Source organism: Novosphingobium sp. AP12 (assembly GCF_000281975.1).
Lineage (GTDB): Bacteria > Pseudomonadota > Alphaproteobacteria > Sphingomonadales > Sphingomonadaceae > Novosphingobium.
Window position 1 is genome coordinate 56,902 of record NZ_AKKE01000121.1, and the last position, 55,218, is coordinate 112,119.

Consider the following 55,218-nt stretch of genomic DNA (forward strand, 5'->3'; position numbering starts at 1 on the left):
CGGACGGACGGGCAGGACACCCAGCGCGCCTTCGCCAGCGGGCAATGGTCGCTGCGCCGGCTGACCGGGATGGGCCAGGAACTGACGCTGACCGGCCTCGTGCGCGGCGACATCTACCATTCGGACGAGAACGCCGACACGCTGACTCCGCTCTACCGCGGCACCGAAGGCTGGCAGGGCCGAGGCGTCGCCACCGCCGCGTTCGACGTGAAGTGGCCGCTGCTCGGCCAGATCTTCGGGGGCACGCAGGTTCTGACGCCCCGCCTGCAGGTCGTCGCCAGCCCCAAGATCAAGAACCTCGCCATTCCCAACGAGGATTCCCGCGCGATCGAACTGGACACCGGCAACCTCTTCGCGATCAACCGCTTCCCGGGCTATGACCGGATCGAGGACGGGGTGCGCTTCACTTACGGCTTCGACTGGAACTTCGAATTGCCGCGCTGGCGGATCAAGAGCACGATCGGCCAGTCGGTCCGCCTGAGCAACCGGGCGGCGGTGCTGCCCAACGGCACCGGCCTTGCCAACCGCACCTCCGACATCGTCGGCCGCACCGAGGTCCGCTACCGCGACTTCATCAACCTGGTCCACCGATTCCGCGTGGACAAGGACACCCTCGCAGTGCGCCGCAACGAATTCGACGCGGTGATCGGCAACACCCGGTCCTATATCGAAGTCGGCTATACCAAGCTCAACCGCGACATCGCCAACGACATCGAGGATCTCCAGGACCGCGAGGAACTGCGCGCCGCCGGCCGTATCGCCTTCGCCAACTACTGGTCGCTGTTCGGCTCGGCGGTGGTCAACATGACCGATCGCCGCGAAGACCCGCTGACCGGCTCGAACGGCTTCCAGCCCCTGCGCACCCGCCTGGGCGCCGCCTACGAGGACGACTGCCTGCAGATCGCCCTCACCTGGCGGCGTGACTACGTGGCCCTGGGCGACGTGAAGAAGGGCGATTCGTTCCAGCTGCGCTTTGCCCTGAAGAACATCGGGGCACACTGATCCACCCTCGCCCGGGCGCGCGGGAGCGCTTTTCCGACATTGCCCGGAAACATCTGGCCCGCCATTGGCACACTTTGGCAAAGCCGCTATCGGGTGTGCTCATTTTCAGTTAAGCCGCCGCCGGGCACAGCGCGGGAACGGTGCGGCAGGTGGCCTGAAACGGGGCCTTCTGCTCGATTGTGATACGGCCGAGCCGGTCGAAGACGGGATTGAAATCACGGTGCAAGCAGTAAATCGCAGCAGGTTCATCAAGCGCGCCATCCTTTGTGTCGGGAGCCTCGCCGCCATGTCGACCGCGCTTGGCGCCGGTCTGGCACACGCCCAGTCCGCACCCCAGGGCGAGATCGTCATTCCCGACGACGTGAAGATCTTCGGCAACGACAACCCCAACATGCGCCGTGCCACCGCGGTCGTGAACGGCGACGTCATCACCGGCACCGACGTCGACCAACGCCTCGCGCTCATCGTCGCGGCCAACCAGGGCAAGATCGACGACGAGGAAATGAAGCGCCTGCGCCTGCAGATCCTGCGCAACCTCATCGACGAGACGCTGCAGATCCAGGAAGCCAAGGCCGCCGACATCGAAGTCGCCCAGGCCGAGGTCGACCAGTCCTACGCCCGCGTCGCCACGCAGAACTTCAACCAGAACACGGGCGCAATGGATGCCTACCTCAAGCGGGTCGGCTCCTCGCCGGAATCGCTCAAGCGCCAGATCCGCGGCGAGCTGTCGTGGCAGCGCCTGCTCCAGCGCAACGTCCAGCCGTTCATCAACGTCTCCGACGACGAAGTGAACGAGAACCTCGCGCGCATGAAGGCCGCGAAGGGCACCGAGGAATACCGGCTCGGCGAAATCTACCTCTCGGCAGCGCCCGACGCGCGCCAGCAGGTCTACGAAAACGCGACCAAGATCGTCCAGCAGCTGCGCACGGGCGGCAGCTTCGTCGCCTACGCGCGCCAGTATTCCGAGGCCACCACGGCATCGGTCGGCGGCGATCTCGGCTGGGTGCGCCTGGCCCAGCTCCCGGGCGAACTGCAGGTCGCCGCGCGCGACATGGAGCAGGGCCAGCTCGTCGGCCCGATCGAGGTCCCCGGCGGCTTCGACATCCTCTACCTGATCGACAAGCGCCAGGTCCTCACCGCCGATCCGCGCGACGCGATCCTCGCGCTCAAGCAGATCTCGATGCCCTTCCCCAAGGGCATCAGCGAGGCCGAAGCCGGCAAGCGCGCCGAAGCCTTCTCCACCGCGATGAAGGTCGCCAAGGGCTGCGGCGACGTCGACAAGGTCGCCACCGGCCTCGGCGCTCAGGTCGTCACCAACGACCAGGTCAAGGCGCGCGACCTTCCCGCCCAAATCCAGACCTCCGTCCTCCAGCTCTCCCCCGGCGAGACGCTGCCGCCGTTCGGCTCGCTCGAGGACGGCATCCGCATCCTCATGCTCTGCGGCCGCGACGATCCGCAGACCGACACCGGCCCGAGCTTCGAGCAGCTGCAGGCGCAGCTCGAGGACGACCGCGTCAACAAGCGCGCGCAGACCTACCTGCGCGACCTGCGGCGTGACGCTGTCATCGAATACAACTGATCGACCAGGGCGGGTGCCGTGATGACTGTTGCGGCCCCGCTCGCCGTATCCCTTGGCGATCCCGCCGGCATCGCGCCCGAGGTGATCGTCGAAGCATGGGCCCGGCGCGTTGAAGAGGGGCTCGCGCCCTTCTTCGTCGTCGGCGGCGCCTCCGTGCTGCGCGCCGCCGCCGCCACGCGCGGCATCGACCTGCCGATCGCGCTCATTTCAAGTCCTCTCGACGCTTCCGCCTTTGCGACGGCCCTCCCGGTGCTCGGCGACGAGGATTGCGCGCCCTCGCCCGGCATGCCGACGCTGGGCGGCGCCCGCCTTGCGCTTCACTCGCTGACCCTTGCCACCGCGCTCGCTTTGTCGGGCGAGGCCGGCGCGGTCGTCACCGGACCGATCGCCAAGTCGAAGCTCGCCGAAGTCGGTTTCACCCAGCCCGGCCAGACCGAATTCCTCGCCGACGCCTGCGGTGTCCCCCATGGCGACGCCGTGATGATGCTCGCCGGACCGTCGCTGCGCACGGTCCCGCTGACTGTCCATGAAGCCCTCGCCGCGGTCCCGGGCCTCGTCACCCGCGAGCTGATCGAGCGCAAGGCGCGCATCGTCGCCCACGCCCTCGCCCGCGACTTCGGCCTCGCCGCGCCGCGCATCGCGATCACGGGGCTCAATCCCCACGCCGGCGAGGACGGCCGCATGGGCACCGAGGACCGCGACATCATCGCCCCCGCCATCGCCGCCCTGCGCGCCGAGGGCCTTGCCGTCACCGGCCCCCACCCCGCCGACGCGCTGTTCGCGGCGCACGAGCGGGCGCACTACGACGTGGCGCTCTGCATGTACCACGATCAGGCGCTGATCCCGATCAAGACGCTCGACTTCGACCAGGGCGTGAACGTGACGCTCGGCCTGCCGATCGTGCGCACCTCGCCCGACCACGGCACTGCCTTCGCCATTGCCGGCAAGGGCACGGCGAGCGCGGGCGCCATGATCGCTGCGATCCGTATGGCCGGGCAATGCGCCGCCAGGAGAGCGTCATGACCAAGCCTGCCCTGCCGCCCTTGCGCGAAGTCATCGCCCGCCACGGCCTCTCCGCCTCCAAGGCGCTCGGCCAGAACTTCCTGCTCGACGAACAGCTGCTCGATCGCATCGCCGCAATTCCGGGATCGCTGGAGGGCCAGCAGGTCCTCGAAGTCGGCCCCGGCCCCGGCGGCCTGACCCGCGCCCTGCTACGCGCGGGCGCCGTCGTCACCGCGATCGAGATGGACCGCCGCTGCCTTCCCGCCCTCGCCGAACTGGGCGAGGCGTTCCCCGGCAAGCTCAGGGTCATCGAGGGCGACGCGCTCAAGATCGACCCGAAAACACTGTTCGACGGCCCCTATCACATCGCCTCGAACCTGCCGTACAACGTAGGCACGGCACTGTTCACCGGCTGGCTGTCGAGCGAGGCGTGGCCGCCGCAGTGGCTCTCCCTGACGCTGATGTTCCAGGAAGAAGTCGCCCGCCGCATCATCGCCGAGCCGGACATTTCGGCCTATGGCCGGCTCGCCGTGCTGGCGCAGTGGCGCTCGGTGCCGAAGCTCGCCTTGAAGGTCCACCGCAGCGCCTTCACGCCGCCGCCCAAGGTCATGTCCGCGATCGTCCACGTCGTCCCCGACGCCGCGCCCGATGGCGTCTCGATGCGCGTGTTGGAGCGCGTCACCGAAGCTGCCTTCGGCCAGCGCCGCAAGATGCTGCGCCAGAGCCTGAAGGGTATGCCGGGCGCGCTGGACGCGCTCGAAACTCTCGGCATCGACGCCCAGCGCCGCGCCGAGACGCTGTCGGTGGAAGAGTTCGTGAGCGTGGCGAAAGTGCTGACACGCAAGTGAGCGGGCCGGGCGGACTCTAGCCCAGCATTGCGCGGAAGAGGTCCAGCGGCCGGCGGCGCGAGAGGCGCTCTGGCACCTGGACCACGGGAACCGCCTTGCCCTCGATCAGGTCGACGACGCTGACCTGGCTCTTGATCGCTATGCCGCAGCGGTCGCTCCCGCGCCAGCGCACCTGACCCTTGAGGACGTGGCCGCCGATCTCCAGCTGCACCAGTGTTCCGCGCGTCGGCGGCGCAGCGACGATCGCCAGCACCCCGCGCGACGAGGCATTGACCAGCGTCGCCTCGGTCACCCGGTCGCCCACGCGCATCGCGGCTTCCACCGCGACGACCGTGCGCGTTTCCATGCGCTGCCTGTGAATGAACATGCCAGCCGTCCCCTAGCCAGAGCCAGCCCGAGGCTACACGGAAAATACCTAATCTCGCGTTAAATCAGATCCGAAAAATCGGGATGGCCCTCGGCCCGCCGCGAAACGGGCCGGGGGTCCGGAATTCGATCAGGCCGCCTTCTTCCTCAGGCGCCAGGCGTGGAGCAGCGGCTCGGTATAGCCGTTGGGCTGGTCCACGCCCTTGAATACGAGGTCGCAGGCCGCCTGGAAAGCCATGCTGGTGTCCCAGTTGCCCGCCATTGGCTCGTAGAGCGGATCGCCCGCGTTCTGCGCATCGACCTTGGCGGCCATGCGCTTCAGCGAATCCATCACCTGATCCTGGCTGCAGACGCCGTGGAGCAGCCAGTTCGCCATGTGCTGGCTGGAGATGCGCAGCGTGGCGCGATCCTCCATCAGGCCGACGTCGTTGATATCGGGCACCTTGGAGCAGCCGACGCCCTGGTCGATCCAGCGCACGACGTAGCCGAGCAACCCTTGCGCGTTGTTGTCCAGTTCCTCGCGCACTTCTTCCTCGGACCAGTTGGTCCCGTCCGCCAGCGGCACCTGCAGCAGCAGATCGAGGCCCGGCACCGGTTCGGCGGCGATTGCCTCGCGCAGGCTGAAGACGTCGACCTGGTGATAGTGCATCGCGTGGAGCGTGGCGGCGGTCGGCGACGGCACCCAGGCGGTGTTGGCGCCAGTCCTGGGATGGCCGATCTTCTGCTCCATCATGTCGCGCATCATGTCCGGCGCGGCCCACATGCCCTTGCCGATCTGCGCGATGCCCGAAAGTCCGTGGGCAAGGCCGATGGCGACGTTGCGCTTCTCGTAGGCCTGGATCCAAGGGCTGCCCTTGATCGCGGCCTTGCGGATCATCGGACCCGCCCGCATCGAGGTGTGGATTTCGTCGCCTGTCCGGTCGAGGAAGCCGGTGTTGATGAAGACGATGCGCTGACGCACCGCGTGGATGCAGGCGGCGAGGTTGGCCGAAGTGCGGCGTTCCTCGTCCATGACGCCGACCTTGATGGTGTGCCGAGGCAGGCCCAGCAGGTCCTCCACCGCATCGAACAGGCCGTTGGTGAAGGCGCATTCCTCGGGCCCATGCATCTTGGGCTTGACGATGTAGATGCTGGCCCCCTCGCCATTTTTCGGCCGGCTGTTGCCGTACTTGGCGAGGCCCTTCACGTCCTGCACCGAGATCGCGCTGGTGATGACCGCATCCATGACGCCCTCGGGGATCTCGCTGCCGTCGGGGAGCAGGATCGCGGGGTTGGTCATGAGGTGGCCGACGTTGCGCACGAACAGCAGCGAGCGTCCCGGCAGCAGCGCTTCCTCGCCGGTGGGCAGGGTCACGATCCTGTCCGGGGCGAGCTCGCGGGTGAGCGTCTTGCCGCCCTTCTGGAAGGTGTCGGTCAGGTCGCCGCGGATCACGCCGAGCCAGTTGGCATAGGCGGCGATCTTGTCCTGCGCATCCACGGCCGCAATCGAATCCTCGAGGTCGACGATCGTGGTCAGCGCGGCTTCGAGAACGATGTCGGAAATGCCCGCCTTGTCGGCGCTGCCGACGGGGCTTTCGGCGTCGAAGATCACCTCGATGTTCAGCCCGTTGTTGGCGAACAGCATACCCGCCTCGGTCTCGCCGAGATACTGGCGATCATCGGCGAGTTCGAGGCGCTCAGGGTCCTCCAGATCGGTCCACGAGCCCGCCTTGAGCGGCAGCGCCTGGTCGAGGAAGGCGCGCCCCGCCGCGATCACCGCAGCGCCGCGAACCGGGTCGTAGCCCGGCCCCTGCGCTGGCGCGGCGTCGAGCGCGTCGGTGCCGTACCATGCGTCGTAGAGGCTGCCCCAGCGCGCGTTGGCCGCGTTGAGCAGGAAGCGGGCGTTGAGCACGGGGACGACCAGCTGCGGCCCCGCCATCGAAGCAATCTCGGGATCGACGCCCTCGGTAGCGATGGTGAACTCGCCCGGCTCGGGCACGAGGTAGCCGATCTCGCGCAGGAAGGCCTGGTAATCGGTCTGGTCGATGGGCCGGCCGGCGCGCTCTGCGTGCCAGGCATCGATCTGAGCCTGCAGTGCATTGCGCTTGGCAAGCAGCGCGCGGTTGCGCGGGGCATAGTCGGCCAGAAGCTGCGCGAAGCCCTGCCAGAAGACGGCTCCGTCCTGCGCGATCGGGGGCAGCACCTGCTCCTCCACGAACCTGGCCAGCCCCGCGTCGACCTGGAGGCCGGAACGATCAACCCTGTCAGTCATACTTCCTCGCACTAGTCTTGCCTCGCACTGCTTCGAACGCGCATGCCGGAAGGCCGGCCTGCAACGCTCATAGAAATACCAAAACTGCCCTGGGGAAGGAGTGCGAGCGATATGGCCCAGGTCCGCGCGCTTGGCAACACCGCCCGCGGACGGACCGGTCTGTCGCCGAATGGGACATGGGGACTCCCATGCATTTACATAACGAGTCGGAAACCCTTACATTCCAGTTCCCGTTAAGCATCGGACTCGGCGGGAACGCGCGCTTGGCATGATCGTTGCTCTACCGTGACCAGCACAAAGGGATGAATATGCTCCGGAAAATCGGTCGCCTGTTCGTGATCAAGACCAACTGGGAAGCGTATATGATCATCTATGCGCTAGCCCTCGGTGCGGTCGAGCGCGGCACCGTGTACCTGTCGCGATTCCCGGGCTTCGGCGGAAAGCTGCTGTTCCTCGCCTGCACGGGCGCGGTGTTCATGGCCGGCGGCAAGATCCTGGACTGCCTCAAGTACGAAAAGGCGGCGCTGCTGGCCAAAATGGAGCAGCCGGCGGAGGAGTTGGAACGCAAGGCGGCCTGAGGCTCGCACGCGCCAAATCTCGATAATCAGGAAGGTGGGGTGATTCTGTTGAAAGGCTCACCCCGGGCCCCTGGAATCCCTTCTGTTACCCGGTGGGTCCAACCGTGTTCTGGCTTTGTAACTTCAGGGCGTTAGCCCCTAGAATTACGCTGCGAGAGCAAGTGCGTCGTTGTCGTTGGCACTTATGAGTTTTGAGCCTTGAACGGGTTACTCAGCCCGGATGAAAACAACGCTTTTCAACACACGTCGATCCTAGTTCGGCCCCGTCAACACCCCTGCGACAACAGGGTAGCCCTCATGCGAGAGCGGGTGATGGTGGAGCCGCCGGGTACCGCCCCCGGGTCCGCTGCATCTATTGCACGCTGCAATTTATCATCATATCCGGCCTAAGCCGGCAGGTGCTCATATAGAGCCTTGATCCTGAATGTGAAGTGACCGCGTGAAGACGTAGGCTCAAGCCTTCTGCCGGCGCAGTTCGGCAAGGATTTCCTGGAGCGTCTCGAGCTGCGGATCCGCCGGCGCGGCGACTTCCGCGGCCGCCTTGGCCTCCTCGTGCTCCTTCTTCGCGGCATCGACCATCTTGTTGATCGAGCGCACCAGCAGGAACAGCACCATGGCGATGATGAGGAAATTGACGACCTGGGTGACGAACTCGCCATAACCGAGCATGGGGACGCCCGCCGACTTGAGCGCGGCGTAGTCGGTCAGGCTGCCGGTGTAGTCGGCAGGAACCTCGCCCAGCCGGAAGAAATACTTCGAGAAGTCGATGCTGCCGAACGCCCAGCCGATCACCGGCATGATGAGGTTCTCGTTCAGCGAGGTGACGATCTTTCCGAACGCCGCGCCGATCATGACACCGACCGCGAGGTCGAGCACGTTGCCGCGGGCGATGAACTTCTTGAATTCGTCGAGCAATGCCATTCGTTTGGGCTCCTTGGACGGCGAGTGGGAGGGTTAGGAATGAGGCGTTTTACACACTCGAACTTCGTCCTCAAACGATTGTTAACCTTCTCCGTTTTCCCGAGGCCCCAATACCTGCGCTTGATCCGTCATGGGGCATCGCTATCTATCGCCCATGGAAGCCGCCGGCAGCGCCGGCGTCCAGTGGAGGAACGAAGCCGATGACGCTCATCAAAGCCGCCCGCAAGGGTCGCACGGTACTGGCCCTCGCCGCGGCCCTGTCGCTGGCCGCATGCGGTTTCAACTCGGTGCCGACCAAGCAGGAAGCCGCCAAGGCCAAGTGGGCCGACGTCGAGGCTGCCTTCCAGGAGCGCGCCAACCTCGTCCCCAACCTCGCCGCCGTTGCCAAGGGCGCGGCCGATCAGGAGAAGGGCATCCTCGTCGGGGTTACCGAAGCGCGCGCCCGGGCCACTTCGATCCAGATTTCGGGCGACGATCTGAACGATCCCGCCAAGATGGAGCAGTTCCAGGCCGCTCAGGCGAACCTGGGCGCCAACATCGGCCGCCTGCTCGCCAACGTCGAGGCCTATCCGGACATCAAGTCCAACGCCAACTACCAGATGCTGCAGACCCAGCTCGAGGGTCAGGAAAACCGCATCCGCATCACCATCCGCGACTACAACGCCGCGGTGCAGGACTACAACACCGAGGTACGCACCTTCCCCTCGATGATCGGCGCGCGCCTGCGCGGCGCTGAGACGCTGGTGCCGTACAAGTCGGTCACGCCCGGCGCCGAGAAGGCCCCGGACCTCCAGGGCAAGCTCTGATCCCGTGACCCAACTCCGGGCCGTCCTGACGGCCACGATCCTGGCCCTGTGCGCCCTGCTTGCAGGGCCGCAGGCCTGGGCTCAGGGCAGCTCTACCCTCCAGTTTCCCAAGCTGACCGGCCGCGTCGTCGATGCGGCGAACATCATCCCGGACGCTGAGGAAGCGCGCCTCACGCAGAAGCTGGAGGCGCTTGAAAAGCAGTCGCGCCGCCAGCTGGTCGTCGCGACCGTGCCCAGCCTGGGCGGCTACGAGATTTCCGACTACGGCTACCAGCTCGGCCGTTCGTGGGGCATCGGCCAGAAGGACGCCAACAACGGCACGATCCTGCTGGTCGCCCCCAATGAGCGCAAGGTGCGCATCGAGGTCGGCTACGGCCTCGAGCCGATCCTGACGGACGGCATGAGCTTCCTCATCATCAACGGCCAGATCCTGCCGCGCTTCAAGGCGGGCGATTATCCCGGCGGCATCGAGGCCGGCACCGACGCGATCGTCAAGCAGCTCACCCTGCCCCCCGACGAAGCGCAGAAGATCGCCGCTCAAGCGGACAGGCAGCGCGCGGATGGCGGCGACGACATATCGCTGGGCACGGTGATCTTCATCCTCGTGATCATTTTCTTCTTCGTCCTCCCCATCCTGCGATCCGTCGCGGGCGGCGGACGTGGCCGCCGCAGCGGCTTCGGCGGTCCGATCATCTGGATGCCCGGCATGTTCGGCGGTGACGACGACGACCATCACGGCGGCGGCTGGGGTGGCGGCGGAGGCTTCGGCGGCGGTGGTGGATTTTCCGGCGGCGGCGGCAGCTTCGGCGGCGGCGGCGCGAGCGGGAGCTGGTAGGTCATGGCAAGTCCCAGATATCTTTCCGAGGCCGACCACCAGCGGATCAGCGCCGCGGTGGGCGAGGCCGAAATGCTCAGTTCGGGCGAGATCGTCACGATTCTCGCCGACCGATCGGACGGCTATACGGACGTCGCGCTGGCATGGTCCGCGCTCGTCGCCTTCCTCGCGCTCGGCGCCCTGGCGATCGCGCCCGACTTCTACATGAGCCTCTACGACAGGCTCATCGCCGACTGGGGGCACGAGTGGACCCCGCGCATGATCCTATCGCTGGCGCTGGGCGTGGCCGCGCTCAAGTTTGCAGGGGTGATGCTGCTGCAGCTGTGGCAGCCGCTGAAGTTCTTCCTGATCCCCGCGCCAATCCGCACCATGCGCGTGCATGACCGCGCCCTGCGGGCCTTCCGCATCGGCGCCGAGCAGCGCACCACCGGGCGCACCGGCATCCTCATCTACCTCTCCATGCGCGAGCACCGGGCGGAGATTGTCGCCGACCAGGCCATCGCCACCAAGGTCGAGCCAGGCGTCTGGGCCGATGCCATGAACGCCATGCTCGCCGAACTGCGCGAAGGCCGCACGGCAGACGCGATGATCGCCGCCGTCGCCAAGGTCGGCGCCGTGCTCACCACCCACGTCCCCAGGCTCGAGGGCGACGTCAACGAACTCCCCGACAGGCTGATCGAAGTATGAACCCCGCAGATACCCGTCCCCTTTCCGATCACTTCGATTCCGACAAGCCGGTCGAGGTCATGTGGGAGGGGCGCTTCATCACCACCAAGCGCCAGGGGCGCTGGGAATACGTCAGCCGCGCGCGCGGCATCCGCGCGGCGGTGATCCTCGCCATCGACTCCGAAGACCATGTCATCCTCGTCGATCAGTACCGCGTGCCGCTGGGCAAGCGCTGCATAGAACTGCCTGCCGGGCTGGTCGGCGACCACGACGACAACGCCGATGAAGACACCGCCCTCGCCGCCGCGCGCGAGCTCGAGGAGGAAACCGGCTACCGCGCCGGCACCATGGAAATGGTCGGCGAGTTCCACTCCTCGCCCGGCATGGTGAGCGAGAGCTTCACCCTGTTCCGCGCCAGCGACCTGGTGAAGGTCGGCGAAGGCGGCGGCGTCGACAGCGAAGACATCATCGTCCTGCGCGTGCCGCTCGCCGAAATCGAGAAGCACGTCAGCGACTGGCGCGAGGCAGGCCATGCCATCGACGTCAGGCTCCTCACGCTGCTGGGTCCCAGGCTCCTGGACTGAAATGCGAACCCGCCCCGGCACCTGCCAACGCAAGGCGCGCTATTCGAGCGAGGCCGCCGCGCTGGAAGTCGCCGCTCGGGCGTCCTTTCCGTTGCGCCCGTATCGCTGCGGGCTATGCCGGCAATTCCACCTGACCAGCCGCACCAAGGGCATGAAAGTGCCGCTGTTCGAGCGGGAGCAGCGCGCCGTGAAATCCTCCCCGTCGCGCAGCGACAGGGAGGATCTGTCAGGTCAAAGCGTGGTGAAGATCGCGCCGAAGTCCTTGCCGCCGTTGCCGGCCTCGACGAAGGCCTCGTAGATCTTGGTCGCATGCTCGCCCAGCGGCACGGTCGCGGCGGCAGTCCCTGCCCCGGCCATGGCGAGACGCAGGTCCTTCAGCATGAGCGCCGAGGCGAAGCCGCCTGCGTAGCCGTTGTCGGCCGGGCTGGCGGCACCGATGCCGGGCGCCGGGGTGTAGTCGTTGAGCGACCAGCAGTAGCCGGTCGACTTGGAGCTGATCTCGTAGAACTTCTGCGGATCGAGCCCGGCCTTTTCCGCCAGCGCCAGCGCCTCGCAAGTGCCGATCATGTGGATCGCCAGCAGCATGTTGTTGCACATCTTGGCAACCTGTCCCGCACCGATCTCGCCCGCGTGGATCACGGCCTTGGCCATCGGATCGAGCACCGCCTGCGCCTTGCCGAACGCTGCCTCGCTGCCGCCGACCATGAACGTCAGCGTTCCGCCGTTGGCAGCCGCGATGCCGCCCGAAACCGGCGCATCGACCATCTCGTAGCCCGCCGCCTCGGCCAGCCCGGCGACTTCGCGCGCGGTTTCGAGGTCGATCGTCGAGCAGTCGAGGAACAGCGCGCCTGCCGGTGCCTTGCCGATCACGTCGGCGGTGTAGACCGCCTTCACGATGCCGCCGTTCGGCAACATCGTGACGACCGCATCCACGCCCGCGACCGCCTCGGGAACCGCCGTGAAGGTCGCGCAGCCGCTTTCGCCCGCCTTGGCCAGCGCTTCCGGCGAAAGGTCGAAGGCCCGGACCTCGTGCCCCGCCTTGACGAGGTTCGCGGCCATGCCGCCGCCCATGTTGCCAAGGCCGATGAATGCGATCTTCATGTCAGTCTCCCGATGGGATTTTGTCGTCGACGCAGGCTTTAGCGGCGCAGTACGGGCGAGGCAGCCAGCCAAAAGGCCAGCCGCGCCGTTACGCTTACTTGCCCTTCCAGGCGCCGGGCCGCTTTTCGACGAAGGCGGCCATGCCCTCCGCCTTGTCCTCGGTGGCGGTGAGGACCTGGAACATGCGGCGCTCCATGACGAGGCCGGTGTCGAGCGTGGTCTCGAAGGCGATGTTGACCATCTCCTTGTTCATCATCGCGGCGAGCGGCGGCATGCCGGCGATCGTCGTCGCCGACTTGAGCGCCACGTCGAGCAGCTGGTCGGCCGGCACGACCTGGCTGACGAGGCCCGAACGCTCGGCCTCGGCGGCGTCCATCATGCGGCCGGTGAGGCACATGTCCATGGCCTTCGACTTGCCGACGGCGCGGGTCAGGCGCTGCGATCCGCCCATGCCCGGCGCAACGCCGAGCTTGACCTCGGGCTGGCCGAACTTCGCCGTTTCCGAGGCGATGATGAAGTCCGCCATCATCGCCAGTTCGCAGCCGCCGCCCAGCGCGAAGCCGTTGACGGCCGCGATCCAGGGTTTGCGGGTGGTCTTGACGATCTGCGCGGTCCAGCCGGCGAAGAAGTCCTCCGAATAGAACTCCGCGCTCGGCTTGTCGGACATTTCCTTGATGTCGGCGCCGGCCGCGAAGGCCTTCTCGCCCGAGCCGGTGAGCACGGCGCAGCCCTGCGACTTGTCGGCCTCGAAGGCGGCGAACGCCTGGATCAGCTCGGCCAGCACCGCCGAGTTCAGCGCGTTGAGCGCCTGCGGGCGGTTGAGCGTGATGAGCGTGACGCCGCCCTTCTGTTCGACCAGGATCGTTTCGTAAGTGCTCATAGCGGCTTCCATTCCTCTTCGTGGGGGAGCGGGGCGAAGATCGCCTCCAGCATCTCTTCGGTCACGCCTTCGGGGGCGGCAGGGTGCCACCTGGGCGCATGGTCCTTGTCGACGATCACCGCGCGCACGCCCTCTGCGAAGTCGGGGAGCACCAGCACGCGCCCGCCGATGCGGTATTCCATCGCCATGTTCTGCGCGAAAGTTTCCAGCGCCAGCGACTCCTCGAGTTGGCGTAGCGACACCTTGCAGGCCTGCGGGCTCTTGGTGCGCAGCGTCGCCAGTTCCTTGGCCGCCCACTCGCTGTCATCGCTCTCGAGCGAGGCCAGCACCTGTTCCAGCGTGTCGAACGCGAAATGCTTGCGGATCGCGCCGGCGTGATCGGCGATTTTGGCCTCGGGAGGCTTCACCGCGAGCGCGGCGAGAACGCCGCCGATCTCGTGCCCGGCCGCGATGCGCGCCTTGGCCTCGGGCAATGCCTCGGCCGGCAGATAGTGGGTGGCGAGGCCCGCCCAGAGGCATTCCGCCCCGTCGAGCCGAGCGCCCGTGAGCGCGAGGAACTGGCCCACCCGTCCGTCGAGGCGCGAGAGATACCAGCCGCCGCCAACGTCCGGGAAGAGGCCGATGCCGGTCTCGGGCATGGCGAAGCGGGTGTTCTCGGTGGTGACGCGGAAGCGCGCAGGCTGCGAGATGCCGACGCCGCCGCCCATGGTGATGCCGTCCATGAACGCGACCACCGGCTTGTCGTAAGTAAAAAGCTGGTGGTTGAGGCGGTATTCCTCGAAGAAGAACCGGCGCCCGGCCTCGCCGCCGTCGGTCAGGGCGGACTGGCGGAGCAGGTTGATGTCGCCGCCCGAACAGAATCCCCGGCCCTCGGCATGCTCGATGGCGATCGCCTTGACGGCAGGATCGCCCGCCCACTCGGCCAGTTGCGTGCTCATCGCTTCGCACATTGCCAGCGTCAGCGCATGGATCGCCTTGGGCCGGTTGAGCGAGACGACGCCAAGGGCGCCCTCGCGCCGGAACAGCACTTCGTCGGTCATGAGTGCCCCCTTACTTGGTGAGGTCGCGGCCGATGATCATGCGCATGACCTCGTTGGTGCCCTCGAGGATGCGATGGACGCGAAGGTCGCGCCAGAAACGCTCGATCGGGTAGTCCTTGAGATAGCCGTAGCCGCCGAAGATCTGGAGCGCGCGGTCGACCACCGAGGAGCCGGTATCGCTGGCGAGCAGCTTGGCCATGGCGGCAAAACGGGTCTTGTCGGGCGACTTGGCGGTGACTTTGGCGGCGGCCATGTAGAGGAGCGCGCGGGCGGCTTCCAACTCGGTCGCCATTTCGGCGAGGCGGAACTGGGTGTTCTGGAAATCGGCGATCGGCTGGTCGAACTGCTTGCGGTCCTTGGCGTACTGGACCGCCTCGTCGAGGCAGCGCTGCGCGCCGCCGAGCGAGCAGGCGCCGATGTTGATGCGGCCGCCGTCGAGGCCCGCCATCGCGAACTTGAAACCGTCACCCTCCGCGCCGACGCGGTTCTCGGCCGGTATCCGGCAGTCCTCGAAGATCACCTGCGCGGTGGGGGAGGAGTTCCAGCCCAGCTTCTTCTCGGGCGCACCGAAGCTCAGGCCCGGCGTGCCCTTGTCGACCACGAAGCACGAGATGCCGCGAGACTTGTGCTCGCCGGTGCGGGCCATGACGATGTAGACGTCGTTGTAGCCGCCGCCCGAGATGAACTGCTTGGTGCCGTTGAGGACGTAGTGGTCGCCGTCCAGCCGCGCCGTCGTCTTGAGCGCCGCCGCGTCGGAGCCCGAGCCCGGCTCGGTGAGGCAGTAGGAGACGATCTTTTCCATCGTCACCAGGTCGGGCAGGTAGCGGTCCTTCAGCTGCTGGTCGCCGAAGGTGTCGATCATCCACGCGCCCATGTTGTGGATCGAGATATAGGCGCTGGTTGCCGGACAGCCGTAGGACATGGCCTCCATGATGAGCGCCGCGTCGAGCCGGCCGAGGCCGATGCCGCCGCTTTCCTCCGACACGTAGATCGCACCGAACCCAAGCTCTCCGGCCGCCTTCCACACGTCGACGGGGTAGTGGTGCTTCTCGTCCCACTCCGCCGCGAACGGCGTGATCCTGTCGGCGGTGAACTTGCGCGCCGTGTCCTGGACGGCAAGCTGGTCTTCGGTCAGCCCAAACTGTTCGGTCATCTTCGCCCCTGTGTGGTCAACCTGCCGTGACGGTTCACGTGCAGCGGGTATACTTGAGCGGTCCGGGCATGGCGTCCGGGCCGTAATCGCGGCGGATCAGCGTCTTGCCGTCGTCCTGTACGTCGAGCACGACGTCCTGGCTCCAGCTCTGGCCTTCGCCGGTATAGGCGAAAGTGGCGCGGATGCGGCTCTCGCCCGCCTCCTTGATGGTGCCCAGCTTCGCCACCGATTCGTAGAACTTGAGCTGGTCCGCCGACACCTCGAGCAAGCCCTTGGCATCGCCCTTGGTGCTCGTGCAGTCCGCCGCGACAAGGCCCCAGCGGCCGCGCACGACCTCCGGGATCTCGTCGAGCGACGCGGCCGTGGTGGGCGACGCCTCAGGCACTTCGCTGGCCGAACCCGCGTCTTCCTGGAACACTTCCTCGGTTTCAGTAGGCAGGGCCTGCGTTGCCGTGGCGTCGGGCCCCTTGGAACAGGCGCCCAGCGCCAGCGCGGCGGTTGCGACTAAAAGGGGAAGCGTGCGGGTCATCGGTCGTCTCCATTCACGGCACCGGATAAAGGTGAGTGAAACGCACACCCACCCCTCCCGGTTGCCGCGAGAAGGTCAGCCGACCAGCTCGATGATGTCCTTGCCGAACAGCTGCTCGTCCGACGGGATGACCTTGTGCGTGGCCAGCGGCTTCGACACCCAGGTCTCGTTGACGAGGTCGCGCCAGGTGACGTTGTTGTTGGTGGCGTTACCGCCCCACGAACCGCAGCCCAGCGAGAAGGTCTGGCGCATGCCGTTCCACAGGTTGCCCGAGTTCGAGGCCGACTGCGGCTGGTTGACCATCACGCGGCTGGTCTTGGTGCCCATCGCCAGCTTCATGATGTTGTCGTCGCTGGTCGAGTAGATGCCGGCCGAGTGGCCCTGGCCCTGGTAGCCCTGGATGGCGTTGGTGAGCCGTACGGCGTCGTCGATGTCCTTGGCACGGTAGAGCGCCATGGTCACCGTCATCTTCTCGCCCGAGAACTTGTGGTCGGGGCCGTAGCCGGTTTCCGGCACGATGAAGAACGCGGTGCCCTCGGGGATCGCGAAACCGGCATAGTCGGCGATGAACTGCGCCGACTGGGCGACGACCTTGGCGTTGATGTGCTCGCCGTCTTCCCAGATCGCGTTCTGCAGCTTGGTCTTGTTCTCGCCCTCGATCACGAAGCCGCCCTTGCCCTTCAGCTTCTCGAGCATGGTGTCGTAGATCGCGTCGAGCAGGACGACCGAGTTGTCCGACGAGCACGAGGCCGCGTAGTCGAGCGTCTTGGAGATCAGGATCTTGGCGGCGGCATCGTCGAGGTCGGCGGTGTCGTCCACCGTGATTACGGCGTTGCCCACGCCCACGCCCAGCGCCGGGGTGCCCGACGAGTAGGCAGCCTTGACCATCGGCGTGCCGCCGGTGGCGAGGATGCGGTCGCACTGCTTCATGACTTCGTTGGTCTTCTCGACCGAGGGCTGCTCGATCGGGATCACGAGGTCGGCGGGCGCGCCCATCTTCACCAGAGCGTCGCGCATCAGGTTGCAGATCTTGGCGTTGACGAACTTGGCGCGCGGGTGCGGGCAGATGATGATCGAGTTGCGACCCTTGACCGCGCTGATCGCCTTGATGACCGGGGTCGCCTCGGGGTTGGTCGAGGGCGAGAGCGCGCCGATGACGCCCACCGGCTTGGCGATCTTCACCAGGTTGCGCTCGTGGTCTTCCTCGATCACGCCCACCGACTTGTCGTCGATGATGTCCATCAGCGTGGCGCGCGTCTTCACCGAGATCTTCTTGAACTTGCCCTCGTAGTTACCGAGCTGCGTTTCCTCGACAGTCTCGCGGGCGATTTCCTCGTCCATGCCGGGCTTGCAGACGGCGTAGACCATGCCGCGGATCCAGGTATCGACCTGTTCCTGCGTGGCGTTCTCGATCTGCGCCTGCGCGGCGCGCGAACGGGCGACGATATCGGCGACCTCGGCAGCGACGGGAGTCTCGGCAATGAGTTCAGCAGTAGCCATTGTGCATCTTCCCTTAGAGTTTGCGCGCAGGTGTCCGGCCGAACCGGCCCCGCTGTCAGGCAGGCATCCGGATCGTCCTTTTCATGACGTGCCCACGTTGGACAGGTCAGCGTTAGGCGATCCGTTACAGGTTCGTCCCCTGCACTTTTGATCGGGCAGAGGCAAGTTTTTTAAGCGCGCGATTAAATTGCACTAGTTGCAAAAACATCAAGTCGAAACGCTTCCGGCGCAATGATCGAAGGCCGGTGATCGGTCACGAATAGCCGTGCCCTCTTGCCCGGCACAGGGCTAACGGGCACTAGAGCTAGGCAATATCGCGATGGCGTGTTCGTTCGGATATGCTACAAATGTTTCGATACTGCGAAACCGTAATGCAGCAAGAATGAGGTGTGAACGCGTGAGCGAGACGACGATCGATCCGGCAGCCTTCCGCAAGGTCCTCGGCAGCTACCCCACCGGCGTCTGCGTGATTACCGCCCTCGATGAGGGGCGCCCGGCCGGCATGGTCGTGGGCAGCTTCACTTCCGTTTCACTCGATCCGCCGCTGGTGGGCTTCTTCCCGGACAAGTCGTCGTCGTCTTGGCCACTCATCGAGAAGGCCGGGCACTTCTGCGTCAACGTCATGGCCAGCGACCAGGGCGACGTCTGCCGCGCCGTCACCGCCAAGGGCGAGGCGAAGTTCGTCGGCGTCAACTACGTGATCTCGGACCACGGCCTGCCGGTCATCGCCGACTCGATCGCGGCGATCGAATGCAAGCTCTACTCCGTCACCGAGGCGGGCGATCACTGGTTCGTGCTGGGCCAGGTCCTGCGGATGGAAACCGTCCGAGAGGACGATCCGATGCTCTTCCACCGCGGCCGCTACGGCAGCTTCGCGGAGAAGATGTAAGCGTTCATCGCAGCGGCGGTTTGACTCTCCCGGCAAGGATACTGTTCAGGTGTTCAGCATCATTGCCCTGGGAGAGTAAAATCGCATGACACGTTCGCTTGAAGGCAAGGTCGCCGTCATCACCGGTGCGGGTTCGGGCATCGGCCGCGGCGTCGCGCTGCGGCTGGCCGAGGACAAGGCCGCCATCGCGGTCTGGGACCTCAACCCCGAGGGCGCTGCCGAAACCGTGAAGCAGATCGAAGCGGCGGGCGGCAAGGCCCTCGCCGTGGTCGTCGATTGCTCGGACAAGGCCGCGATCAAGGCCGCCGCCGACGAGACCCGCGCCAAGTTCGGCCCGATCACCATCCTCGTGAACAACGCCGGCATCGCCCCGTTCACGCCGTTCATGGATATCGAGGACGACGAGTTCGACAAGGTCATCCGCATCAACCTGAAGGGCCCCTGGCTGGTCACCAAGGAACTGGTGCCCGACATGCTGGCCGCCAAGTGGGGCCGGATCATCAACATCACTTCCTCGTCCACGCAGTCGGGCTCGTTCTCGCAGACCCACTACGTCGCCTCGAAGGGCGGACTGCTCGGCCTGACCAAGGCGCTGGCGCTGGAACTGGGCAAGACCGGCATCACCGCCAATATGATTCCGCCGGGCTCGATCGACACCCCGATGCTGCGCGGCGCGCCGATCGACGCCGAAGCCTACGGCGCCTCGCTCCCGGTCGGCCGCCTCGGCCAGGTCGCGGACATCGCGGCGGCGGCGGCGTTCCTCGCTTCCGAGGAAGCCAGCTACATGACCGGCCAGACGATCAGCACCAATGGCGGCCGCTACATGGGTTCGGCCTAATACCCGACACGAATGCTGCGCGCCGCCCTTGCAGCATACGGGGCACGCGCTAGCTTGGGGTGGCCATGGCCACCCCTTTTCGTATCAGCATCGCAGACGCGCAGATTGTCGGTGAACGCCGCGAGGGAGCGTCCGCCCACCTCCCGCTCGTGCTGGTTCACGGCTTCGGCGGATCGCGGCATGACTGGGCGCCGTTGCTGGACGCACTTCCCCCCGAGCGCGCCATGATAGCCTACGACCAGCGCGGTTTCGGCGACTCGCAGGCGGCCGAAGGCGTGTCCTTCTCGCACGCCGGCGACCTGCTGGCGCTGCTCGACTCGCTGGGGATCGACCGCGCCGACCTCTGCGGAATGTCGCTGGGCGGCGCGACGGTCCTGAACTTTGCGCTGAACCACCCGCAGCGTGTCCGCCGACTGGTGCTGGTCAGCCCATTGATGGTCGGCTGGTCCTGGACGACGGAGTGGATCGACCGCTGGAAAGCTATCGGCCGGGCCGCGCGCAGCGGCGACATGGCTAGGGCTCGTGACCTGTGGTGGCATCATCCATTGTTCGACCCCGTGCGCGAGAATCTGGCAGGCCAGACCCTGCGCGCCTCCATCGCGGCCTACCACGGCCGCCAGTGGGTGCAGGACGACCAGCGCCCCGCCCTCCCCGACATAGACCGTCTCGGCCAGCTCTCTGTGCCCACGTTGCTGCTCACCGGGGCACGCGACACCGAGGACTTCCGCCTCATAGCCGACGTGATCGCCGCCATGGGGCAACAGGTAACCCGCATCGACCATGCCGCCGCCGGCCACATGCTGAACCTCGAAATCCCCGGCACGATCGCCGGGGAAATCGAGCACTTCCTCAGTACTTGAAGCTGATCTCCAGCCCGTAAGTGCGCGGCTCGCCCACGGCGGCGGCGTTATGACCGAGCGCTGCGGCCAGCGTCATACCGCCAACGAAATAGGCCTCGTCGGTCAGGTTCTTGGCGAAAAGCGCCGCCGAGAAGTTCGAACCGGCGATGTCGGCCCAGTCCAGCCGCGCGTGGAGTAGCGTGTAGCCCGGCAGGCGCGTGCCCGGCCCGATCGAATCGGCGGTGTTCGAGAAGTACTGCGCGGTCTGCCCATAGACCTCGCCGCGCAGCGACACCTCGCCCATGTCCTCGCCCACCGGCAGCGATACCTGCGCGAAGGCTGTGCCGGAGAACTTGGGCGTGTCCCCCACCGGCGCGTAGGAATAGGGATTGCCGAAGAGCGTGATGTTCCCGTCGGTGAACTTCGCATTGGTATAGGCGCCCGAACCTCCGAGTTCGAGCCAATCGGTCGGCCGGATCGAGCCCTGCGCCTCGAAGCCCCAGATGCGGCTGGACGGCACGTTGGCGGTCACCGCGATCGAGGCGAGCCCGCCCGGGCCGTCCGGATCGGGGAACTCGACGCGCTGCACGTCCTGGATCCACTGCACGAACACGGCGGTGGCGAAGTTCGCGGGCCGTCCGAAGGCGAGGCCGGAGAACTTCACGCCGCCCTCGATGTCCTGCGTGTGCTCGGAATCGAACAGGTTGCCGCCATCGGTCGCGGTAGCGTTGACCGGCGGCGCCGCGCCGTTGAAGCCGCCGGAACGGAAGCTGCCGCGTGTCTTCAGGTAGGCGAACCAGTCCGGGCTCACCTTGTATTCTAGGCCGACTTCCCACGAGGGATCGGAGAAGGTCTTCTTCTGTTCGGGCGCGCCGAAGGTGTAGGTGGCGTCGGGCAGCTGCTCGATCTTCACCCGTTCCCACGTGTAGCGCAGGCCGCCGGTCACCTTGAGGTCCGGGACCACCTCGTAGGACAACTGGCCGTAGAGCGCGTCGGTGCTGTTGCGCAGGCGGAAATTGTTGGTGACGTAGTTCGGCGCGAGCACCGGCGAGACGTCGAAGTAGGTCTGGGGCCAGAGCGTGTCGCTGCGCTGGCGCTGCATGTAGTAACCGAAGATGTAGTCGAGCTTGCCGCCCATCGCCTGGCCGACGACCTGCAGTTCCTCCGAAACCGAGCGGACCTTGAGCTGGTTGCCGTACTGGTCGGCTGCGGCGTTGGCGGTCAGGATGGTGACGAAGGGCGCACCGAGCTGGGGCTGCTCGGACCGGGTTTTCGAATCCTCGTACCCGAAAATGTTGCGCAGTGTGGCGGAGCCGCTGAGTTCCACCTCGGTGGTGTTGCTGACGAACCAGTCCTTGCCGTGGTGGCTGGCGCCGCCCGGATGGCGCGTCTTGTAGGGGCCGATGCGCTTCTGCTCGTCGACATAGGCAATTAGGCCAGGCGCATAGGCATCGGGATGGGCGGCGAGATAGGCGTCCCAGGCTCCCGGCCCGGCAACGCTGTCGAACGTCGGCCCGAACAGCAGCCCGGCCCCGCAGGTCAGCGCGAAGCCGTTGTTGGTGTCGCCACAGCCGTAGACGCTGTAGGTGTACGAGGCGCCGGTGTTGGTGCCGCCGGCCTTGGAGTACTGCACCATGGTGGTGTTGCTGATGCTCTCGGTCGGCTTGATCGTCAGCGTGACGCGGCCGCTGTCGCGCTTCACGTCGCCGAGGCGCTCGTCGTTCAGCAGGTTGCGGATGTAGCCGTCCTTGCGCACCACGTCGAAGGCGCCGCGCAGCAGCACCTTGTCCTCGACCAGCGGCACGTTGAGCATGCCCTCCACCTCCCGCAGGTCGTAGTTGCCGATGCGCCCGCGCACGAGGGCTTCGATCTTGTCACTGGGCTTGGCCGAGTTGTAGAGCACTGCGCCGCCGGTGGCATTGCGGCCGAACAGGGTGCCCTGCGGGCCTTTCAGGACCTGCACGTTCTCGAGGTCGTAGAACGAATTGGCGCCGTTGATCGCCATCGGCACTTCGTTGAGGTAGGCAATCACCGCCGAGGGCGAGCCCGAGAAGGTGTCCGCCGTCTGCCCGCGGATCGAGTAGGTGAGCGAGTTGTTGCCCTGCGTCTGGCGGATCGTCAGACCCGGCGCGACAAGCTGGAGGTCGGCGTCGGTGTGCACACCGCGCTGGACGAGGTCGTCGCTGCTCAGCGCGGTGATCGCGGCGGGCACGGTGGACAATGTCTCGTCGCGGCGACGCGCGGTGACGACGATATCGCCCTCATTAACCTGCATCGCCGGCGTGCCTGCCGACTGCGCGAACGCCACGCCGGCAGGTGAAAGCATGGTGCCGGCCGCCAGCGCGGCCGTGAACAAAGGCCTCATCATCCCTCTCCTCAATGGTCCGCCCCGTTTGTTCGGGGTCGTCGTCGTGTCAGGCTTCGGCGTCCTGAACCGCCATGGCGTCGGCGCGGGCGGCGAGGATGTCCTGCAGGTGGTTGACCGGGTCGCCCACGGTCACGCCGCCCTCGACCGGGAGCACCGCGCCCGTCATGTGCCGCGACCGGTCGCTGGCGAGGAACAGCGCCACTTGCGCCACGTCCTCGGGCTCGCCGCGCCGCTTGATCAGCTGGTTCGAGAGGTAGACCGCGTTGACCCCCTCCTCGATCCGCGCCGCCAGCGCCGCGTCGGCGCCCGTCTGCCCGAACGAGGACAGTTCGGTGCGGACGTGGCCCGGCACGATGCAGTTCACGCGGATCCCGTGCTGCGCGAGGTCGATCGCGGACGACTTGCTGAACTGGATCAGCGCCGCCTTCGACGCGCGGTAAGTCATCATGCCTATGCCCGCCAAGGTGCCTGCGATCGAGGCATTGTTGAGGATCACGCCGCCCATCCCGCGCGCCTTCATGATGCGAGCGGCATTGCGGGTGCCGAGCATCGGCCCGAGCACGTTGACGCGCATCACCCGGTCGAAATCGTCGAGTTCGTCATCGACGAAGCTGGCGTAGGGCTTGGTGGAGATGCCCGCATTGTTGAACATCACGTCGAGCCCGCCGAAGCGCGTCACGGCCGTGTCGACGAGCGCCTGCATGGCCGCCGGTTCGCTGACGTCGGTGTGCTGGTAGACCACGCTATCGCCCAGCGATTTCGCGAGCGCCTCGCCGGCCGCATCGGCGACATCGGCGATGACCACCTTGGCGCCCTCTGCGGCGAACAGTTCGACCGTCGCGCGGCCGATGCCGCTCGCTCCGCCGGTGATCACCGCGACCTTGCCGGCCAGTTCCTTGCTCAAATCACTCTCCCCCGATCTTCTCGACTCTATTTGCTCCGGCTCACCGCTTTTCGAACGTGATCGGGAGCGATTCGATCGTGCGTGTCGCGACCGTCGGCGTGTAGCGGATCTCGCTTCCCGGGATCGCGAGCTTCATGTTCTTCATCTGCCGCGAGATTTCCCGCGCGGCGACCTTCACTTCCATGCGTGCGAGCGCGAGGCCGACGCAGCGGTGCGGACCGCCTCCGAAGGCGACGTGGCGGCCCAGGTTCTGGCGCGTGATGTCGAACTTGCGAGGCTCGGGGAACACGGTCTCGTCGTCGTTGCCGGAGCCGTAGACCAGCAGCATGTGCGCATGGGCCGGGATCGTGGTGCCGTTCACCGTCACTTCGCGCGTGGTCATGCGCGAGAGGGCGCGGACAGGCGGTTCATTGCGCAGATGCTCCTCGATGAAGCGGTTCAGCTGGCGCTCGTCATCGACGACGCTTTCCAGCAGTTCGGCCATGCCCGGCCTGGTGGTCAGGACGTAGAACAGGTTGCCGATCGCGGTCGCCGTGGTGTCGTTGCCGGCGATCAGGGTCGCGCGGACCAGCGAGACCGCTTCCTCGAAGGTCAGCTTCTCCTTGGTGCCGTCGGCGTTGGTGACCTCGGCATGGACGAGATCGGAGATCATGTCCTCGCTCGGACTTTCCTCGCAGGCCTTCATCTTGGCGATGAGGTACTGCTGGAGTTCGGCAATCAGCGCGGCGTTCTGCAACATGGTCTCGCGGCTCTGCATCGCGCCGATCTGCGCGGTGACGGCGACCGACCAGCGGGAGATCTTGTCCTCCATGCCATGATCGAGGCCGAGTTGCTCGACGATCACGCGGATGGTGACGGGGATCGCGATGTCCTTCACCGCGTCGCACTTGCCGTTTCCTTTGGCGATGACCTCGGCGATGACGCCGCGCACGACCTCGGTGATGCGCGGTTCAAGCTCCTTGACGCGGTGCGCGGTGAAGGCCTGTTCCATCAGTTTGCGGATGCGCGTGTGGTAGGGCGGGTCCGACATGATCGCATCGGGAAAATAGCCGCCGCCATGCTCGCGCAGGTACGCCTCGAACTCGTCGCGCATGCCGCGCGCCTGCTGTTCGGAATAGCCGTGCTGGACCGAGAAGGTCACCGGATCAGACTGCACGGCGGAAATGTCCTCGTGCCGCGTCACCAGCCACGAGCCCAGCCGAGCGTCGTAATGGATCGGATCGCCGTGGCGCATCGCGGTGTAGTATTCGTGCGGCCGCGCCTGGATCGTGGTATCGGCGAGCGAGCCCTGTTCGAGCAGGCCCTCCTGCTCGGGGGTCAGGTCCAGCCGCTCGGAAGTGCGGTCCTGCGAAATCTGCGTTGCCATGGCTTTCCCGTCATCCTGCTCGCCGGGCCGCACAGCGGGCGGCCGTTATCATGGGGAGGTTATGAACGCCCGGTCGCTACCCCGCCATGTCCGCCCTCGAACCCGCGCTTGCCCCCACCTGCAAAGCGCATTTCAATAAGACGAGGCTGGCGCCACCGTGACTTCGAGCCCGTCCAGCTCGGGGACCATGCGGATCTGGCAGCCGAGGCGCGAATTGTCCTTCATGACGTCGGCGACCATGTCGAGCATGGCGAACTCTATCTCGTCGGGCTCGCCGACCTTCTCCATCCAGTTGTCATCGACATAGACATGGCAGGTCGCGCAGGCGCAGCCGCCGCCGCAATCGCCCATGATCCCCGAGACGCCGTTCTGGCGCCCCAGTTCCATCAGGCTGATACCTTCCTCCACGTCATCAAAGGTGTGCGTATCGCCGTCCACGTCGATCATGGTGACTTTCAGGTTGCCCATTGTGCGCGTCATCCTCTCGATTCCATTCGCCCTTGCGAACGGACTTTCGCTATTTCCTAATGACCATCATCCATGCCTCAGCAAAGGACCGTTTGCAAAGGGCCTGCCGTGCGCCGGCGCTTGACTGACCGGGAAGCGGAGGCCTGCGCACGCCGTCAGGGGAAACCGCCTCTGCAGGGCCAGTCATTTGCCGAAGGGGGCCGCGGGCCTAGTCTCGAAGACAGCAATCGAGGGCCGGGCAAGCGGCTCTGAGGAGAGGAAACGTGGGCCGTACAGTGATCCGCAGCGCGCAGCTGTTCACCGCCACCGGCGCGGATACGTCCATCGGCGACCTCGTGGTGGAGGGCGAACGCATCGTATCGGTCGGGCCCCAGGCCGCCGTTCGCGAGGGCGATACCGTCATCGACGCCGCCGGCCTCTTCTGCATGCCCGGCATGACCGAGGGCCACGCGCACCTCTCGTTCGAGAACGTCACGGCCACGGAAGACCTCATCACCCCCTGTCCCGAGACGCAGGTGTTCGCCGCCGCGCGCGGCGCCAAGGCGCTGATCGAGGCCGGCTTCACCAGCGCCTACGGAGCGTCCGAAGCCAAGCTCAAGCTGGCGGTCGCGGTGCGCGACGAAGTGAACGCCGGCCGCCTGCCGGGCCCACGCATCCGCGCCGGTGGGCTCGAGATCTCCGTGACCGGCGCGATGGGCGACGAGAGCAAGGCGCACAACCCGAGGCAAGGCCCCTCCACCATCGTCGACGGCGTGGACGAGATGCGCCGCGCCGTGCGCCTCCACTGCCGCGAGGGCATCGACAACATCAAGCTCGATGTTTCGGGCGACCCGTTCTACCCCGCGACGCCGGCCCACACCACGCCGATGACCTTCGAGGAAATCCGCGTCGCCGCCGAGACCGCGCATGCCTACGGCCGCAAGATCAACGCGCACACCCGCTCGATCGAAGGTTCCAAGTTCTGCATTCGCGCCGGCGTCGACGGGCTGTTCCACACCGAATATTCGGACGAGGAACTGCTCGACATGATGGAGGAGGCGAAGGACCGCATTTTCGTCGTCCCCACCGTCGGCCTGTTCGCGCAGATCATGGCGGGCGAGGCGTCCGCGCACGGCCTGACGCCCGAGGTCGGCGGCTACATGAATATCCCCGAACTGCTCGAGAACTCGATCAAAACCCACACGGAACTGCGCAAGCGCGGCATCCGTCACCTGATCGGCGGCGACTACGGCTTCGGCTGGAGCAAGCAGGGCGAGCAGGGCCGCGACCTCAAATTCTTCGTCGAGCACTACGGCTACAGCCCCGCCGAGGCGCTGGTCTGCGCCACCCGCAACGGCGGGCTGGCGATGGGTTACGGCGGCGATCTCGGCACGCTGGAGGTGGGCAAGCTCGCCGACCTGATCCTCGTTGCGGGTGACCCGCTGGCCGACATTTCGGTCCTCTCCGGTCCCGAGAAAGTCGCCTTCGTGATGCGCGGCGGCGAGGTCCAGAAATCCACCCTTCCCGCCCCGGCGCAGGCCAGCGCGCCCGCGCTCGAAGCGGCGGAATGAGAACTTGAGCAGGAGCTGCAGGAAATGAACGTCGAAACCGGTATGCTCCAGCCCGGCGAGGCCCGGTGCCCCGCCGAGACCACGCAGGAAATCATCGCCCGCGACAAGGTCGCCGCGCCCGCCTGGGCCGCCAGCGAAAGCTACGAATACCTCGGCAGCGAGGACATCGCCAAGAATCGCTACGTCGATCCCGCCTTCGCGACCGGCGAATTCGAACGCATGTGGACCCGCACCTGGCAGATGGCCTGCCGCGAGGACCACATTCCCGAAGTGGGCGACTACTACGTCTACGACATCGGGCCGTACTCTTTCGTCGTAACCCGCTGTGATGACGACGAAATCCGCGCCCACTTCAACGCCTGCCTGCACCGCGGCACCAAGCTCAAGCCCTCGGGCACGGCGGGCTTCGCGATGAACATCAAGTGCCCGTTCCACGGCTGGACCTGGAACCTCGACGGGTCGCTGAAGGAAATCCCCGAGAAGTGGGACTTCGCGCATACCGCGACCCGCAAGATGTGCCTGCCCGAAGCACGGGTGGAGCGGCTCGGCGGCTTCGTCTGGGTCAACATGGACCCCGATGCACCCAGCCTCGCCGAATATCTCGGCCCCGACATCATGGACCACATGGCCGCCTGGAAGCTGGAGGACCGCTACCTCTACCTCCACGTCCAGAAGAGCTATCCGGCCAACTGGAAGCTGACGATGGAAGCCTTCATGGAGGCCTACCACGTCGGCGACACCCATCCCCAGGTCGCGCCCGCCAACGGCGACGTCAACTCGCAGTACGACGTCTACGGCGAGCACGTGAACCGCTTCATCTCGACGCTCGGCGTGGTCAGCCCCAAGCTGCGCGACAAGTATTCCGAGAAGGACATCATCGACAACTTCACGCTGGGCGACAGTTCCTCGCTCGGCGGCTCGAAGCCCGAGCTGAAGGACGGCGAGCGCGCCCGGCAGGTCATGGCCGACATGTTCCGCGGCATGTTCGAAACCGCGACCAAGGCCGACCTTTCGGGCATCTCGGACACCGAACTGCTCGATACCTACAGCTACACGTTCTTTCCCAACCTATTCCTGTTCCCGGGCATCTCGCTGCCGATGATCTACCGCTTCCGCCCCGACGCGAAGGACCATCGCCGCACGATCTACGAGGTCATGTTCATGCGCCCAAAGCCCAAGGACGGCAGCGCAGTAGAGACCGCCGAGGTCCAGATCCTGGAGGACCACCAATCCTTCGCCGAAGCGGAGGGCATGGACCCCGGTTTCGGCGTGATCCTCGACCAGGACACCGACAACCTCTACGCCCAGCAGGAGGGGCTCGAAGCCTCGGCCAAACCCGGCATCACGCTCGGCGACTACCAGGAAATCCGCATCCGGCATTTCGAGGTGGCGATCGACAAGTACATGGCGATGCCGCCCAAGCTGCCCGATTGGAAGGCGCTGCAACGCGCGTGAACTCGTCCCGCCTTTTGATCCCCACCCTTCGTCATTCGTGCGCAGCCGGGGCCCGGCCTCGTGCGCTGTCGCATCACCCATGACGATCTAAGGGAAACACGCATGCACTTGTCCCTCGAAGGACGAACCATCCTCGTTGCCGGAGCTTCCTCGGGCATCGGCGCTGGCTTCGCCCACACCATCGCCGGGGCCGGCGGGCGCGTGGTGCTGGGCGCGCGCAGGCTCGAACGCACGCAGGTTCTGGCGGACGAGATCGGCGATGGCGCAATGGCCGTGCCGCTCGACGTCACCGACGAAGCCTCCGTAATTGCGGCCTTCGACGCGGCCGAAGCGCGCTTCGGCACGGTCCACGGGATCATCGCCAATGCCGGTACCGCCACCGGCGGCCATTCGACCGACGTTTCGGCAGAAGGGCTGTCGGGCGTGCTCGATACTAACTTGCTGGGTAGCTACCTCGTCGCCCGCGAAGGCGCGCGGCGTCTGATCCGGGGCGGCAGCCGCGAGCGGGGCGACGGGCGCGTGGTGCTGATCGGCTCGATCACCGCCGAGCAGAACGGCACCGGGGATGCCATGTATGCTGCCACCAAAGCGGGTCTCGCCCACCTCGGCCGCCAGCTGGCGCGCGAATGGGTGCGCCAGGGGGTCAACGTCAACACGCTCCAGCCGGGCTGGATTCCCACCGAGATCAACGCCTCATGGTTTGCCAGCGAGCGCGGCCGGGGCGACATCGACCGGCTCCACCGCCGCCGCCTGCTCGATGCCGAGGCGCTCGACCCGATGCTGCTCTACCTGCTGTCGGACGCCTCCGCGCAGGTGACCGGCGCGACCTTCACCATCGACGACGGGCAATCGCTGTGACCACCGAAACGCCGGGCGCCCTTGCCGGCCTCATCGTGGTCGAGACGGCCGAGCGCGTCAGCGGCGAATACACCGGCAAGCTCCTCGCCGACCTTGGTGCACAGGTCATCAAGGTCGAGCGCCCCGGCGGCGCGCCCACGAGGGCGATGGGCCCGTTCCGCGACGGGGAGAGTGTCCTTTTCGCCTACCTCAACACCAACAAGCAATCGGTCGTCCTCGATGTGGAAAACCCGGATGAACGCGCGCTGCTCAGACGCCTGCTGGACCGTGCCCACGCCCTCGTCGACGATCACGACGAGACCGGAGTTCGGCGCCTGGGACTCGATCCCGAACAAGTTGCTGCGCGCCATCCCGCACTGGTCCACACGCTCGTCACTCCCTTCGGGCAGGGCGCGCCGGAGCAATTCCAGAACCTTCGCCCGATCAACGTCATCAACGCCGGCGGCTGGGCCTACCACAGCCCCAGCGAGACGCCGCGCGGCAAACCTCCGCTCAAGGGCGCGGGCCGCTTCCTCTCGGACTACGAGGCGGGCATCGACGCCGCGCTGTGCACCATGGCCTCGCTGCTCCGCCTGCGCCGTACCGGACAGGGTCAGTCGATCGACATCTCCGAAGTCGAAGTACAGCTCAACCGCATCGACTGCGTTCTTGACCGCATGCTCGCGGGGGACGCCGATCCGAGCGAAGAGCGGACCGCCTACGACATGGGCGGCCCCGGCACCTCCTTCGCCTGCGCCGACGGACACGTCTTCCTGTTCATGACAACGAGCCAGCATTGGAAAGCGCTGTGCGCGCTGATGGGCGAGCCCGGCTGGGCGGCAGCGTTCCGCGAGGATTGGCTGGAATTCGACTGCACCCCTGCCAACGTCGCCTCCTTCCGCGCCGGTTTCTCCGAATGGATCGCGCTCCAGCACAAGCTGCCGATCACCGAGGCGGCGCAGAAAGCGGGCGTTGCGATGGTCCCGGTCAACACCGCTGCCGACCTCCCGGTCCACGAACAGTTCGTCCACCGCGCCTACTTCCAGCCAGCCGATCACCCGACCCTCGGCGAAGTCGCATACCCCGGCGCCTGCTACCGCATGAGCGCCACACCCGCCCGCGTCCGTACTCCAGCGCCGACGCTGGGCGCCGATCAACGCGAGGTCGATCGTGCGTGACCGCGGCGGTCCCCTCGCCGGCATCCGCGTCGTCGAGCTGACCAAGGTCTGGGCCGGGCCTTACGCCGGCAAGATGCTTGCCCATCTTGGCGCCGAGGTCATCAAGATCGAAAGCCGCAGCAACCTCGACGAGATGCGCGCCTATGGCGGTGTCGACATCGACGCGGCGCCCTATTTCCTGTCGATCAACCAGGAAATCCTTTCGGTCCAGGTCAACATGAAGACCCCCGAGGGCCTAGATCTCGTCAAACGTATGATCGCCGAGGCCGACATCCTGATCGACAACATCCGACCCGGCGCGATGGAGCGCTCCGGTCTCGATTACGAAAGCCTCAAGGCGATCAAGCCGGACCTCATCCAGTGCTCGATAAAGATGTGGGGCACCGAGGGACCGCTGGGCTACCAGACGGGCTACGCGCCCTGCTTCGCCGCGCTTTCGGGACTGACCGCGCTGGTCGGGCATGAAGGGGAGACGCCCAAGGGCATGAACATCCGCTACGGCGATTCGACCGCCGGGGCCTGCGCCGCCCTCGCCTGCGTCGCGGCGCTCCATCACCGCGAAAGCACCGGCGAAGGTCAGTTCATCGATCTCTCGGCGGTGGAGACGATGACCAGCCTGGTGGGCGACAGCCTCTTCGCCGCCAGCGTCACCGGCGAGGTCCCCGAGGCCGACGGAAACTTCCATCCGGAGATGTGCCCGCATGGCGCCTACCCCTGCGCGGGCGGTGCGTGGACAAGTATCGCGGTGGCGAACGACGGCGAATGGCAGGCACTCTGTAGCGTGCTGGACGCCTCTCCCCTCGCTTCCGATCCCCGCTTCGTAACCCTTGCAGACCGCCTCGCAAACCGAACTGCGCTGGACGCGGAACTGGCCGCCCTCACGCATTCCCACGATGCCGGGCAGCTCGCCGAAACCCTCAGGAACGCAGGCGTCCCGGCTTTCAAGTCGATGAGTTCGCTCGACCTGTGCACCGACGCTTTCCTATGGGCCCGCGACGCCTATCGCATGGTCAGCGACCACCGCAATGGAACCCGCCCCATCATCGGCCCCACTTGGCGGATCAGCCCGGACCCGCCCCTCGTCGAACGCGGCGCACCGCTGCTCGGCGAGCACAATGCCTACGTCTACCGCGACCTGCTGGGCTTGCGCGAAGACGAAATGAACGATCTGATCGCACGCGAGGTGATCGACTAGGGACACAATGCCCCGTCGATCGGAAAGCACCGACGGGAGGATTCATGAAACTCGGATTTGCGATGCCGCACATGCTGCGGCTCAAGGCGACGATGCAGTCCTGGGAGAGCGAGGTCACCGGGGCGGATCAGACCCGGCTCGCCAAATGGGCCGAGAAACTCGGCTACGAGATGATCGCGGTGCCGGAGCACCATATCATCCCCCGAAGCCACATCGACCTCTCCGGGCCGTTCTACTTCAACGCCTATACCGCCATGGCCTATATCGCCGGGGCTACCGAGACGGTGCGCGTCAACTCATGCATCGCCATCCTGCCCGCGCAGAACCCGATCGTCACTGCCAAGGCTCTCTCGACGATGGACTGGCTTTCCAGCGGCCGCGTGACGATCACCTTCGCGGTGGGCTGGCTGGAGGAGGAGTTCGCGCTGCTCGGCGTGCCCTTCCACGAACGCGGCGCGATGGCGGAGGAGTACATCCAGGCGATCATCGCGCTTTGGACCCAGGAAAGCCCCGAGTTCGAAGGTAAGTATGTCTCCTTCCGCGACGTCGCCTTCGAACCCAAGCCGGTGCAGAAGCCGCACCTTCCGGTCTGGTTCGGCGGCGATGCGGACCCCGTGCTCAAGCGCGTCGCCCGCTATGCGCAAGGCTGGTGGCCGTTCCTGACCAAGCCGGATCAGATCCCCGCGCGCATCGACTTCATCCGTTCCCAGCCCGACTACAACGGTCAGCTCGCCGACGTTTACTACGGCATGTCCACGGCGCGCGTTGGCGAAGGCCACGCGGTGATCGACGATCCCACCGCACGCCCCGGGCAGACGAAGCAGGAGATCATCGACCGCCTCGGCTGGTTCCAGACCCTTGGCGTCACCTGGAGTTCGGTGCCGATCCCTGACCTTCCCAGCATCCAGGCCTATTACGACTACACCCAGTGGGTCGCAGAGGAGATCATGCCGGCGGTAAAGTGAGGCACGGTGGCTCGAACGCGGCCGCGATGACATGAGCGTCGGTCTTGACGATTGCCGCGTCAGCCCGGACTGATCCTCCCCAAGAACCGGGAGAGCGAGCAATGAACCCACCGCGGCCACGGCCCAAGCTGGACCAGGAAAATACGGCCTTCTGGACGGGCGGTTCAGAGGGTGCGCTGCGGATCGTCAAGTGCGGCGACTGCGGACAGTTCACCCATCCGCCGCGCGTTCTCTGCCGGCACTGCCAATCGGAGAACATCTCCGCCGAGGCAGTCGCTGGCACCGGCGTGATCGATACCATGACGATCAACCATCAGCCCTGGGCCAAGGGCCTCGAGGTCCCTTACGTCATCGCCCGCGTGGCGCTCGACGGGGTGCCGGGCGTCTATCTCACCACCAACATCGTCAACTCCCCGGTCGAGGAAGTCTCGTTCGGCGACCGGGTCAAGGTCGTGTTCGAGGAACAGGAAGGCATCTTCTACCCCCTCTTCGAGAAGGTCGGCTGATGGCCAGCAAGGAAGCCTACATCACCGGCGTCGGCCAGTCCGAAGTCGGCGTGCGCCTGCCGCGCCATCCGCTGCTGCTGACTCTCGACGCTGCCAAGGAAGCCGTCGCGGAAGCCGGCCTCACCTTCGATCAGATCGACGGCGTGTTCTCGTTCCCGGGCAAGGTCAACGGCTACCTCGCCTTCTCGCCGGTCGGCACCGACGAGGTGATCGAGGCGCTGGGCATCAAGTCCAAGTGGCAGATGGGCGCGATGGAGCAGCCCGCGCAGCTCGCCGCCATCGCCATGGCCGCCTGGGCGGTGAAGTCGGGCATCTGCCGCCATGTCCTGTGCTTCCGCACCGTCTACGAGGCGGGCGGCATGGCCGACCCGGCGCACTACATGCCCGCTCGCTCCGACACGGTCTCGGGCGCCTCGCAGTGGACCAGCCCGTTCTGGGCGACCTCGGCCGCCTGCTGGACCGCGCAGTATGCGGCGCGCCATGTCCACCAGTACGGCATGACGCGCGAGCAGCTTGGCCAGATCGCCATCAACGGCTCGAAGAACGCCATGCTCAACCCGCGCGCACGCGCGATCACCAAGGAAGAGCTCACGCTCGACAAGTACATGGACGCGCGGCTGATCTCGACACCGCTGTGCCTCTACGACTGCGACCGTTTCTCCGATGCATCGACCGTCATCATCGTCTCGGCCGGCGACGCGCTCGACGAAATCAAGTGCGAACCGATCCGCATCGCCGCGATGTCGGGTTCGGTCGATCGCTATTCATGGGACCAGGTCGAGTGGCCTGCCGCCTATGATGCCGGACGAGACCTCTGGCAGCACACCGACTACACCGTCGACGCCGTGGACACCGCGCAGTTCTACGACGGCTTCGCGTTCCTTCCGATCACCTGGCTCGAAGGCCTGGGCTTCTGCGAAAAGGGCGAAGGCGGCCGCTTCATCGAGGGGGGCACCCGCATCGCGCGCGATGGGCAGTTGCCGCTCAACACAGCGGGCGGCCAGCTCGGCGCGGGCCGCCTCCACGGCTTCGGCTTCGCGCACGAGGCGGTGACACAGCTCCGGGGCAATGGCGGCGAGCGACAGATTCCCGGCGATCCCAAGGTCGCGGTCGCGACCTCCGGCGGCGGTCCGCTGGCCGCGGCGCTGCTGCTCGCCAAGGACTAGGCTTGAAGGGCTCCGACCTCGCGGGCTCTCCTCCCGCGGGGTCGGGGATGCGGCTCAGGCCGCCGTTGACGGCACCGTCACGACTTGAGGTCGCGGCAGCGTCCTGACGCGCTTGAGCCCGATCAAGGGGCGCAGCGGTCCGATCTCGCGCCCCGCAAGGTAGAACAGCCAAGATCCCCCCGCGACCGTGACGCAAAGCGTCAGGAACTCGGGCAGCGCAGTCAGGCCCTTGTCGCGCAGCCAGTAGCTGACCAGCACCATGACTGTCTGATGTGCGATGAAAACCGGGAAAACCGCCTCGACCAGCGTACCGCGCCAGCGTGCGTCTCGGTTCCAGAAACGGTCGGCGATGCCGAACAACGCGATCACGGTGCCCCAGCATTGTACCGCCTTCGCGAAGTCGAGCGGCTCAAGCCAAGCGCGCGGGGTGCGCACGTTGCCTGGGAAATACCAGGCCTCGAGCGCCACGAAGGCGTAGCCCGCCAGCCCTACCGCCAGGGCCGGCTGCCATTGGCGGGCAATGGCCTGCCGAAGCGCGTCCGACCCGCGCAACAGGAAGCCGAACAGGAACATGCCGCCATAGTGCAGGTGCGCGGAAAGGTCGTTCGACACGCTGTGCGTATCGGTCCATTCCCCGCCCACGGAGCGCACTGCATAAACGCCAAGAATGCCGGCCGCGATCAGCCACGGCCCGGCGAACACCTTCTCCGCGCCCTGTCGCAGCGCCATGCGGCACCGCGCCGGCAAAAGCATCAGCGCGAAGCAGAGGGCGACGGTGTAGGCGAGGAGATAGATCACGAACCACAGGTGCATGACCGCCGGGAGGCTCTCGTGGATCACCTGGCGGAAGCTGAAGGCGTCATGGATCAGGAAATAGCCATAACCATGGGTATAGCCGCTGTTCAGCAGGCCCATGTAGGGCTGCGGCGGCACGATTACGGTCAGGCCGAACAGCAGCGGAATCCCCAGCCGTAACAACCGGCTCCTGAGGAACGCTCCGGTATCGGGTTCCTTGAAGAACAGCGCCGCGCTGGCATAGCCGGAGATCGCAAACAGCAGCGCCAGCCGCCACGCGCTCAGCCCGAGCAACGGTATCTCCGCCCATTGGACGACGCCGCGCGTGGGCGTCTGGAAGCCCCAGGGCGTGAACGAGAAGCCGACGTGGTAGAAGATCAGCATCACGAAAGCGCCGATGCGCAGCCAATCCATTCCATAGTGGCGTTGGGACTGGCGTGAGTTTGAGGCGGGCTGCATCTCTTTCCGTGGCGAAGCGCGACCCGACCGATGGTCCGGGTTGTTATCGCCGGCTCAATAGGCCGGTTGCACCCGGTCTGCAATCATACGGTTGTAACAGAGGGTAACCCCCTGTCCTATGTTCCACCTCCGTTTCGGATGAGACTGAGGTTGGTGAGCCTCGCCGGTACGCCGAAGATCGTCAGATGTCCCCTACCGATGCACCCCCTCGAACAGATGAAGCCGCAACCGCCGGCATGGACCGGCGCTCGGCAGTGCCCGACCGCCGCAGGGCGGGCGCATCGCTGATCGAGCGCGCCGGCTTCACGCCGGATGCGCCCCCTCCGAAGCCGGCAGTACGCCACAACCCCGTGCTGGCGCTGGTTCACGATGGCAGCGATTCGGGTATCCTCGGCACCGTGGAGGCCGGAATGGCCGAGACCCTGGGAGGCGGAGACTTGCTGCTCGCCCTCCACTCGCTCCCCGCAGGCGATGCCACCGCGCTGCGCGAATTCCTTCGCCGCCATCGTCCCGCGGGCGTGGTGCTGCTTCCTCCGCTCGCCGAACGCGAGGACCTCGTGCGCCTCTGCGCCGAGGCCCGCGTCCGCTGCACCCGCCTCGGCCCGGCAAGAGAGGGCGCGGCCCCCGGCCAGCCCGCCATCGCCGTGGACGAGCGCCGCGCCGCCCGCGATCTCGTAGGGTGGCTCGTCGCACAGGGCCACGCGCGGATCGGGTTCGTCGCCGGCCCCGACGGCTCGCTGAGCGCACAGCAGCGCGAACTCGGATATCTCGACGCCATGGCCGAGGCCGGTCTCGACCGCGGTCCGGCGCTGATCGTGCAGGGCGACAACTCGTTCGACTCCGGCATCGAAGCTGGGCGCCTGCTGTTGGAAATCAGCCCTCGTCCCACAGCCATTTGCGCCTCCAATGACGAGATGGCTACCGGCGTCCTGCATGCCGCCGCGCAGATGCGCCTCGCAGTCCCGGCGGACCTGTCGGTCGCCGGGCTCGACGACGGACCGCTATCCGCCCGCATCCTGCCCGCGCTGACGACGATGCACATTCCGTGGGGTCTCATGGGCCGCGAAGCCGCTCGGAGGATGACGGCGCGCGGCGCGGCGGGAGCACCGGAAACGGCCTTCGTCGCCCGGCTGATCGTCCGCGATTCGGTTCAGACCCTCACTTGAACACCGCGTCCGTGTCCTTGCTCCAGTTCGGATAGGCGGGCAGCCCGAGCAGGAGCCAGGCGCTCACCAGTGTAAGGACCACTCCCGCCCATAGCCCCGGCGCGTAGCTGCCCCATACATCGAAGATGAGCCCGCCCAGCACCGGGCCGAGCCCCGATCCTGCGGCGATCAGGCTGGCCATCAGCCCGAAGATCGAGCCAAACTTGCGCATGCCCGTGTACGCGGCGGTCAGGTAGCCCACGAGCTGCAGCTTGGTCCCGCTGGCATAACCGTTGATCACCAGCGCGGTGACGATGGCCCATGTCGGTGCGTGAGGCATGACCAGGATCAGGAACGTGATCGCCGTCGCGCCTATGGTCAGCCCCCCGACCCAGCGCGCTGGGTAGCGGTCGAGAAGCCAGCCCGTGACGAGCTTCCCGGCGATGCCCGCCAGCCCCGCGGGCAGCGCATAGAACGCCGCCGCCTGCGCGCTCACCCCCGACCCGGTAAGGATGCGGAACTGGTGGACGACCAGTCCGATGGTGACCATCATCACGAGGAAGGTGGAGATGGCTATCCGTATGATCGCCGGGTCGCGCAGCGCTTCAGCCACCGTGAGGCCCGGGACGTCGAGAAGCGGGCCCGGTCCATTGGACGGCCCTGCCGCCTCCCGCGCTTTGCGGCTGATCTCGTAACCGTCGCGCAACCAGAAGAAACACATGAGGACCGCAAGCGATCCCCATCCCACAGCCAGCCAGACGAAAGCCATGCGCCAGCCATGCATGCGGATGAGGTATTCGGTGATGACGGGTGTAAAGGCTTGCGCGATCGCCGCACCCGACAACACCAGCCCAAGGGCGAGCCCTCGTCCTGCCTCGAAAGTGCTGTTGGCCGACGCCGTCCACACCGTCGACTTCGTCATCAGCGCCGCGAGCGCATAGGCGGTCCAGATCGCAAACCACTGCCACACGGCGCCGTCGAGCAGGCTCAGCGCGGCGATGACGCCGGCCATCAGGACAAGACCCGGGATCGCCATGCGGCGCACGCCCCACTTGTCGATGAACACCCCGAACAGCGGCGAGAACAGGAAAGTCAGCAGCGCCGTGATCGATACACCGGAGGAGGCCAGCGCAATGCTCCACCCGAATTCGCGGCTGATCGGGCCGATGAACAGCCCCGTCCCGGCGGTGACGACAGAGGTAAACGAGAATCCGATCGCCGCCGCCAGAATCATTTTCCAGTGGCGGCGGAATTCCTGGCCTGCGGTCAGCGTGTCGTCGCCCACGGCGATGCTCTCCCCTGCGCGCCGGATTTTCGGCGTCGCGGCGAGTGTGGCCTTGGCATCCGCACCCGGCAATCCCGGCGAGCCGACGCCGCCGGGGCGATGTGCCCCTTCAGAGCGCGGGCGCCCGCTCGCGCAGTTCCTCGAGCGTGAAGCCGTTCGCGGGAGCGCATTCCTGCACTTCGATCACGTTGCCTTCCGGATCGTAGCCGTAGAGCGTTCGAACATGCCCGACATCGACGAATTCGCGGTCGTTGAACGTCATACCGCAGGCTTCGAGGTGCGTGATGTCGACCGCAATGTCGGTAACGTCGATGCAGAAGTGAGTGTAACCGCGATCGTTGGGCCTGAGCGGGCGTTCCAAATCGGACGGCGGCGCGGTGTACTCGAACATTTCGATGTAGCATGACCCCGCGCGAAGCATGCAGCCCTTCGCCGCCGATCCCGGAACATCCACGATCCGGTCCATGACCGGCTCGTCGGCCCATGCGAAGCCCTCTTCATCCACCGGTTCGAAGCCCAGCGCCTCGCAGTAGAACCGCTTCATCCGCGCGAGGTCCCGGCAGTTCATGCCGATGTGATGGATACCGCGGATCATGATGCTCTCCCTCGTCTTCTTTGCGGCAGATTATCCTCGGCGACCGCGGCCATGGCAACCGCCCATCCTTGACCATGCCGGCCAAAACTGGCGCTGCATTACAATGCAGTTTCATTAGCAGAGCGTTTACTCTATCCACCTAAGTACCTACGAATTCATCGGATTGGCGGTGAAAGAAGCCAGGGGTCCGAATTGTACCTGCAGCCCGACCGGCAACAGACGGGCATCCGGCCCCTGACCGACGGCGGCCTCGTTTCGCAGGCAGCGGCGCTGGTCGGCTTGAGCGCGTGGAGGTGCAATCTGGACACCGAGGCGCTCGAATGGAGCGAGGGCGTGTTCGAGATTTTCGGCCTCGACCGAGATGCCTATTTCGAGCGCCGGGACACCGTCGAACTCTACTGCGAGGAATCGCGCGAGACGATGCAGCGCCTGCGCCGGAATGCGATCGAGGCGCGTTCGGGGTTCTCCATGGAAGCGCAGATCAGGCAGCCGGGCGGTGCGCTGCGCTGGATGCGCCTCGCTGCGACGACGCGGGTGGAGAACGGGCGCGCGGTGCAGATCTACGGCATGAAGCAGGACATCACGCAGGACCGCCTGCGCTGGGAGCAACTTCGCCGCCTCGCAGAGAACGATCCGCTCACCGGGCTGGGCAATCGCGCACGCTTCCAGTCGGAGTTCCTGGACCTGCCTGCCGGATCGGATCGGCTGTCACGGATTGGCGCTCTCGCGATCTTCGACCTCAACAATTTCAAGGACATCAACGATCGCTGGGGCCATGCCGCCGGGGATGCCTGCATCGCCCGCTTCGGCCAGCGCCTCGCTGCCGCGTTCCCCCATGCCCTGCTAATCGCCCGCATCGGCGGTGACGAATTCGCAATGCTGCTGCCCGACAGCCTGCCGGCCCTCGCGGCGGAAAGCGCGGTGCGGCGACGCCTCGGCAGTCTCGTCGGCCGCGTTGACTGGCATGGCACCGCTATCCCGGTCGGCGTCAGCGTCGGCCTTGCTTTCGCGGGCGACGCCCGCCGACGCTCGCCGGAAGACATGTTCGCAGCGGCCGACCTTGCTCTTTACGCCGCGAAGAAGAGCGGCAGCAACGCGGTACGCGTTGCCGCCTGAACTCCTTACTCCGCCGGCTCGACCCAGGTCGTGCGGGTCACGCGGGGCGAAAGATACTTGGTCGCAGTCCAGCCGCCATCGACGACGATCGACTGACCGTTGATCATCTCGCTCCCTGGCAGGCACAGGAAGGCGATGACCGAGGCGATATCCTCGGGGAGCGCGAGACGCGGATAGGGCGTGGTCTCGACGTTGGCGCGCTTGAAGCCCTCGTCCTCGAAGCGGTGGCGGACCATGTCGGTCATCGTCACGCCGGGCGCCACGCAGTTCGAGCGGATGCCGCGCGGGCCATATTCGCAGGCCATGTGTTCGGTGAGCGACTTGAGCCCGCCCTTGGCCGCCGAATAGGCGCCGCCGCGCCGGCCGCCGATGTGCGCGAACGTGCTCGTCACGTTGACGACGCTCGCGCCCTCCCTGAGGTGCGGGATCACGTCGCGGCAGAGGCGGAACGGGGCGACCAACATAATGTCGAGGAAACCGTCGAGCGTCTCGTCGTCGGTTTCGTCGAGCGGCTTGGGGCTGCCGACACCGGCGTTGTTCACCAGCGCGTCGATGCGGCCGAAGCGCGCCAGCGTCTGCTCGACGATCGACTTCGGCGCAGCCGGATCGGTCAGGTCCGCGCTGATCGCCAGGACGTGCTCGGGATTGCCGATCGCGGCTTCGAGCGTCGCCAGCTTGTCCTTGCTGCGCCCGACGCCGACGATGGCGAAGCCTTCGCCATGCAGGATCTTCGCGGTTTCGAGGCCGATGCCGCTACCTGCTCCCGTGATGATCGCTACCTTCACCGGGCTTACCTCCAAATTGATTGCCATGTCTGCCGCCGTGGTAGCCGCGAGGTCCGGAACCGTCGAACCGCCCGGGCGGTATTGGCTCGGCCCGTCTTTGCCCCCGCCCCTGCGCTGGCTAGTCAGGGCCATGACCACCGAGACCTCGACCCCTAAAGCCGCCCTCCAGGGCATCCGCGTGATCGACATGAGCCGCGTCTTCGCGGCACCCGTGGGCGCCCAGATCCTCGGCGATCTCGGCGCCGACGTCATCAAGATCGAGCGTCCGGGCGTTGGCGACGACGGGCGCGGCTACGGCTTTTCGTGGGTGCCGGGCAAGGACGGCATCGAGACGCGGCATTCCAGCTTCTTCACCGTTTCGAACCGCAACAAGCGCTCGATCACCCTCAACCATTCCAAGCCCGAGGGGCAGGAAATCCTGCGCGAGCTGGTGAAGACCGCCGACGTGCTGATCGAGAACTACAAGGTCGGCGACCTCAAGCGCTTCGGGCTCGACTACGAGACGCTGAAGGCCATCAATCCGCGGCTCATCTACTGCTCGGTCACGGGCTTCGGTCAGACCGGACCGATGGCCGCGCTGCCCGGCTACGACGGGCTGTTCCAGGCGACCGGGGGCATGATGGCGGTCACCGGCATTCCCGAGGGCCAGCCCGGCTCCGGCCCGCTCAAGACCGGGCCCAGCCTCGTCGATTTCGTGACCGGCCACAACACCGCGCTCGCGATCCTCGGCGCGCTGATGCACCGCCACACGACCGGCGAGGGCCAGTACATCGACATCGCCCTGCTCGACAGTTCGGTGGCGATGGTCAGCCACATCATGCAGGACTACCTCATCAGCGGCCAGGCCCCTCCCCGCCTCGGCAACGGCGGCAACGGCGGCGGACCTGCCGACCTCATCTATTGCTCCGACGGCATCATCTACCTGACCGCGGGCACCGACGAGCATTGGCGCCGCCTGACGGTGCTGATGGAGCAGCCCGAACTTAACGAGGACCCGCGCTTCGACACCAACCTCAAGCGCGGCAAGACCAGCCGGGCCGAACTGATGGAGATCATCAACACCTGGAGCCGCCAGTTCACCACCGACGAGGTCCAGGCCAAGCTCGACGGCGCGGGCATTCCGGCGGCGCGCTACAACGAACTTGCCGACGTCTGGGAGGACCCGCAGGTCCAGCATCGCGGCCTTCGCGCCACCACGCCCCACGCCTATGCCGCCAGCGGTTCGGTCGACCTGATCGCCAGCCCGCTCGCCAAGATGTCGGCGAGCCCGGCGACGATCCGCATGGCCCCGCCGATGCTGGGCGAGCACACGGATGAGATTCTCGCCGAACTCGGCTACGACGAAGCGAAGATCGCGGCGCTGAAGGAATCCAAGGCAATCTGAGCGAGTGACAGGAATTTAATCCCAGCGCTTGGCCGGGAGAGCTGGGCGCGGGGGTTTAGTTGATGAAATGCACGCGCGGGGCGCCTTTCCCTGTAAGGGAAAGCGGGCGCCGGAACGACGATTTGAAAGAACCGGCGCGAAGGTAGCAGCGTCCGGCGATGTAGGAAAATCGCCGGCAGCGGCGCCAACGAAAAAGGCCGGGGCAATCGCCCCGGCCTTTTCGTTCAGCCCGCGCTCGTCCAGGTCAGACGCGCATCGGCATTAGCACGTAGAGTGCGGGGCTCTTTTCGTCCTGGCGGATCAGGGTCGGCGCCGCAGCGTCGGCGAGGTGGAGTTCCACCGTGTCGCCTTCGATCTGGCCGAGGATGTCCTTGAGATAGTTGGCGTTGAAGCCGATCTCGAAGCCTTCAGAGCTGTAGTCCGCCGGCACTTCCTCGGCCGCCGTGCCGTTGTCCGGCGAGGTGACAGACAGCGTCACGCGGTCATGGTCGAGCGCCATCTTGACCGCGCGGGTCTTCTCCGTGGCGATCGTCGCCACGCGGTCGACACCCTGGAAGAAGCTCTTGGGGTCTATCTTGAGCAGCTTGTCGTTCCCGGTCGGGATCACGCGGGTGTAGTCCGGGAACGTGCCGTCGATCAGCTTGCTGGTCAGCACCACGCCGTTCTCTCCGCCCAGCGTGAAGCGGATCTTGCTGGCGGAGAGGTCGACCAGCACGTTGGTGTCGAGCGCTTCTTCGAGCAGTTTGCGCAGTTCGCCCACGCACTTACGCGGCACGATCACGTCGGGCATGCCCTGCGAGCCGTCGGGACGGGCGAGCGTGAAGCGTGCGAGGCGGTGCCCGTCGGTGGCGGCGGCCTTCAGTTCCTCGTCGCTGACGTGGAGGAAGATGCCGTTGAGGTAGTAGCGCGTTTCCTCGGTCGAGATCGCGAAGCGGGTCCGGTCGATCAGCTGGCCCAGCGTCGCCGCCGGGATTTCGAAGCTGGTCGGCAGTTCGCCCTCGGCGATCATCGGGAAATCGTCGCGCGGCAGCGTCGGCAGCTGGAAGCGGCTGCGACCGGCCTTGACCACCATACGGTTGTCGGCTGCGTCGAGGCTGACCTGGCTGCCTTCGGGCAGCTTGCGGGCGATGTCGTAGAGCAGGTGCGCGGACACGGTGATCGCGCCCGCCTGCTCGACCGAGACGGCACCGAGCGATTCAACGACCTGCAGGTCGAGGTCGGTCGCCATGATGCGCAGGGACCCGCCGGCGGAAGCCTCGATCAGTACGTTCGACAGGATCGGGATGGTATTGCGGCGCTCGACGATGGACTGCACGTGCGACAGGCAGCGCAGAAGCGTGGAGCGTTCGATCGTGGCCTTCATGACAGCCTCAGGTCCCCCTTGGTCGGCCTTGGGTTCGGAACAACCCGAATTTCAGGACGACTATCTCTAGCGCCAGACGGCAGAGCGGCAAGCATGAACTACGCGGAAAACCGCGAATCTGGGGATAAATCGGGGGTTTGAGCCCAGACGCGGGAGAGAGCGGCGCCCTCCCCCTCGCCCCACCCTCAGATCATCACCATGCCGCCGTTGACGTGGATCGTCTGGCCGGTGACGTAGCCGGCTTCCTTGCTGGCGAGGAATACGGCGGCCGAGGCGATGTCCTCGCCCTCGCCCATGCGGCCCATCGGGATGCGGCCGTTGAGCGCGTCCTTCTGGGCGTCGGGCAGGACGTCGGTCATGGCGGTGCGGATGAAGCCCGGCGCGACGCAGTTCACCGTCACGCCGCGCGTGGCCAGTTCCTGCGCGAGGCTCTTGGACATGGCGGTGATGCCGCCCTTGGCCGCGCAGTAGTTCATCTGGCCGGGGTTGCCGGTGGTGCCGACCACCGAGGTCACGTTGATGATGCGTCCGAAACGGGCCTTCATCATCGGCTTGGCGACGGCGCGCATCAGGCGGAAGGTCGATTCGAGGTTCACGCGGATCACCGCGTCCCACTCCTCGTCCTTCATGCGCATCGCGAGGTTGTCGCGCGTGATGCCGGCGTTGTTGATCAGGATGTCGATCTTGCCCAGCGATTCGAGCGCGGCGGGCACCAGCTTCTCGACCTGCTCGGCGTCCGAGAGGTTGCAGGCGATGGCGACGTGGTCGACCTCCTGCGGCGCCTGCGGGCTGTGCTCGTCCAGCTCGTCGCGGAAGGCGCGCAGCTTGTCGGCATTGGAACCCGAGATCGCGAGGCGCGCCCCCTGCGCCGCCAGCGCGCGGGCCACCGCCGACCCGATCCCCCCGCTCGCGCCGGTCACCAGGGCAGTCATTCCGTGAAGGTCGAACATGAGAGGTAGCTCCGTGATGCCTTTTGAAAGGGTTCGCGCAAAGGCGCAAAGGCGCAAAGGCCCTAGCGGAGGGGGCGGTGGTTGTTTGCCAATCGCCGGATCCCTTCCTTCATCGTTTCACCCGAGAAGTTGAGAAGCAGCCCTAAGGGCTGATCAAGCAAACGCAAGTACGTGAGAACTTGCTTGGCATGAACACCGGACAGCTTTTCCACCGACTTGATCTCGACGACCAGGCGGTCCTCGATCAGCAAATCGACTCGAAATGCGCCTTGAAACCGCATGCCATCGAATGTGATGTCGACCGGCCTTTGCCGGTCGACCTTGTAACCCCGCCTCGCCAGATCGGCCGCCAGCACGGTTTCATAGACGCTTTCGAGCAGTCCAGGGCCGAGCCCCCGGTGGATGCGGATTGCGGCATCCACAACGTGAGCGCTGATCGCATCGACATCAACCAACGCGGCCCCCTTTGCGCCTTCGCGCCTTTGCGCGAACCTTTACTAACGCGACGGCCGGATGATGCGAATCAAAGAATTTTAATCAGTTCCTCGATCTCGCCCATCGTCGAGGCAGAGGTCACGTCCACGTCGCCGGCGGAGCGCTTGATCATGGGCCCGACGACCTTGCCGCCCAGTTCGACGAAGCGCTCGACGCCCGCCGCGTGCATCGCGATCGCGCTCTCGCGCCAGCGGACACGGCCGGTGACCTGCTCGACGAGCAGGCGCTGGACTTCGGCGGGGTCGGTGACGACGGCGGCGGTGACGTTGGCGAACAGGGCGACGCGCAGGGCGCCGGGGCGCGTGGCGTCGAGGGCTTCGGCCATGGCGTCGGCGGCGGGCTGCATCAGGGGGCAGTGGAACGGCGCGGACACGGGAAGCGCGATGCCGCGCTTGATGCCGAAGTCCTTGACCATGGCGATGGCGCGCTCGATCGCCTCGCGGTGGCCCGATAGCACGACCTGGCCGGGATCGTTGTCGTTGGCGACGGTGCAGACCTGACCTTCGGCGGCAGCCTCGGCAAGCGCTGTCGCCTTTTCGATGTCGGCGCCGAGCAGCGCGGCCATGGCGCCCACGCCGACCGGCACGGCAGCCTGCATCGATTCGCCGCGCAACTTCAGCAAGCGCGCGGTGTCGGCGAGGCTGAAGGCGCCCGCCGCGCAGAGCGCGGTGTACTCACCCAGCGAGTGGCCGGCGACGAAGTCCGCCTTGTCGGCGAGCGCGATGCCGCCTTCCTTCTCGAGCACGCGCAGCACCGCGATGGCGTTCGCCATGATCGCCGGCTGCGCGTTGGCGGTGAGCAGCAGCTCGTCCTCCGGGCCCTGCGTCATGATCTTGAAAAGGTGCTGGCCCAGAGCGTCGTCGACCTCTTGGAACACCTCGCGCGCGACGGCGCTGGCCTCGGCGAGTTCGGCTCCCATGCCGACCTTCTGGCTGCCCTGACCCGGGAAAACGAATGCACGCATCTTGCGACCGTCCTTGTTGCGCGGCGGTCGATGGATGACGGGCCGCTTGCGAATCGATTGTGGCGCGGGGGGTTATTGACCTTGGCCGGCAATCGCAAGTCCCGAGGGGGAATCCCTCAGCCGAAGGGGACGATCCGGTTGGCTGCGTCGTGGCCGATATCCGCCTCTCCCAGGAAGGCGATCGAGTGGCGGTCGCACCAGTGGCGGGCGATTTCCACGGCGTCGGCGCCGAACGGGCGGTCGTTCTCCGGCACGTCGCTGACGCGGCCGAGGCGCAGGCCGGCGATGCCGTTCAGGTGCGCGGTCGCGTGGAAGAACAGGCGGTCGACGGCGTAGAGGTATTCGGACACCTCCTCCACCATGACGACATGCCCGGCGAGGCCCGGCATCAGGCGCGTGCCGCCCAGCATCGCCAGCGTCGTCAGGTTGAACGCGACGACGGGATGACGCTCGCCCGCCAGCGAAGGTTCGAGGCCGTCGCGGCCGCCGGACAGAAAGCCGAGCGCGCGGCGCACCGCGTCCTCGCCGCCCGGGCGGCGGATGTCGGCGAGCATCGGGCCGTGGACCGCCTTGCCCATGCGTCCGCGGTATATGCCGCCGAGCAGATAGCCCGCGTCGGAATAGCCGAGGAAGGTCTTGGCCTGTGCGCCGTGGTGAAACGCGGCCAGCGCGTCTTCCGCGATGCGGCAGGCGCCGTAGCCACCGCGCGCGAACCAGACCGCGTCGAAGGACGGGTCGTTGGCGCACTCCACCAGCGCGGCGGTGCGCACCTCGTCGGAACCAGCGAAGTGCCCGGCAGTGGCGAAGCACTGGTCGTGTATTACGATCTCGGCGCCGGGAAACTCGGCGGCGGCCAGCGCGAGCACGCGCTCCGCGTCGTCGCGGGTGATCGGGGTGGACGGAGCGCAGACGGCGATGCGGGTCATGGGCCGGACGCTACCTCTCCCCGCCCTCCACGCGAAGGCGGAATCGACGGTTTTTCCACCGGTCCCGTGAAGCGCGGCCAACGCCCTCGCCGGCATGGAGGTTGTGTTTGCGGCTTCCGCGAAATACGTCCCGTCCATGACCGACGCGCCCCTGCCCTCTGGCTCCCTCACCGCCCATCCCTGGTTCTTCTGCGGCATCGGCGGCTCCGGCATGTTGCCGCTCGCGCTGATCCTCAAGGGCCACGGCGCGGCCATCGGCGGGTCGGACCGCAGCCGCGACCAGGGCCGCACGCCCGAGAAGTTCGCCTGGCTCGAAGCGCTGGGCTTCGACCTGCACCCGCAGGACGGCAGCGGCGTGGTTTCGGCCGAGCAGACCCTCGTCGCCTCCGCCGCCGTCGAGGACACCGTCCCCGAAGTGGTGCGCGCCGCCGAGCTGGGCTGCCCGCGCATGAGCCGCGCGCAGCTGCTCGCCGCACTGTTCAACGCCGCGCCGCTCGGCATTGCCATCGGCGGCACGTCGGGCAAGTCGACCGTCACCGGCATGACCGGCTGGATCATGACCGGGGCGGGCCGCGACCCGACGATCATGAACGGCGCGGTGATGAAGAACTTCGCAGGCCCCGAAGCCCCCTTCGCCAGCGCCCGCGTCGGTGAGGGCGACGCCTTCGTGTCGGAAGTGGACGAGAGCGACGGCTCGATCGCGCTTTACCGCCCCAAAGTGGCGGTGCTCGGCAACGTCAGCCTCGACCACAAGAGCCTCGAGGAACTGCGCGACCTCTTCGGTGATTTCCTCGCCCGCGCAGACGTTTCCGCCATCAACCTCGACGACGCCGAGACCGCTGCGCTCGCCGGACGTGCACGGGCGCTGGTGACCTTCGGGATCACCTCGGACGATGCGCAGATCGGCGCGGTGGACGTGGTCGAGGGGCCGACCTCCCTTGCCGCCACTGTGCTCGACCGGCGCAACGACACCTCTCATGCCCTGAACCTCAAGGTGCCGGGCCGCCACAACCTCTACAACGCGCTGGCCGCCATCGCCGCCGCCAATGCCGCCGGCGTGCCGGTCGCCGAGGCGGTCGAGGCGCTGGGCTCGTTTGCGGGGCTCGCGCGGCGGTTCGACATCGTCGGCACCTCGCCCGGCGGCGTGACGGTGATCGACGACTTCGGCCACAACCCCGACAAGGTCTCGGCGACGCTCGCCACCCTCAAGGCTCACCCCGGCCGCGTGATCGCGTTCTTCCAACCGCACGGCTACGGCCCGCTGCGGCAGATGGGAGCCGAACTCGCCGAGGTGTTCGCCCGCGAGCTGGGGCCGGACGACGTGACGGTGCTGTGCGATCCGGTCTACTTCGGCGGCACCGTCGACCGCAGCGAAGGCAGCGAGCGCATCGTGCGCCTGATCCGCGAGCATGGCGGCAAGGCGGAGTACATCCCTGCCCGCGCCGACTGCGGCACCTGGATCGCCCAGACCGCCCGCGTCGGCGACCGCGTGGTCGTCATGGGCGCGCGCGACGATACGCTGACGGTGTTCGCCAAGGACATTCTTGCAGCGCTGGCCTGAGAAAAAGGATCACGCGGAGACGCGGAGAAGAACAAGGTATGGCTCGCGCAAAGGCGCGAAGGCGCAAAGAGGTCGTGCGGTGCCGCAGGCAATCCTATGGGAGCGATGCCGGGGAATAGGCAGCGCCGGAATGGAAGGCGGCTTCGCCGCAACCGCGAGATTTTCGCGCCTTCGCGCCTTTGCGCGCCCTTTCTTTTTACTTCTCCGCGTCTCCGCGCCTCCGCGTGAACCAGTTCTTCAGTGCGCCTTGCCGCGTGCCTTGGCGACGAGGTGGACGACCACCGCCACGATCGCACCCAGCACCAGACCGACGATCGCCGAAGCTACCGCATAACCCAGCCAGCCCGCCACCGGGCCCAGCGGCCCGGTCGCCTCTGCCAGCGTATGCTCGAGGCCATGCGCGATGTGTGCCGGCCCCGGAACGCCCAGTTCCTCGAGCCCGTGCAGGATGATGCCGCCGCCCACCCACAGCATCGCTAGCGTACCGACGCTGCCGAGCAGGCTGAGCACCACAGGCATCGCCTTGAGCAAACCGCGCCCGGTCGCCTGCGCGGCCGCGCTCGGCTTCTGGGCGAGGTGCAGGCCGACGTCGTCCATCTTCACGATGAGCGCCACCGCGCCGTAGACCGCGACGGTGATGGCGATGCCCACCAGCGCCAGCGTGACGGCCTGCGTGACGATCGTCTCTTCGCTGACGGTGCCCAGCGCGATCGCCATGATCTCGGCGGATAGGATGAGGTCGGTGCGCACAGCACCGGAAACGCGGGTCTTCTCGAAGGTGGCGATGTCCTCGACCGGGTCCTCCAGCGTCTCGCCGTGCTTTTCGCCGCCCAGCTTCTCGATGATCTTCTCGGCGCCCTCGAACGCGAGGTAGAGCCCGCCCAGCATCAGGATCGGCGTGATCGCCTGCGGCAGGAAGGCGCTCAGCAGCAGCGCGATCGGCAGCAGGATCACCAGCTTGTTGAACAGCGAGCCCTTGGTGATCTTCCAGATGATCGGCAGTTCGCGGTCGGGCGTGAAGCCGGTCACGTAGCCGGGCGTCACCGCGGCATCGTCGATCACCACGCCGGCGGCCTTGGTGCCCGCCTTGGCGACCCCCATGCCGACGTCGTCGAGCGATGCGGCGGCGGCGCGGGCGATGACGGACACGTCGTCGAGCAGGGCGACAAGGCCGGAAGGCATCGGTAATCCTTTTGTTTGCAATCGCGAAGGGCGGTGGGGTCATGCGGGGGATTCAATGCGCGATCAAGCGAAAGCAGGTTCCGCTTAAATACTCACAGCCTCCGCCGTTCTCCTGGCCATACGAAGAAGGCGCCAGGATCGGGGCCTTCAAGCAGAAGGCCTACCGGGGAACACCATGTCAGTCATCAACACCAATATCAGCGCCATCCGCGCTTCGAATGCTTCGAATTCCGCCAACAAGATGCTCGGCACCGCGATGGAGCGCCTGTCGACCGGCAAGCGCATCAACTCCGCCAAGGACGACGCCGCGGGCCTTGCCATCTCGACCTCGATGACCTCGCAGATCCGCGGCATGAGCCAGGGCATCTGCAACGCCAACGACGGTATCTCGCTGGCCCAGACCGCCGAGGGTTCGCTTTCGGAGGTCAGCAACATGCTGCAGCGGGTGCGTGAACTGGCGATCCAGTCGGCCTCGGGCACCTACCAGACCTCCGACCGCGCTGCGATGCAGCAGGAAGTCACCGCCCTCACCTCGCAGATCAGCGACTCCCTGACGCAGACCAAGTTCAACGGCAACGCGCTGCTCTCGACCACTTCGGGCTCGGACCTCAGCTTCGACATCCAGACCGGCGCGAACTCGGGCGAGAAGGTCACGCTGACCTCGAAGGCCATCGACGGCACCAACCTCACCGCCTCGTCGCTCGACGTGACGGACTCGACCAAGGCCGCTACCACGCTGACCAAGGTCGATGCCGCGCTCAAGGACGTAAACGCCACCCGCGCCTCGCTCGGCGCCGGCCAGAACCGCCTCGAATCGGCGATCAACAACCTGACCAACAACGTCACCAACCTGTCCGACGCCCGCAGCCGCATCGAAGATGCCGACTACTCGACCGAAACGACGCAGATGGCGAAGGCCCAGATCCTCAGCCAGGCTTCGACGGCGATGCTGGCGCAGGCCAACCAGAGCCAGCAGAACGTCCTGTCGCTGCTGCGCTAATTCTACCGAATACCCTCACGGCCTCCCGTCCCCCGGAGGGCCCAGCCCGGCGGTCTGTCCCTTGACCGCCGGGCGTTTCGGTTTGTGCAGGTGCGCAAAACGCAAGTTGATGAAAGGCATGCGCGGCGCGGGCTTCCTTGAAGCTGCCGGGGCACGCTGCGAACGACGATGTGAAAGACCCGGCGAGAACCTATCAGCCTTCGGACGTGTAGGAAAATGCGCGGCTTTCAGACCATCAGATCGTCATCCCGGCGCAGGCCGGGGCCCAGCCCCGCAAACAAAGTCGCTTCGCGGCGATTTTCGTTAGCTGGGTCCCGGCCTGCGCCGGGATGACGGGTGGTGGAGGATCAGAGGCGGGCGAGAGGGTTACCCGGCCGGGCCATTCTACTCCTCGATGTTCATCACATAAGTCCGGCGCGCGAATGTCCAGCGGCCTTCATGACGCACCAGTTCGTCGTCGTAGCGGGCGGAAAGCTTGCTCACTTCGCCGCCCCGGCGGACGATCTCGCGGACGTGGCAGCGGGCGGTTGCGGTGTCGCCGGTGACCGCGATGGCGCCGGGCATGGCGAAGAACGCCAGCGCATCGACCGCACCGAAGATCATGTCCCAGGTCTGCGACAGCGCCTCGAGCCCGACGATATCGCCCTGCCGCATCGCCCAGACCGCATCCGGGGCCCAGCAGCCGAGCCACTGCGCCTTGTCGATGCGCGAGGCGGCGTCGGCATAGCATTCCATCAGCTCGCGAATCGCCATGCGGTCGGCTTGCGGCCCGGTGAAGGTCATTCGGGGAACTCGCCGATGGTCAGGGTGTAGTCGCGGCGGGCGAACTTCCATTCGCCGCCTTCGCGCACCAAGGCATCCTCGTAGCGGCCGCAGAGCTTGAAGATCGCGCCTTCCTTCGTCTGCACGACCTCGCGGGCATAGCTGCGCACGGCCGCGCCATCGCCCGCGATCTCCATCGAACCGATCTCGGCCATGAAGGCGACCGAGGCCCAGTCCTTCCACAGCCCATCCCAGGTCTCGGCGAGGGCTGCATGGCCGGCCGCGTCGAACAGGTGGCTGGTCCAGCGGCCGTCTTCAGTGAAAGTGGTGAGCCACAGCGCCCGGTCCCCGCGCCAGCTGGCGTCGGCATACGTGCCGTAAAGCTCGCGGATGGCGAGGCGGTCCTCGACCGGGCCGGTGAATGGCATCTGCGCTCTCCCTCTTGTTTTGCGAGGGATGGTGATGCGCAAGGGCGCGCGGGGCAAGCGTGGGGGGATCGCTGGCGCGCTAATACGTCATCCCGGCGAAGGCTGGGATGACGGGCCGTTGGCTCAGTCCAGAACCGTGATCGAAATCCGCCGGTTGCGCGGGTCGTGCGGGTCGGCGGGGATGAGCAGTTCCTTATCGGCCACGCCCTCGATGCGGCGGAATCGGTCTTCCTTGACGCCGTCGCGCAGCAGGGCCTGGCGCGTGGCCTCGGCCCGGCCAGCCGAAAGCGACCAGTTGTTGCCGACCGTGCCCGGCTTGTAGGGCAGCGCGTCGGTATGGCCGCGCAGGGTCAACCCGCCCTTGTCATCGCTCAGCGCCTGGCCGAGCGCGTCGATGAGTTCGGCGGCCTCGGGCGTCAGGATCGTGGTGCCCATGCGGAACATCGAGAAATTGGCGTCGTCGACGAGGTCTATCCGAACGCCCTCGGTGGTGTCGACGAGGCGCACCTGCTTGGCCAGTCGGCGCAGGCGCTCGGTGGACCTGAGCTTGGCCTCGACCTCCTGCTTGGCGCGCTGGCTGCGCTTGGCGCCTTCCTTCGGCCCGCCGGTGGTGTCCTTGGGGACCGTGATCGCCTTGTTACCGCTGCCGCCGGGGTGGGGCAGCTTGTCCTTGGCGGTGAGCGAAGTGCCGCCGAGCAGCCCGGTGCCCGAGCCCGAGCCCGACTTGCGGTTCTTCACCAGCGTCGGCGAGAAGTAGTCGGCGATGCCCTTGCGCTGCTTCTCGGTGGTGGCGCCCAGGATCCACAGCAGCAGGAAGAACGCCATCATCGCGGTCACGAAGTCCGCGTAGGCGACCTTCCACGCGCCGCCGTGGTGGCCCCCGGCGACAACGGTGATCTTCTTGACGATGATCGGGCGGATGGGTTCGTCGGGCTTCTTGGCCACTTCACTTGCCCCGCATGGCGTCGAGCAGGTCTGACAGGCTGGGGCGGAACGCATGGCCGAGGCCCGAGCGGGCCGATTCAACCACCAGCGGCTGCGGCCAGCCGTGGAGGCTTGCGATGATGACCTGCTTGACCGCGTGGAAGATCTGCTCGTCGGCCTCCAGCACCTGCTTGAGGCGGCCCGCCATCGGCGCGACCATACCGTAGGCGAGCATGACGCCCATGAACGTGCCGACCAGCGCCGAGCCGATCATCCCGCCCAGGATCGAGGGCGGCTTGTCGATCGAGCCCATGGTCTTCACCACGCCGAGCACGGCGGCGACGATGCCGAGGGCGGGCAGAGCGTCGGCAAGGCCCTGCAGCGCGTGCTGCGCCTCGTGGGCCTCGTGGAAGTGCGTCTTCATCGCGTTGTCCATCACGTCCTCGACCGCATGGACCTCCAGCGTGCCCGAGGAGACGACGATCAGCGTCAGGGTGTCGGCGATGAGGTGGACCAGCGCGGCGTTGCCGAGGATGCGCGGGAATTCGGCGAAGATGGCGGAGGACTTGGGATCGGTGACGTGGCTTTCCAGCGCGACCGGGCCGTCGACGCGCAGGATCTTCATCAGGCGCGTCGTCAGGATGATGACGTCGATGTGGTCCTGCTTGTTGTGCTTGGGGCCCTTGAACACCTTCATCATGCCGCCGCCCAGACCCTTCAGCTCGTGCATCGAGTTGCCCGTCACGATCGCCCCGATCGCGGCGCCGCCGATGATCAGCATCTCGTGCGGGATCGCTTCCAGCACCGGGCCCAGCGCGCCGCCGGTGATCGCGAAGCCGCCGAAGACCATCACCAGCAGGATGACGACGCCGATGATTGCGAACATGGATCAGGGTCCTTCGTGTGGGAAACCGGTGCGCAGGCGCGAGGCCGGGCGGCCGGAATCACGCTTCCGTGTGCGACTGGCGTAGCTCGCAGTTGGTTAGTTCTGCTTTTCCGCGCCTTACGCAGGTTTACGAGAGTGGCTGATCGGGTCTCGTTTACGCCGCCCCGGCCGCCGGTATGGACGAGGCACGGCAACTCGACCCCAGCGCGCTCTCCACATTTCCTGATCCCGCTTTTCTTCCGCGAGGACGAAAGACAAAGCCGGGCCCCCGCCTGCGCGAGGGGGACGGGGTGGGTGTTCAGATGTCGGTGCGCGCGGCCATCAGCGCAGCTGGTCGAACAGGCTGAGGCCGGCGAGCTTCGAGAAGCTGGCCTGGCTGGCCTCCAGCACGGTCAGCGTTTCCTGCAGCCGCGCCATGGTGGAGGCGATGTCGGTGCCGCCGATGTCGGCCTGCTCGGTCGAGCGCAGCTGCGAGAGGTCGGCGCGCCGCTCGCCGGTCAGCTCGATCCAGGCGAGGCGCGTGCCGACCACGGTCTGCCCGGTGGAGAGCGTGTCGAGCCCGGTCTGGAGGTTGGCGAGCGCGTCGCTGGCGGCGGCGCTGGTGGCGGAGCCGGTCTTCAGCGCGTCGGACAGCGCCTTCACCGTCGCCATGACGTCCGTGGGATTGCCGTCCTTGCCGGTGAAGCCGAGGAACTGCGGGCCGGTCATCGAGCGGGTGACGCTCTGGCCCTCGCCCAGCGGCAGTTCTTCCACGCTGGCGGTGCCGACGTAAGCGGCCTTGCCGGCGGCGTCGAGCTTGTAGGCATCGCCGGAAGTCTCGCCGCCGAACAGGGCGTGGCCACTGGAATCGCGGGCGTTCGAAAGGGCCAGCAGGTTCTGGTTGATCTGCTCCAGCTCGGTGCCGATGGCGCTGCGCTGCTCGCCGGTGAGGGTGGAGGAGGCGGCCTGCGTCGCCAGTTCCTGTGCACGAATGATCGCGTCGGCCATGTCGGACATGGCGGAATCGGCCAGCGTCAGGTCGGCATTGGCGCGCGTGGCGTTGGCGGTGTCGATCTGCGACAGCGTCTCCTGCCGCGACAGCGAGCGCAGGCGCGAGGCGGCGACCGGGTTGTCCGACGAGCGGTCCAGCCGGCTGGAGCTGGACAGCTGCGACTGCAACGATTCGGCCTGCGAACGCAGCGCCTTCATGTCGGTTCGCGACTTGTCGAAAAAGGCGCCGGTGCTGGTGGAGATCGTGGTCATGGCTGGCTCACCTGATCGCGAGGATGGAATCGAAGATGTCGGAGGCGACCTGCATCACCCGCGCCGAGGCCTGGTAGGCCTGCTGGAAGCGGACGAGGTTGACCGCCTCGTCGTCGAGGTTGACCCCGGCCTGGGCGGCCAGCGCGGTCCGGGCGCTGGTGGAGATGGATTCGAGCGCGTCGCGCGTGGTGGTGCGGCCCGCGACCGCGCTGGAGACGCCGAACAGCAGCGTGTCCATCGCCCCCGCCGGGTCGGCGGCGGTGAGCGCGCTGCGCATGGTGTCGAGATTGGTCACGTCGCGGCTGCCCGCCGCCGCGCCCGCGGGCGCCGTGGCGATGGCGCTGCCATTGGCCGCGACCATGGCGATGTTCGCCGCGCTCGTGCCGGAGAACAGCGGCTGCCCGGCGTTCCCTGCAAGGTCGACGCCGGAGCTTTGCGCGGTGTTCATGGTCGTCACGATGCCGGCGGCGATGGTGTCCAGCTGCGTGCGCGCGCTGCCCAGTTCGACCAGCGCCTGCGCCTTGCCCGCGATCGCGCCCGAGCTGAGCGTGGTCGCCTGGCTGTTCACGGTGAACGACAGCGTGCCGTTAGCGGCGGTGGTCATCGCCAGCGTATTGACGCTCGCCCCCGAGACGAGCGCGGCGCCGGTCGGCCCGCCCAGCATCACCGAGACCGACTTGTCGGCATTGATGGTAGTGGTGATGTCCGCATGGTCGCTCAACTGCTGGAGCAGGGCGTCGCGCTGGTCGAGCAGGCCCGACTGGTCGCTGGAGGTGTCCGCCGAGCGCATCAGGCGCAGGTTCACG

The 55,218-nt window shown here is 66.7% G+C and carries 55 protein-coding genes and 1 other RNA gene (2 of these 56 cut by a window edge); 26 read left to right on the forward strand and 30 right to left on the reverse strand.

Translation table 11 applies throughout. The features are described 5' to 3' along the window. From PMI02_RS16140 to rsmA, 4 genes are all read left to right on the forward strand, one after another. Nucleotides 1-1,002, forward strand: partial view of an LPS-assembly protein LptD gene (locus PMI02_RS16140; protein ID WP_007684753.1) — the end only. The gene continues 1,374 nt to the left of window position 1, outside the view; 1,002 of the gene's 2,376 nt are visible here — the last part of the coding sequence; its start codon lies off the left edge, out of view; it ends in the stop codon at nucleotides 1,000-1,002. 220 nt (nucleotides 1,003-1,222) lie between these two features. Then, on the forward strand, nucleotides 1,223-2,581 hold the full coding sequence (locus PMI02_RS16145) for a peptidylprolyl isomerase (RefSeq protein WP_052025612.1): 1,359 nt from the start codon (nucleotides 1,223-1,225) through the stop codon (nucleotides 2,579-2,581). A gap of 21 nt (nucleotides 2,582-2,602) precedes the next feature. After that, a complete protein-coding gene (pdxA, locus tag PMI02_RS16150) occupies nucleotides 2,603-3,604 on the forward strand; it encodes a 4-hydroxythreonine-4-phosphate dehydrogenase PdxA (protein ID WP_007684756.1) in 1,002 nt (333 codons plus the stop codon). Further along, the gene (rsmA, locus tag PMI02_RS16155; protein WP_007684758.1) at nucleotides 3,601-4,431 is read left to right on the forward strand and encodes a 16S rRNA (adenine(1518)-N(6)/adenine(1519)-N(6))-dimethyltransferase RsmA; all 831 of its coding nucleotides are present in this window, start codon (nucleotides 3,601-3,603) and stop codon (nucleotides 4,429-4,431) included. Before pdxA ends, rsmA begins: the two co-directional genes overlap by 4 nt. Before the next feature lie 16 nt (nucleotides 4,432-4,447). Here the strand turns inward: rsmA and PMI02_RS16160 are convergent, their stop codons facing one another. Next, the gene (locus PMI02_RS16160) at nucleotides 4,448-4,798 is read right to left on the reverse strand and encodes a PilZ domain-containing protein (RefSeq protein ID WP_007684760.1); all 351 of its coding nucleotides are present in this window, start codon (nucleotides 4,796-4,798) and stop codon (nucleotides 4,448-4,450) included. A gap of 129 nt (nucleotides 4,799-4,927) precedes the next feature. After that, nucleotides 4,928-7,048, reverse strand: coding sequence for a malate synthase G (locus PMI02_RS16165; RefSeq protein ID WP_007684762.1), 2,121 nt, complete (start codon nucleotides 7,046-7,048; stop codon nucleotides 4,928-4,930). Nucleotides 7,049-7,356: 308 nt separating this feature from the next. On the opposite strand from PMI02_RS16165, the gene PMI02_RS16170 reads away from it, so the two are divergent. Further along, the gene (locus PMI02_RS16170; protein WP_007684765.1) at nucleotides 7,357-7,626 is read left to right on the forward strand and encodes a hypothetical protein; all 270 of its coding nucleotides are present in this window, start codon (nucleotides 7,357-7,359) and stop codon (nucleotides 7,624-7,626) included. A 33-nt stretch (nucleotides 7,627-7,659) separates the two neighbouring features. On the opposite strand, the gene ssrA is transcribed toward PMI02_RS16170, so the two are convergent. Both ssrA and mscL read right to left on the reverse strand, forming a co-directional pair. Beyond that, nucleotides 7,660-8,061, reverse strand: a transfer-messenger RNA (tmRNA) gene (gene ssrA, locus PMI02_RS26500). 18 nt (nucleotides 8,062-8,079) lie between these two features. Further along, nucleotides 8,080-8,547 (reverse strand): large conductance mechanosensitive channel protein MscL, encoded by a 468-nt coding sequence (gene mscL, locus PMI02_RS16175; protein WP_007684767.1) that lies wholly within the window; start codon nucleotides 8,545-8,547, stop codon nucleotides 8,080-8,082. Nucleotides 8,548-8,747: 200 nt separating this feature from the next. On the opposite strand from mscL, the gene PMI02_RS16180 reads away from it, so the two are divergent. The 5 genes from PMI02_RS16180 to PMI02_RS26505 are packed head-to-tail and all read left to right on the forward strand — an operon-like array spanning nucleotide 8,748 to nucleotide 11,736. Continuing rightward, nucleotides 8,748-9,353, forward strand: a complete 606-nt coding sequence (locus PMI02_RS16180) for a LemA family protein (protein WP_007684769.1) — start codon at nucleotides 8,748-8,750, stop codon at nucleotides 9,351-9,353. A 4-nt stretch (nucleotides 9,354-9,357) separates the two neighbouring features. After that, entirely contained in the window at nucleotides 9,358-10,188 is an 831-nt protein-coding gene (locus PMI02_RS16185) for a YgcG family protein (RefSeq protein ID WP_007684771.1), read from the forward strand. A gap of 3 nt (nucleotides 10,189-10,191) precedes the next feature. Further along, the gene (locus tag PMI02_RS16190; RefSeq protein ID WP_007684775.1) at nucleotides 10,192-10,875 is read left to right on the forward strand and encodes a TPM domain-containing protein; all 684 of its coding nucleotides are present in this window, start codon (nucleotides 10,192-10,194) and stop codon (nucleotides 10,873-10,875) included. Further along, a complete protein-coding gene (locus PMI02_RS16195; RefSeq protein ID WP_007684777.1) occupies nucleotides 10,872-11,438 on the forward strand; it encodes an NUDIX hydrolase in 567 nt (188 codons plus the stop codon). The genes PMI02_RS16190 and PMI02_RS16195 overlap by 4 nt, the downstream gene beginning before the upstream one ends. 1 nt (nucleotide 11,439) lies before the next feature. Next, nucleotides 11,440-11,736 (forward strand): hypothetical protein, encoded by a 297-nt coding sequence (locus tag PMI02_RS26505; RefSeq protein WP_007684779.1) that lies wholly within the window; start codon nucleotides 11,440-11,442, stop codon nucleotides 11,734-11,736. On the opposite strand, the gene mmsB is transcribed toward PMI02_RS26505, so the two are convergent. From mmsB to PMI02_RS16225, 6 genes are all read right to left on the reverse strand, one after another. Beyond that, on the reverse strand, nucleotides 11,670-12,539 hold the full coding sequence (gene mmsB / locus PMI02_RS16200) for a 3-hydroxyisobutyrate dehydrogenase (protein ID WP_007684781.1): 870 nt from the start codon (nucleotides 12,537-12,539) through the stop codon (nucleotides 11,670-11,672). The two genes, PMI02_RS26505 and mmsB, sit on opposite strands and share 67 nt — an antisense overlap. Before the next feature lie 94 nt (nucleotides 12,540-12,633). After that, entirely contained in the window at nucleotides 12,634-13,419 is a 786-nt protein-coding gene (locus PMI02_RS16205) for an enoyl-CoA hydratase-related protein (RefSeq protein WP_007684783.1), read from the reverse strand. Next, on the reverse strand, nucleotides 13,416-14,459 hold the full coding sequence (locus PMI02_RS16210) for an enoyl-CoA hydratase/isomerase family protein (RefSeq protein ID WP_007684786.1): 1,044 nt from the start codon (nucleotides 14,457-14,459) through the stop codon (nucleotides 13,416-13,418). Before PMI02_RS16210 ends, PMI02_RS16205 begins: the two co-directional genes overlap by 4 nt. A gap of 10 nt (nucleotides 14,460-14,469) precedes the next feature. Next, nucleotides 14,470-15,612 (reverse strand): acyl-CoA dehydrogenase family protein, encoded by a 1,143-nt coding sequence (locus PMI02_RS16215; protein WP_007684787.1) that lies wholly within the window; start codon nucleotides 15,610-15,612, stop codon nucleotides 14,470-14,472. Nucleotides 15,613-15,646: 34 nt separating this feature from the next. Continuing rightward, complete coding sequence (locus tag PMI02_RS16220) at nucleotides 15,647-16,141, reverse strand: hypothetical protein (RefSeq protein ID WP_007684788.1); 495 nt, start codon at nucleotides 16,139-16,141, stop codon at nucleotides 15,647-15,649. 75 nt (nucleotides 16,142-16,216) lie between these two features. Then, a complete protein-coding gene (locus PMI02_RS16225) occupies nucleotides 16,217-17,641 on the reverse strand; it encodes an aldehyde dehydrogenase family protein (RefSeq protein ID WP_007684790.1) in 1,425 nt (474 codons plus the stop codon). 397 nt (nucleotides 17,642-18,038) lie between these two features. On the opposite strand from PMI02_RS16225, the gene PMI02_RS16230 reads away from it, so the two are divergent. From PMI02_RS16230 to PMI02_RS16240, 3 genes are all read left to right on the forward strand, one after another. After that, entirely contained in the window at nucleotides 18,039-18,530 is a 492-nt protein-coding gene (locus PMI02_RS16230) for a flavin reductase family protein (RefSeq protein WP_007684792.1), read from the forward strand. An 85-nt stretch (nucleotides 18,531-18,615) separates the two neighbouring features. Next, nucleotides 18,616-19,368 carry an SDR family NAD(P)-dependent oxidoreductase gene (locus PMI02_RS16235; RefSeq protein ID WP_007684795.1) on the forward strand — a complete coding sequence of 251 codons (753 nt, stop codon included), beginning with the start codon at nucleotides 18,616-18,618 and terminating at the stop codon, nucleotides 19,366-19,368. Nucleotides 19,369-19,433: 65 nt separating this feature from the next. Next, nucleotides 19,434-20,228 carry an alpha/beta fold hydrolase gene (locus PMI02_RS16240; protein ID WP_007684797.1) on the forward strand — a complete coding sequence of 265 codons (795 nt, stop codon included), beginning with the start codon at nucleotides 19,434-19,436 and terminating at the stop codon, nucleotides 20,226-20,228. Here PMI02_RS16240 and PMI02_RS16245 read toward each other — a convergent pair. From PMI02_RS16245 to PMI02_RS16260, 4 genes are all read right to left on the reverse strand, one after another. Beyond that, nucleotides 20,218-22,572, reverse strand: coding sequence for a TonB-dependent receptor (locus tag PMI02_RS16245; protein ID WP_007684798.1), 2,355 nt, complete (start codon nucleotides 22,570-22,572; stop codon nucleotides 20,218-20,220). The genes PMI02_RS16240 and PMI02_RS16245 overlap by 11 nt on opposite strands. Nucleotides 22,573-22,621: 49 nt before the next feature. Then, nucleotides 22,622-23,479, reverse strand: a complete 858-nt coding sequence (locus PMI02_RS16250; RefSeq protein ID WP_007684799.1) for an SDR family NAD(P)-dependent oxidoreductase — start codon at nucleotides 23,477-23,479, stop codon at nucleotides 22,622-22,624. Nucleotides 23,480-23,519: 40 nt separating this feature from the next. Next, a complete protein-coding gene (locus PMI02_RS16255) occupies nucleotides 23,520-24,845 on the reverse strand; it encodes a cytochrome P450 (RefSeq protein ID WP_007684801.1) in 1,326 nt (441 codons plus the stop codon). A gap of 132 nt (nucleotides 24,846-24,977) precedes the next feature. Beyond that, a complete protein-coding gene (locus PMI02_RS16260; protein WP_007684804.1) occupies nucleotides 24,978-25,325 on the reverse strand; it encodes a 2Fe-2S iron-sulfur cluster-binding protein in 348 nt (115 codons plus the stop codon). Nucleotides 25,326-25,576: 251 nt separating this feature from the next. Here PMI02_RS16260 and PMI02_RS16265 point away from each other — a divergent pair, with 251 nt between their 5' ends. From PMI02_RS16265 to PMI02_RS16300, 8 genes are all read left to right on the forward strand, one after another. Beyond that, nucleotides 25,577-26,863 (forward strand): amidohydrolase family protein, encoded by a 1,287-nt coding sequence (locus tag PMI02_RS16265; RefSeq protein WP_007684805.1) that lies wholly within the window; start codon nucleotides 25,577-25,579, stop codon nucleotides 26,861-26,863. Nucleotides 26,864-26,887: 24 nt separating this feature from the next. Then, nucleotides 26,888-28,318, forward strand: coding sequence for an SRPBCC family protein (locus PMI02_RS16270; protein WP_007684808.1), 1,431 nt, complete (start codon nucleotides 26,888-26,890; stop codon nucleotides 28,316-28,318). Between the two features lie 102 nt (nucleotides 28,319-28,420). Further along, nucleotides 28,421-29,176 carry an SDR family NAD(P)-dependent oxidoreductase gene (locus PMI02_RS16275; protein WP_007684810.1) on the forward strand — a complete coding sequence of 252 codons (756 nt, stop codon included), beginning with the start codon at nucleotides 28,421-28,423 and terminating at the stop codon, nucleotides 29,174-29,176. After that, nucleotides 29,173-30,333 carry a CaiB/BaiF CoA-transferase family protein gene (locus tag PMI02_RS27730; protein WP_007684813.1) on the forward strand — a complete coding sequence of 387 codons (1,161 nt, stop codon included), beginning with the start codon at nucleotides 29,173-29,175 and terminating at the stop codon, nucleotides 30,331-30,333. Before PMI02_RS16275 ends, PMI02_RS27730 begins: the two co-directional genes overlap by 4 nt. Beyond that, complete coding sequence (locus PMI02_RS27735; RefSeq protein WP_007684814.1) at nucleotides 30,326-31,528, forward strand: CaiB/BaiF CoA-transferase family protein; 1,203 nt, start codon at nucleotides 30,326-30,328, stop codon at nucleotides 31,526-31,528. The genes PMI02_RS27730 and PMI02_RS27735 overlap by 8 nt, the downstream gene beginning before the upstream one ends. A 44-nt stretch (nucleotides 31,529-31,572) precedes the next feature. After that, the gene (locus tag PMI02_RS16290; RefSeq protein ID WP_007684816.1) at nucleotides 31,573-32,493 is read left to right on the forward strand and encodes a TIGR03619 family F420-dependent LLM class oxidoreductase; all 921 of its coding nucleotides are present in this window, start codon (nucleotides 31,573-31,575) and stop codon (nucleotides 32,491-32,493) included. Nucleotides 32,494-32,594: 101 nt separating this feature from the next. Further along, a complete protein-coding gene (locus PMI02_RS16295) occupies nucleotides 32,595-32,999 on the forward strand; it encodes a Zn-ribbon domain-containing OB-fold protein (RefSeq protein WP_007684818.1) in 405 nt (134 codons plus the stop codon). Further along, nucleotides 32,999-34,165, forward strand: coding sequence for a thiolase family protein (locus PMI02_RS16300; RefSeq protein WP_007684820.1), 1,167 nt, complete (start codon nucleotides 32,999-33,001; stop codon nucleotides 34,163-34,165). Before PMI02_RS16295 ends, PMI02_RS16300 begins: the two co-directional genes overlap by 1 nt. A gap of 54 nt (nucleotides 34,166-34,219) precedes the next feature. On the opposite strand, the gene PMI02_RS16305 is transcribed toward PMI02_RS16300, so the two are convergent. Next, nucleotides 34,220-35,374, reverse strand: coding sequence for an acyltransferase (locus tag PMI02_RS16305; protein WP_238539097.1), 1,155 nt, complete (start codon nucleotides 35,372-35,374; stop codon nucleotides 34,220-34,222). Nucleotides 35,375-35,655: 281 nt separating this feature from the next. Between PMI02_RS16305 and PMI02_RS16310 the strand changes: the two genes are divergently transcribed. Then, nucleotides 35,656-36,585: a substrate-binding domain-containing protein gene (locus PMI02_RS16310; RefSeq protein ID WP_007684823.1), complete on the forward strand. Its 930-nt coding sequence runs from the start codon at nucleotides 35,656-35,658 to the stop codon at nucleotides 36,583-36,585. On the opposite strand, the gene PMI02_RS16315 is transcribed toward PMI02_RS16310, so the two are convergent. Together PMI02_RS16315 and PMI02_RS25965 are read right to left on the reverse strand one after the other, a co-directional pair. Then, entirely contained in the window at nucleotides 36,578-37,849 is a 1,272-nt protein-coding gene (locus PMI02_RS16315; RefSeq protein WP_007684824.1) for an MFS transporter, read from the reverse strand. The two genes, PMI02_RS16310 and PMI02_RS16315, sit on opposite strands and share 8 nt — an antisense overlap. Nucleotides 37,850-37,958: 109 nt before the next feature. After that, nucleotides 37,959-38,444: a VOC family protein gene (locus tag PMI02_RS25965; protein WP_007684825.1), complete on the reverse strand. Its 486-nt coding sequence runs from the start codon at nucleotides 38,442-38,444 to the stop codon at nucleotides 37,959-37,961. A 192-nt stretch (nucleotides 38,445-38,636) separates the two neighbouring features. On the opposite strand from PMI02_RS25965, the gene PMI02_RS16325 reads away from it, so the two are divergent. Continuing rightward, nucleotides 38,637-39,560, forward strand: a complete 924-nt coding sequence (locus tag PMI02_RS16325) for a GGDEF domain-containing protein (protein WP_007684826.1) — start codon at nucleotides 38,637-38,639, stop codon at nucleotides 39,558-39,560. A gap of 5 nt (nucleotides 39,561-39,565) precedes the next feature. Here PMI02_RS16325 and PMI02_RS16330 read toward each other — a convergent pair whose 3' ends face one another. Beyond that, on the reverse strand, nucleotides 39,566-40,372 hold the full coding sequence (locus tag PMI02_RS16330) for an SDR family NAD(P)-dependent oxidoreductase (RefSeq protein WP_007684827.1): 807 nt from the start codon (nucleotides 40,370-40,372) through the stop codon (nucleotides 39,566-39,568). 103 nt (nucleotides 40,373-40,475) lie between these two features. On the opposite strand from PMI02_RS16330, the gene PMI02_RS16335 reads away from it, so the two are divergent. Next, a complete protein-coding gene (locus tag PMI02_RS16335; protein WP_007684828.1) occupies nucleotides 40,476-41,729 on the forward strand; it encodes a CaiB/BaiF CoA-transferase family protein in 1,254 nt (417 codons plus the stop codon). Between the two features lie 244 nt (nucleotides 41,730-41,973). On the opposite strand, the gene dnaN is transcribed toward PMI02_RS16335, so the two are convergent. The 5 genes from dnaN to PMI02_RS16360 form a co-directional block, all read right to left on the reverse strand. Further along, a complete protein-coding gene (gene dnaN / locus PMI02_RS16340; RefSeq protein WP_007684829.1) occupies nucleotides 41,974-43,092 on the reverse strand; it encodes a DNA polymerase III subunit beta in 1,119 nt (372 codons plus the stop codon). Nucleotides 43,093-43,277: 185 nt separating this feature from the next. Further along, entirely contained in the window at nucleotides 43,278-44,042 is a 765-nt protein-coding gene (fabG, locus tag PMI02_RS16345) for a 3-oxoacyl-[acyl-carrier-protein] reductase (RefSeq protein WP_007684830.1), read from the reverse strand. Between the two features lie 62 nt (nucleotides 44,043-44,104). Beyond that, nucleotides 44,105-44,497: a GxxExxY protein gene (locus PMI02_RS16350; RefSeq protein WP_007684831.1), complete on the reverse strand. Its 393-nt coding sequence runs from the start codon at nucleotides 44,495-44,497 to the stop codon at nucleotides 44,105-44,107. A 68-nt stretch (nucleotides 44,498-44,565) separates the two neighbouring features. Continuing rightward, nucleotides 44,566-45,501: an ACP S-malonyltransferase gene (gene fabD / locus PMI02_RS16355; RefSeq protein WP_007684832.1), complete on the reverse strand. Its 936-nt coding sequence runs from the start codon at nucleotides 45,499-45,501 to the stop codon at nucleotides 44,566-44,568. Nucleotides 45,502-45,617: 116 nt separating this feature from the next. Continuing rightward, the gene (locus tag PMI02_RS16360; RefSeq protein WP_007684833.1) at nucleotides 45,618-46,427 is read right to left on the reverse strand and encodes an LD-carboxypeptidase; all 810 of its coding nucleotides are present in this window, start codon (nucleotides 46,425-46,427) and stop codon (nucleotides 45,618-45,620) included. Nucleotides 46,428-46,563: 136 nt separating this feature from the next. Between PMI02_RS16360 and PMI02_RS16365 the strand changes: the two genes are divergently transcribed. Further along, complete coding sequence (locus tag PMI02_RS16365; RefSeq protein ID WP_036504211.1) at nucleotides 46,564-47,988, forward strand: Mur ligase family protein; 1,425 nt, start codon at nucleotides 46,564-46,566, stop codon at nucleotides 47,986-47,988. A gap of 237 nt (nucleotides 47,989-48,225) precedes the next feature. Here the strand turns inward: PMI02_RS16365 and PMI02_RS16370 are convergent, their stop codons facing one another. Beyond that, complete coding sequence (locus PMI02_RS16370; protein WP_007684835.1) at nucleotides 48,226-49,170, reverse strand: DUF808 domain-containing protein; 945 nt, start codon at nucleotides 49,168-49,170, stop codon at nucleotides 48,226-48,228. A gap of 175 nt (nucleotides 49,171-49,345) precedes the next feature. On the opposite strand from PMI02_RS16370, the gene PMI02_RS16375 reads away from it, so the two are divergent. Beyond that, a complete protein-coding gene (locus PMI02_RS16375; protein ID WP_007684836.1) occupies nucleotides 49,346-50,170 on the forward strand; it encodes a flagellin in 825 nt (274 codons plus the stop codon). Nucleotides 50,171-50,554: 384 nt separating this feature from the next. Here the strand turns inward: PMI02_RS16375 and PMI02_RS16380 are convergent, their stop codons facing one another. The 6 genes from PMI02_RS16380 to flgK form a co-directional block, all read right to left on the reverse strand. Beyond that, nucleotides 50,555-50,953 (reverse strand): nuclear transport factor 2 family protein, encoded by a 399-nt coding sequence (locus PMI02_RS16380; protein WP_007684839.1) that lies wholly within the window; start codon nucleotides 50,951-50,953, stop codon nucleotides 50,555-50,557. Beyond that, complete coding sequence (locus PMI02_RS16385; protein ID WP_007684840.1) at nucleotides 50,950-51,360, reverse strand: nuclear transport factor 2 family protein; 411 nt, start codon at nucleotides 51,358-51,360, stop codon at nucleotides 50,950-50,952. The genes PMI02_RS16380 and PMI02_RS16385 overlap by 4 nt, the downstream gene beginning before the upstream one ends. Before the next feature lie 123 nt (nucleotides 51,361-51,483). Then, complete coding sequence (locus PMI02_RS16390) at nucleotides 51,484-52,305, reverse strand: flagellar motor protein MotB (protein ID WP_007684842.1); 822 nt, start codon at nucleotides 52,303-52,305, stop codon at nucleotides 51,484-51,486. 1 nt (nucleotide 52,306) lies between these two features. Further along, the gene (gene motA, locus PMI02_RS16395) at nucleotides 52,307-53,170 is read right to left on the reverse strand and encodes a flagellar motor stator protein MotA (RefSeq protein WP_007684844.1); all 864 of its coding nucleotides are present in this window, start codon (nucleotides 53,168-53,170) and stop codon (nucleotides 52,307-52,309) included. 321 nt (nucleotides 53,171-53,491) lie between these two features. Beyond that, a complete protein-coding gene (locus tag PMI02_RS16400; RefSeq protein ID WP_007684846.1) occupies nucleotides 53,492-54,412 on the reverse strand; it encodes a flagellar hook protein FlgL in 921 nt (306 codons plus the stop codon). 7 nt (nucleotides 54,413-54,419) lie between these two features. Beyond that, a protein-coding gene (gene flgK / locus PMI02_RS16405) for a flagellar hook-associated protein FlgK (RefSeq protein WP_007684849.1) crosses the window boundary here: on the reverse strand, nucleotides 54,420-55,218 show its 3' portion. Its footprint extends 539 nt past the window's final position; only the last 799 of its 1,338 coding nucleotides appear in the window; the start codon falls outside the window, past its right edge; its stop codon occupies nucleotides 54,420-54,422.

What these genes read in the sequence shown, in the direction of transcription:
- pdxA (WP_007684756.1), top strand. Translation starts at nt 2,603, where the DNA reads ATGACTGTTGCGGCCCCGCTCGCCGTATCCCTTGGCGATCCCGCCGGC.
- rsmA (WP_007684758.1), top strand. Translation starts at nt 3,601, where the DNA reads ATGACCAAGCCTGCCCTGCCGCCCTTGCGCGAAGTCATCGCCCGCCAC.
- PMI02_RS16160 (WP_007684760.1), bottom strand. Translation starts at nt 4,798, where the DNA reads ATGTTCATTCACAGGCAGCGCATGGAAACGCGCACGGTCGTCGCGGTG.
- PMI02_RS16165 (WP_007684762.1), bottom strand. Translation starts at nt 7,048, where the DNA reads ATGACTGACAGGGTTGATCGTTCCGGCCTCCAGGTCGACGCGGGGCTG.
- PMI02_RS16170 (WP_007684765.1), top strand. Translation starts at nt 7,357, where the DNA reads ATGCTCCGGAAAATCGGTCGCCTGTTCGTGATCAAGACCAACTGGGAA.
- mscL (WP_007684767.1), bottom strand. Translation starts at nt 8,547, where the DNA reads ATGGCATTGCTCGACGAATTCAAGAAGTTCATCGCCCGCGGCAACGTG.
- PMI02_RS16180 (WP_007684769.1), top strand. Translation starts at nt 8,748, where the DNA reads ATGACGCTCATCAAAGCCGCCCGCAAGGGTCGCACGGTACTGGCCCTC.
- PMI02_RS16190 (WP_007684775.1), top strand. Translation starts at nt 10,192, where the DNA reads ATGGCAAGTCCCAGATATCTTTCCGAGGCCGACCACCAGCGGATCAGC.
- PMI02_RS16195 (WP_007684777.1), top strand. Translation starts at nt 10,872, where the DNA reads ATGAACCCCGCAGATACCCGTCCCCTTTCCGATCACTTCGATTCCGAC.
- PMI02_RS26505 (WP_007684779.1), top strand. Translation starts at nt 11,440, where the DNA reads ATGCGAACCCGCCCCGGCACCTGCCAACGCAAGGCGCGCTATTCGAGC.
- mmsB (WP_007684781.1), bottom strand. Translation starts at nt 12,539, where the DNA reads ATGAAGATCGCATTCATCGGCCTTGGCAACATGGGCGGCGGCATGGCC.
- PMI02_RS16205 (WP_007684783.1), bottom strand. Translation starts at nt 13,419, where the DNA reads ATGAGCACTTACGAAACGATCCTGGTCGAACAGAAGGGCGGCGTCACG.
- PMI02_RS16210 (WP_007684786.1), bottom strand. Translation starts at nt 14,459, where the DNA reads ATGACCGACGAAGTGCTGTTCCGGCGCGAGGGCGCCCTTGGCGTCGTC.
- PMI02_RS16215 (WP_007684787.1), bottom strand. Translation starts at nt 15,612, where the DNA reads ATGACCGAACAGTTTGGGCTGACCGAAGACCAGCTTGCCGTCCAGGAC.
- PMI02_RS16220 (WP_007684788.1), bottom strand. Translation starts at nt 16,141, where the DNA reads ATGACCCGCACGCTTCCCCTTTTAGTCGCAACCGCCGCGCTGGCGCTG.
- PMI02_RS16225 (WP_007684790.1), bottom strand. Translation starts at nt 17,641, where the DNA reads ATGGCTACTGCTGAACTCATTGCCGAGACTCCCGTCGCTGCCGAGGTC.
- PMI02_RS16235 (WP_007684795.1), top strand. Translation starts at nt 18,616, where the DNA reads ATGACACGTTCGCTTGAAGGCAAGGTCGCCGTCATCACCGGTGCGGGT.
- PMI02_RS16240 (WP_007684797.1), top strand. Translation starts at nt 19,434, where the DNA reads ATGGCCACCCCTTTTCGTATCAGCATCGCAGACGCGCAGATTGTCGGT.
- PMI02_RS16245 (WP_007684798.1), bottom strand. Translation starts at nt 22,572, where the DNA reads ATGAGGCCTTTGTTCACGGCCGCGCTGGCGGCCGGCACCATGCTTTCA.
- PMI02_RS16255 (WP_007684801.1), bottom strand. Translation starts at nt 24,845, where the DNA reads ATGGCAACGCAGATTTCGCAGGACCGCACTTCCGAGCGGCTGGACCTG.
- PMI02_RS16260 (WP_007684804.1), bottom strand. Translation starts at nt 25,325, where the DNA reads ATGACGCGCACAATGGGCAACCTGAAAGTCACCATGATCGACGTGGAC.
- PMI02_RS16270 (WP_007684808.1), top strand. Translation starts at nt 26,888, where the DNA reads ATGAACGTCGAAACCGGTATGCTCCAGCCCGGCGAGGCCCGGTGCCCC.
- PMI02_RS16275 (WP_007684810.1), top strand. Translation starts at nt 28,421, where the DNA reads ATGCACTTGTCCCTCGAAGGACGAACCATCCTCGTTGCCGGAGCTTCC.
- PMI02_RS16290 (WP_007684816.1), top strand. Translation starts at nt 31,573, where the DNA reads ATGAAACTCGGATTTGCGATGCCGCACATGCTGCGGCTCAAGGCGACG.
- PMI02_RS16295 (WP_007684818.1), top strand. Translation starts at nt 32,595, where the DNA reads ATGAACCCACCGCGGCCACGGCCCAAGCTGGACCAGGAAAATACGGCC.
- PMI02_RS16300 (WP_007684820.1), top strand. Translation starts at nt 32,999, where the DNA reads ATGGCCAGCAAGGAAGCCTACATCACCGGCGTCGGCCAGTCCGAAGTC.
- PMI02_RS16305 (WP_238539097.1), bottom strand. Translation starts at nt 35,374, where the DNA reads ATGGATTGGCTGCGCATCGGCGCTTTCGTGATGCTGATCTTCTACCAC.
- PMI02_RS16310 (WP_007684823.1), top strand. Translation starts at nt 35,656, where the DNA reads ATGGACCGGCGCTCGGCAGTGCCCGACCGCCGCAGGGCGGGCGCATCG.
- PMI02_RS25965 (WP_007684825.1), bottom strand. Translation starts at nt 38,444, where the DNA reads ATGATCCGCGGTATCCATCACATCGGCATGAACTGCCGGGACCTCGCG.
- PMI02_RS16330 (WP_007684827.1), bottom strand. Translation starts at nt 40,372, where the DNA reads ATGGCAATCAATTTGGAGGTAAGCCCGGTGAAGGTAGCGATCATCACG.
- PMI02_RS16335 (WP_007684828.1), top strand. Translation starts at nt 40,476, where the DNA reads ATGACCACCGAGACCTCGACCCCTAAAGCCGCCCTCCAGGGCATCCGC.
- dnaN (WP_007684829.1), bottom strand. Translation starts at nt 43,092, where the DNA reads ATGAAGGCCACGATCGAACGCTCCACGCTTCTGCGCTGCCTGTCGCAC.
- fabG (WP_007684830.1), bottom strand. Translation starts at nt 44,042, where the DNA reads ATGTTCGACCTTCACGGAATGACTGCCCTGGTGACCGGCGCGAGCGGG.
- fabD (WP_007684832.1), bottom strand. Translation starts at nt 45,501, where the DNA reads ATGCGTGCATTCGTTTTCCCGGGTCAGGGCAGCCAGAAGGTCGGCATG.
- PMI02_RS16360 (WP_007684833.1), bottom strand. Translation starts at nt 46,427, where the DNA reads ATGACCCGCATCGCCGTCTGCGCTCCGTCCACCCCGATCACCCGCGAC.
- PMI02_RS16365 (WP_036504211.1), top strand. Translation starts at nt 46,564, where the DNA reads ATGACCGACGCGCCCCTGCCCTCTGGCTCCCTCACCGCCCATCCCTGG.
- PMI02_RS16370 (WP_007684835.1), bottom strand. Translation starts at nt 49,170, where the DNA reads ATGCCTTCCGGCCTTGTCGCCCTGCTCGACGACGTGTCCGTCATCGCC.
- PMI02_RS16375 (WP_007684836.1), top strand. Translation starts at nt 49,346, where the DNA reads ATGTCAGTCATCAACACCAATATCAGCGCCATCCGCGCTTCGAATGCT.
- PMI02_RS16380 (WP_007684839.1), bottom strand. Translation starts at nt 50,953, where the DNA reads ATGACCTTCACCGGGCCGCAAGCCGACCGCATGGCGATTCGCGAGCTG.
- PMI02_RS16385 (WP_007684840.1), bottom strand. Translation starts at nt 51,360, where the DNA reads ATGCCATTCACCGGCCCGGTCGAGGACCGCCTCGCCATCCGCGAGCTT.
- motA (WP_007684844.1), bottom strand. Translation starts at nt 53,170, where the DNA reads ATGTTCGCAATCATCGGCGTCGTCATCCTGCTGGTGATGGTCTTCGGC.
- PMI02_RS16400 (WP_007684846.1), bottom strand. Translation starts at nt 54,412, where the DNA reads ATGACCACGATCTCCACCAGCACCGGCGCCTTTTTCGACAAGTCGCGA.